Below are 55,465 nucleotides of genomic sequence, written 5' to 3' on the forward strand. Positions count from 1 at the left end.
GTCTTCTTATGCCGCCTTATTCGTCGTCGGCGAATTCGGAGAAGATGGCGCGGGTCAGGCGCCAGCCGCGGGGCTTGGCGCGCTTGGCCGGTTCGCCTCGCACATGCTTGACGAAGACCGGCTTGCTTTCCTTGCCGCGCTGGGGCGGCGGCCAATGCGCAAGGTGCGTGCCCGTTGTCTCGCTGGCGCGCAGATACATCGACGACAGACCCTTGCGGTCGGACGAGCCTTTCATGGGCTTGTTCTCCTGACTGGAATCGTTGGTCAAACATGTTGACAACGAGTTAACGCGCGCGGTTTAAGGCCTGCCAATTCGACGCAGGCGAAGTAGGGGGCGCGGGCCCCGTGCTGTCTCAATCAGCAATAATTATTGAGTTTCCGGTTCCTTGGGAACTTCGCTAAAAATCGAGCGCGTCGTTTAGGCGATTTTTCGACGGATTTGGGGGATAGTGATCCGCATGTGCGGAATTGTCGGCATTCTCGGTCGCGAAGCGGTTGCAGAGCAACTGGTGGATTCGCTCAAACGTCTCGAATATCGCGGTTACGATTCCGCGGGCGTTGCCACGCTCGAGGGCAAGCACCTGGAGCGTCGCCGCGCCGAGGGCAAGCTGAAGAATCTGGAGAAGCGGCTCGAGGCCGAGCCGCTCAAGGGCACCACCGGCATCGGGCATACCCGCTGGGCCACCCACGGCAAGCCGACCGTCAACAACGCCCATCCGCACGCGACCGAGCATGTCGCCGTGGTGCACAACGGCATCATCGAGAATTTTCGCGAGCTGCGCGAGGAGCTCGAGGCGAAGGGCACGGTGTTCCACACCGAGACCGACACCGAGATCGTGCTGCATCTCGTCGACGAACTGCTGGCGCGCGGCAACAAGCCGGTGGAAGCCGTCAAGCTGACGCTGGCGCGCCTGCGCGGCGCCTTCGCGCTCGGCTTCATCTTCGCCGGCGACAATGACCTCATGATCGGTGCCCGCAACGGACCGCCGCTGGCGATCGGTTACGGCGACGGCGAGATGTATCTCGGCTCCGATGCCATCGCGCTCGGGCCGTTCACCGATACGATCAGCTATCTCGAGGACGGCGACTGGGTTGTGCTGACCCGCAACAGCGCAACGATCTTCGACAAGGACGGCTACACCGTCCAGCGCGACAAGATCAGGCACGCCGCCTCGACTTCGCTGGTCGACAAGGCCAACTATCGCCACTTCATGGCGAAGGAGATCCACGAGCAGCCGGAAGTGGTTGGCCACACGCTGGCACGCTACGTCGATATGGCGACCGAGCGCGTCGCGCTGCCGGTCAAGCTCCCCTTCGACTTCAAGAACATCCAGCGCATCAACATCACGGCGTGCGGCACCGCGAGCTATGCCGGTTTCGTCGCAAAATACTGGTTCGAGCGCTTCGCGCGTGTGCCGGTCGAGGTCGACGTCGCCTCCGAATTCCGCTACCGCGAGACGCCCTTGCGCAAGGGCGACCTCGCCATCTTCATCTCGCAATCGGGCGAGACCGCCGACACCCTGGCCGCGCTGCGCTATGCCAAGGCCGAGGGCGTGCACACGATCGCCGTCGTCAACGTGCCGACCTCGACGATCGCGCGCGAGAGCGAAATCGTGCTGCCGACGCTGGCCGGTCCCGAGATCGGCGTTGCTTCAACCAAGGCCTTCACCTGTCAGCTCATGGTGCTGGCAAACCTTGCGATCGCGGCCGGCAAGGCCCGTGGCAAATTGTCCGAGGAGGACGAGACCGAGCTGGTCCATGGCCTCGTCGAGGTCCCGCGCCTGATGGCAGACGCGCTCACCACCGAGCTCCAGATCGAGAAGCTCGCCCACCGGATCGCCAAGTCGCGCGACGTGCTCTATCTCGGTCGCGGCACCAGCTTCCCGCTGGCGCTCGAAGGCGCGCTGAAGCTGAAGGAGATCTCCTACATTCATGCCGAAGGCTATGCCGCCGGGGAGCTCAAGCACGGGCCGATCGCGCTGATCGACGAGACCATGCCGGTCGTCGTCATCGCACCCCACGACCGCGTGTTCGAGAAGACCGTTTCCAACATGCAGGAAGTCGCCGCGCGCGGCGGCAACATCATCCTGATGACCGACGCCAAGGGCGCAGCGGAGGCGACCGTCGAGTCCCTCGTCACCATCGTCATGCCCGATATGGCAGCGGCCTTCACGCCGATGGTCTATGCCGTCCCCGTGCAGCTGCTCGCCTATCACACGGCTGTCGTGATGGGGACCGATGTCGACCAGCCGCGCAACCTCGCGAAATCAGTGACCGTGGAGTAGGCAGACGGGATATCGGTCAGTCGCAGTCTTCCAAAACCTGCTAGAAGACCCTAGCTTGTTTGAAGCGACCGACCTGGAACCCGAATGACCCCCCGCGACGACGCGCCTGCGCCTCTTGACCCCGTTCCGGAACCGCATACCGGCCTGATGGGCCGCTTCCGCAACTATTTTCTCACCGGCCTCGTGGTGACGGGACCGATCGCGATCACCCTCTATCTGGTCTGGTGGTTCGTCACCTGGGTCGATGGCGTGGTGCGGCCGTTCGTGCCGCTGGCCTATCGGCCGGAAACCTATCTGCCCTATGGCGTCCCCGGCTGGGGACTGATTGTCGCATTCTTCACGCTGACGCTGGTCGGCTTCCTCGCGGCCAATTTGATCGGCCGCACGCTGGTGGATGTCGGCGAGACCTTCCTGGGCCGGATCCCTGCGGTGCGTGCCATTTACCGCGGCCTGAAGCAGGTGTTCGAGACGCTGTTCTCGGGCAAAGGCTCGAGCTTCCGCAAAGTCGGCCTCGTCGAATTTCCCTCGCCGGGCATGTGGTCGATCGTGCTGATCTCGCAATCGCCGAACGAGGACATCGCACGCAACCTGCCGGGACAGGAGGAGCACGTCTCGGTGTTCCTGCCGTGCTCGCCAAACCCGACCACCGGTTTCTTCTTCTATGTTCCGAAGAGCAAGATCATCGAGGTCGACCTCAGCGCCGAGGATGCCGCGACGCTGATCATGTCGGCCGGCGTGGTGCAGCCGGGCTCGGCACCCGATCCGAAGAAGGCGGCGGCGCTTGCCGGCGTGGCGAACGCCGCGCGTATTGCCAATGCCTCCAAGCTCCAACCCGAGCCTGCGAAGGCGGAGTAGGGCTATTCCGTCGCGGGATGGCCACGACCACGCGGCCGCATTCGGCCTCTGCTATTCTCGGGTTGAACCGAGCGTGCCGCTCGGAAGTCGACCTGGAGTGCACGATGTCCAAAACCATTGCGATCCTCGCCCCCGGTGCCATGGGCAGTGCCGTGGCCCGCCGGCTCAGCGAAAACGGCGCACGCGTGCTGACGTCGCTGAAGGGCCGGAGCGAGGCGACGCTGAAACGGGCGGCAGACGCCGGCATGGTCGGCGCCGAGGACGATGAGATTGCGGACGCCGACATCATCCTCTCGATCGTGCCGCCGGGCGAAGCCGTCGCGCTGGCCGAACGCCTTGCCTCGCTGATCGTCAGGCGCGAGAAGAAGCCGGTCGTGGTCGACTGCAACGCCGTCAATGTCGATACGGTGCAAAGAATCGAGGAGATCATCGGCTCGGCGCAGGCGCCGTTCGTCGATGCCGGCATCATCGGATTTCCGCCGCAGCCCGGCGGCAAGGGCCCCGCCTTCTACATGTCGGGCGAGCATGCCAAGGACGTCGGCGTGCTGAAAGACCTCGGTCTCGACGTGCGGATCGTCGAAGGCCCGGTCGGCGCGGCCTCTGCGCTCAAGATGTCCTACGCCGGCATCGTCAAGGGCCTCGCCGGCATCGGCTCGGCCATGGTGATTGCGGCCACGAAGGCAGGCGCAGCCGATGCGCTCCGCGACGAGCTCGCGCTCAGCCAGCCTGCAATTCTGGCACGCCTCGAAGTGGCGTTGCCGGACATGATCCCGAAGGCGTATCGCTGGGTCGCCGAGATGCGGGAGATTTCGGGATTCTTGGGGCCGGATCATCCGGCCAGCCAGATCTATGAAGGCTTTGCGAAGTGGTTCGAGCATCTGGCGGAGGATGCGAACGGTGAGGCGGCGGACGCCGCGCTGATGAAGGCGTTCGCGGCGAATGTCCCGAAGAAGGACTAGAGCCTACCTGTATGCGCGATCTGTCGAATGTCTTGCGCCAAGACCTTGGGCTAGGACAGTGGTTGCGTCTCCGAGAACATATCGACGATCTTGTTGGTCATGCCGTCCACGATCAGCACCTGATCCTTCATCTTGACGTACATGTAATCGCGCAGCTCCGGCAATTGCGCGAGCACCTGCGCGGGCAGTCCTTGAGCCTTGACACCTTTTGGAAGCGTTGCGCCAACGGCAGGGGTAAAGTCCTTGGCTGGCTGGGTGGTCTTCAGCCGGAACTGGATATCGTTATGCTCGGTCAGCACGGTCTTGCGGATCTGCTCGCGCTGCGCGTTGGTGAGGCTGAGTTTCGGCAGGGATGGATGTTGCGATATCGTTGTGCCGTCGCTCAATTCAACTGCACCTTGCCCACCCGGTTGCGCGAGCGATACTGCGGGCGCGCCGAGTAAGATCGCGAGCGCGGCGATGGTGGTGGGAGCCCTCATGGTCTGCTCCTTCCTGTCTGCGCCGCCCTTGATTAATTAACAGGCCGATAGTGCGTCCGTTCCGCGGCCCCGGGATCGGGCTACGCCAAGAGTTCTGTGCGTGCACACAAAGCGGCAACGGCGGGTGTGTGCTGGACCGCCTTGACCGAGTATCGCTTCCCGTCGGCATTGCGCTGGCGACGGATCAGCCTGGATTGGCCCATATGCGCCAATGGGTCGGCTGAATGTCGGCGTGCGTTTTGCCCGTTCGATCGACCCAATTGGATCCGTCCTTGTGACAAGGAAAAGGAAGCGAGTGGACGATACCATCAAAGTCCAGCGCGCAGATTTCGAGATCTCCGTCTGAGGGAGCCGTCGAAGTGGACTGCCATTCGGTGGAGATGAACTGCATGATCTACCTCCAGCAGGGGATGTGGGGACAGTTCCAATATAATCTTTAGCACCAGTGATCGGTCCCTGAATGTGAGCCAGCTCGCAATGACCGTATCTTTCATTGGGGCAATTGCATTGTCCTTGCCTCGGGCGCATGGGAACGCTTCAGCCCGCACCGATCAACGGGATCGCCTCGTCGCGTTCATAAAGATACAGCAAGCACCGCAGCGCCTCGCCGCGCTCGCCTTTTAGCTTCGGATCATCCTTCAGGATGCGCAACGCCTCGTCGCGGGCCTGGGAGATGAGCTGGCCGTGCACCTCAGGGCGCGCGATGCGGTAGCCGGGCAGACCGCTCTGGCGCACGCCCAGCACATCGCCTTCGCCGCGCAGCTTCAGGTCCTCCTCGGCGATGCGGAAGCCGTCGGTGGTCTCGCGAATCACTTTCAGCCGCGCCTTCGACATCTCGCCGAGCGGCTCACCATAGAGCAGGATGCAGGTCGAGGCTTCCGAGCCGCGCCCGATGCGGCCGCGCAGCTGGTGCAGCTGGGCGAGGCCAAAGCGCTCGGCATTCTCGATCACCATGATGGTCGCGGCCGGGACGTCGACGCCGACCTCGACCACGGTGGTGGCGACCAGGAGCCCGATCTCATGCGCAGCGAACTGGCCCATCACACGGTCCTTTTCCGTGCCTTTCATCTGGCCGTGGACGAGCCCGACACGTTCGCCGAAGCGTTTTTGCAGGCTCTCGAACCGTTTGGTCGCATTGGTCAAGTGCTCGGTGCCTTCGGCCTCGGATTCGTCGACCAGCGGGCAGATCCAGTAGACCAGCTTGCCGGCTTCGAGCGCGCGGCCGACACCCTCCATGACCTCGCTGATGCGGCTCATCGGCACCGCGCGGGTGTCGATCGGCTGGCGCCCGGCGGGCTTTTCGCGCAACTCGGAGATGTCCATGTCGCCGAAATAGGTCAGCACCAGCGTGCGCGGGATCGGCGTCGCGCTCAACACCAGCACGTCGACGGCCTCGCCCTTGGACGTGAGCGCGAGGCGCTCGCGCACGCCAAAACGGTGCTGCTCGTCGACGATGGCAAGCGCGAGATCATGGAAGATCACGTCATCCTGGATCAGCGCGTGAGTGCCGACGAGAAGGTCGATTTCGCCTTCTGCGAGCTGGGCGATGATCTCGCGCCGCTCCTTGCCCTTCTCGCGGCCGGTGAGGATCGCAACCCGCATGCCGGCGCGCTCGGCGAGCGGAGCGATGGTCTTGATGTGCTGGCGCGCCAAAATTTCCGTCGGCGCCATCAGCGCGGCCTGCTTGCCGACTTCGGCGACCGCGGCGGCCGCGAGCAGCGCGACGACCGTTTTGCCCGAGCCGACGTCGCCCTGGAGCAGGCGCAGCATGCGCACCGGCTGCTTCAGATCCTCGGCGATAGCGGCCGCGGCGCCACGCTGGGAGGGCGTCAGTGCGTAGGGCAGGGCGTCGATGATCTTGTTGCGCAGGTGGCCGTCGCCGGCATTGCGGACGCCGGCCGGCCGACGCAGCTGTGCGCGGATCAGCGCGAGCGCGAGCTGCCCGGCCAGAAGCTCATCGAACGCGAGTCGTGACCAGAACGGATGATCGGGCAAAATGTCCGTGAGCTCGACCGGTTGGTGCACACGCGTCAGCGCTTCCGCGACGGGGGGAAAATTGCAACGGCGCAGCACCTCGGGACTGATCCATTCCGGCAGAGCGGGCAGCTTCTGCAGCGCCTGCGCGATCGCGCGGCGGAGCGAGCCGAGCGCGAGCCCTTCGGTTAGCGGATAGACCGGATCGATCCCGGAGAGCTTTGAGATCGCCTCCTCGTCGAGCACGCGATCAGGATGCACGATCTGCGGGATGCCGTCATACATCTGCAGCGTTCCGGAGACGTAGCGCTTCGCGCCCATCGGCAGCAGTTTTTCGACATAGCCCGGCTTGGCGCGGAAGAAGGTCAGAACGACATCGCCGGTGTCGTCGCTGGCGTACACCAGATAGGGGGCGCGCGCGTTGCGCGGCGGAGGCGGGCGGTGGCGATCGACGGTGACCTCCAGCGTCACCATGGTTCCAACGGCGGCGTCGCGGATTTTTGGCCGCGCCCGGCGGTCGATGACCTGGCTCGGCAGATGCAACAGCAGATCGACCAGCCGCGGCGTCTGGCTCCGGCCGAGCAGGTACTGCAGCAGCTTGTCCTGCTTGGGACCGACGCCGGGCAGGCTGGTCACGGGAGCAAACAGTGGATTGAGCAGGCTGGGGCGCATGAGACGAATCTAGGATCGTTTCGGCCCGTCATGCCCGGCTTTATGCCGGGCATCCACGTCTTTTTTCGTGCCCTGCGCCGGCACCGGCCCATGCCAAATCGAGGGCTGACATGGCCACCCCGAGTGGCTATATCACACCCGCCCGGCACGTCCGGGCTTTCTGCGTTTGACTGGATTTGAGACATGACGGGAACGACACGATCGAGCAGCGGCCTTGATGACCGCCGCAAGCGGCTTTTGTTCCGCTGCTGGCATCGCGGCACGCGCGAGATGGATCTGATCCTCGGCCGCTTCGCCGATGCCGAGATCGGCAATCTGTCCGACGCCGAGCTCGGTGAGCTCGAGCGCCTGCTCGAAGTCAACGATCCCGATCTCTATGCCGCCATCACCGGCGACAAGGTGCTGCCGGCCGACGTCACCGGCGCGCTGTTCGCCCGCATCAAGGCCTATCCGATCGCGGACGGCAACGCATGAAGCAGGGCATGAAATCTCCGGCTGAGCTGCTCGCGCCCGGCCGCGCGCTGACGCTCGCCAATGTCGCAGAAGGCGCGGAAGGCCTCGTCGTCTCCGATCTCGCCCGCGCCATTGCGGCGCGGCCGAAGAAGCCGGCGGTCAGCCTCGCGGTGGTCTGCCGCGACGGCGGGCGCATGCAGCAGCTCGAACGCGCACTGCAATTCTTTGCGCCCGATCTGCCGGTGCTGACCTTTCCGGCCTGGGATTGCCAGCCCTATGACCGCGTCTCGCCGCATGGTGGCATCCTCGCGCAGCGCCTGACCACGCTGGCGCGGCTGGCCTCGCTCAGCGGCAGCGACAAGCCACTGATCGTGCTGACCACGGTGAACGCCGTGGTGCAGCGCGTGCCCGCACGCGAGCTCGTCGCGGCGCAGGCGCTGTCGGTCGCACCGGGCAACGTCGTGCCGATGGACACCGTCGTCGCCTGGCTCGAGCACAACGGCTACAACCGTTCCTCGACCGTGCGCGAGCCCGGCGAATACGCCGTGCGCGGCGGCATCCTCGACCTGTTTCCGGCCGGGCTCGAGCAGCCGGTCCGCTTCGACTTCTTCGGCGACAGCCTGGAATCGATCCGCTCCTTCGATGCCGAGACCCAGCGCACGCTGCTCGACATGCGCTCGCTCGATCTCGTGCCGGTCTCCGAGTTCCAGCTCGTCACCGATACCATCCGCCGTTTCCGTATGGGCTATGTCGCCGAGTTCGGCGCGCCCGAGCGTGATGATGCGCTCTACGAGGCCGTCAGCGAAGGCCGCCGCCATCCCGGCATGGAGCACTGGCTGCCGCTGTTCCAGGACCGCATGGACACGCTGTTCGATTATCTGCAAGGCGCGACTGTTGCGATCGAGCCGCAGGCCGAGGACGCCGTCCGCGAGCGGTTCAAGCAGATCCTCGACTACTACCAGGCCCGCCGCGAGGCGATGGAGCATCCCGGCGGCGGCGCCATCTACAAGCCGCTGCCGCCCGACCGGCTCTATCTGACCGACGAGGAATGGACCAGGCGCCTCGGCGAGATCCCGTTGGCTCGTCTGACGCAATTCTCGGTGCCGACCGACGGCACCGGCGTCGTCGATGCCGGCGCGCGCAAGGGCCGCGATTTCGCGCCGGAGCGCAACGACACAAGCGTCAACGTGTTCGAGTCCGTGGTCAGCCACGTCATGGCACTGCAGGCGCAGCGCAAGAAGGTGGTGATTGCGCTGTGGACCGAAGGCTCGCGCGACCGCATGACCTCGATGCTGCGCGACCACAAGCTCGCCCATACCACCAGCGTCAACAGCTGGCGCACGGTGCAGGCGACGCCGCGCAACGAGACCATGCTGGCCGTGCTCGGCCTCGAAAGCGGTTTCGAGACCGACGAGATCGCTGTCATCAGCGAGCAGGACATCTTGGGCGACCGCCTGGTGCGGCCGCGCAAGGCGAGCCGCAAGCTCGACAATTTCATCTCGGAGGTGACGAGTCTGGCTGCCGGCGACATCGTCGTCCATGTCGAGCACGGCATCGGCCGCTTCATCGGCTTGCAGACGCTCGACGTTGCCGGCGCGCCGCATGACTGCCTCGAGCTGCATTATGCCGCCGAGACCAAGTTGTTCCTCCCGGTCGAGAACATCGAGCTCTTGTCGCGCTACGGCTCCGATCAGACCAGTGTCGAGCTCGATCGTCTCGGCGGTTCGGGCTGGCAGACCCGCAAGGCTAAACTCAAGAACCGCATCCGCGAGATCGCGGGCGAGCTGATCAAGATCGCGGCCGAGCGCATGCTGCACGAGGCGCCGAAATTGCCGGTGCAGCAGGGTCTCTATGACGAATTCTGCGCGCGCTTTCCCTATGACGAGACCGAGGACCAGCTCGGCGCCATCGAGTCCACGCTGAAGGATCTCGAAAAGGGCCGCCCCATGGACCGGCTGATCTGCGGCGACGTCGGCTTCGGCAAGACCGAGGTGGCGCTGCGCGCCGCCTTTGCGGTGGCGCTCGACGGCAAGCAAGTCGCGGTCGTGGTGCCGACCACGCTGCTGGCGCGCCAGCACTACAGGACCTTCGTCGAGCGGTTCAAAGGCTTCCCGGTCAACATCGCGCAGGCCTCACGGCTGATCCCCACCAAACAGCTCAACGAGGTGAAGAAGGGCATTGCCGACGGCTCCGTCGACATCGTCGTCGGCACGCACGCGCTGCTCGGCAAGACCATCAAATTCCGCGACCTTGGCCTGCTCATCGTCGACGAGGAGCAGCATTTCGGCGTCAGCCACAAGGAGCGGCTGAAGGCGCTGCGTGCCGAGGTCCACGTGCTGACGCTGTCGGCGACGCCGATCCCGCGGACGCTGCAGCTGGCGCTGACCGGCGTCCGCGAGCTCTCGATCATCGCCTCGCCCCCTGTCGACCGACTTGCGGTGCGCACCTTCGTCGCCCCGCACGATCCCTTGATGATCCGCGAGGCGCTCTTGCGCGAGCGCTATCGCGGCGGCCAGGCGTTCTACGTGGTGCCGCGCATCGACGACCTCGCCGAGGTCAAGGACTTCCTCGACAAGAACGTGCCGGAGATGAAGGTCGCGGTCGCGCACGGCCAGATGCCGCCCGCCGTGATCGAGGACATCATGACCGCATTCTACGACGGCAAGTTCGACATTCTGCTGTCCACGACGATTGTCGAGTCGGGCCTCGACATCCCCAACGCCAACACGTTGATCGTGCACCGCGCCGACATGTTTGGCCTCGCCCAGCTCTACCAGCTCCGCGGCCGCGTCGGCCGCTCCAAGCTGCGCGCCTATGCGCTGTTCACGCTGCCGGCGCAGCAGAAGATCACCGCGCAGGCCGAGCGCCGGCTCACCGTGCTGCAATCGCTGGAGACACTGGGCGCCGGCTTCCAGCTCGCCTCGCACGACCTCGACATCCGCGGCGCCGGCAATCTGCTCGGCGAGGAACAGTCCGGCCACATCAAGGAGGTCGGCTTCGAGCTCTACCAGTCGATGCTGGAGGAGGCGATCGTCAATCTCAAGGCCGGCGTCTCCGAGCCCGCCGCCGACCGCTGGTCGCCGCAGATCACCATCGGCATGCCCGTGCTCATCCCCGAGGATTACGTCAGCGACCTCTCGGTGCGGCTGTCGCTGTACCGGCGTCTTGCCGATCTCGACACCGAGGAGGAGATCGAGAACTTCGGCGCCGAGATGCGCGATCGCTTCGGCGTGCTGCCGGACGAGGTGCGCTACCTCTTCAAGGTCGCCGCGATCAAGGCGTTCTGCCGACGCGCCAATGTCGAGAAGATCGACGCCGGCCCGAAGGGCGCCGTCATCGTCTTCCGCGACAATTCCTTCGCCCATCCCGACCGCCTCGTGACCTTCATCCGCAGCCATGGCCAGGCCGCCAAGGTGCGGCCCGACATGAAGGTGGTGTTCCTGCAGGACTGGGAGACGCCGGAAGAGCGCCTCGCCGGCACGACCGAGATCATGCGGCAGCTGGCGCAGCTCGCCGAGAGCAAGAAGGCGGCGTAGGGCACCAGTCTCACCACGTCATTGCGTGGAGCCCTTGCGACGAAGCAATCCAGAATCTTCCCACAGAGACAGTCTGGATTTGCTTCGCTGCGCTCGCAATGACGGTGCTTGTTGCGATAGCGCGCGAGAAAACTACGAGGCCGCCCGCGACGCGTCCGCCGACAGCCGCGCCAGCAGTGACCTTGCCGTATCCGACGGCGATAGCGAGTCCACGCTGACGACGGGATCGCTGCGCATCTCGTGCTTGCCATTGGACGTGTGCCGCATCACCGCGGACAGGCGGCGGGCGATCATATGAGCGGTGCGGAAGTCGGTCTCCGCGAACACGACGATGACGGAGCCGTCCTTCTGTGCCGCGCCAAAATCCATCTGGCGCATCAGGCGGCTGAGGATACGTGCGGCATCGAGCTGGGCGCGGGAATTATTGGGATCGAAGGCGAAGCGGGCGACCGAGAGGCCGCCGCCGCGGGCGAGCGTCTGCTCCACTGCCTTGGCAAAATCCCGGGCAAAGGCTTCCGTCGTGAGCAGGCCGCTGCGTGGATCGAGCCAGCCGCCGGCATCGATTGAGCGCAGCGTGCGGCTCAGCTGCGCTTCCATCGCGTGCTGGCGGATCAAGGGCAGCGCGTTGGCGGCGACCTTGGCCGGCTCGCCCTGGATCAGCTCGAGATTGGGCAGGTCGTAAGTTTGCGCCAGCTGGTGCGCGGTGACGATCACGGGCAGGCTGCGGAAGCGGGTGTCCTCCGCGAGCACCGTGAGGAAGGCATCGGTCACGCGCGCGGTGAAACCTTCGGCGAGCACAACGCCGTCGAGGTCGCGGGTGTTGAGGTGTTTGGCGGCGGCCTCGATCGAGAGCGCGCCGACCACGCCGACGCGCTCACCCAGCGCGACGGAGAGCGCGGGATAGGCAGCGCCGCGACCGATCAGCAGCACGGTGGCGTCGCGTGCGGGATCGCCCGCCGGCAGCGTGACCTTCGCTTCCGGCAGCCGGCGCAGCACCGTTGCATGCAGTGTGCGCACGCGTAGCGCGGCACGGAGCCGCGCGATCAGGCGGTCGGGATTGCCGCCGCGCGAGGAGAAGGGCAGGGCGTTGTGCGGCAGCATGCCCGCCGCATTCAGGGCCACCAAGGGAACGTAAGGCGATTGATCGGCGATCTTCCTTGCGAGGAGCGTCACATGCGGCTCGTGTCCGGCATGCATCGCGGCGAGAACCGCGGCCGGCTGCACCGCTTCGACCGCGCGCGCCGCGCCGGCCCAATCGCTGTCGACCACGGGAAACAGCCGGGCCTCGTCCAGCGCCGCCACGAAGGCCGGGCGCTGGGCATCGGACACAAACAGGATCGGGCCCGCCTGGGACATCAATAGACTCGAGATCACGCAACAGATGCCGCGCAGTCTAGTCGGGTCGCCTTAATGCTGCGTCAATGTGACAGGCGAAACTGTGCTCAAGCAGGCCCGGAGCGGTCGCGAAAAGCCTCAACCATCAGGGGGTTAAGCCCGAGCTCGCTGAGCGCCTCGCGGGCGCGGGCATTGTCCTGGGCGCGCCCGGCAAGCCGGTGCCCGGAGAGGCGGTCGGGCAGCGCCGTGAGCAGGGCGCCCTGGCCGAGCCGGCGCGCCCATTCCTGGAGATCGTTGGAGAGGAAACGGTAGCCGCCGACCGCCATGATGCCGGAAGGCGGCGCGGTGATGCAGATTGCGCCGCTGGTACGGTCGAGCCGCGCCGCATAGCCGGTGTCGACATAATCGCGCGGCGGCTGCGCCGTCAGCGTCTCGCCGACCGGCTGCGGCGGGGCATAAGCTGCGATCGGTACCATCGGCCCGCGCAGGCCGAGCGTGCCCTTCGAGGTCAGCAGGATCTCGCCGGCGATGGAGGAGCCCGACTGCTCGCGCGGGGCGCCGTGCGGCCCGGGCATCACCGGCACCGGCATGCCGTCCTCGCCGCGGCGGGCGCCGAACAATCCGGCCTCGCCGAACAGATAGACGTCGGTCAGCGGTGCATGCGGCGCGATCCAGGCATCGCTCGCCGCGACCTGCTCGGGCGCGCGCCACAGGCCGATGACGTTGCGTAAGCTCGGCATCCGCGCCGCCAGGCCGGCATCGCCGAGGCGCAGCGCGAACTGTGCGGGCGCGATCAGCACCTCGCACTCGTGCTCGTTGATCTGCTGCTCCAGCACCTCGTTGTCGAAGGGATGATGCAGCGCCAGCGTTCCGCCCGAGAGCAGCCACACCGCGAGGGAGGAGGCGAGGCCTGCAAACGACATCGGCGTGAATGCCGCCATCACGGTTGCGCCTTGCTTGATGTCGGCTTCGAGCGACATCGCGAGGCCACCGGCAATCAGGCTGAAATGCGGCCGCGGCACGGGGCGAAAGCCCTCCGCGGTGACGTCGAAGGAGATCATCGCCGCCTTGCGGCCGTCCTGGATCACGGCGCGCGTGGTGCCGGGCGGGCGGGCCAGAACGTCGTCGAGCGAAGCCATGCCCTCGGGCAGATTGCCTCCGAAGCCGCAGACATGACGGATCGAGAACGCCTCGGCAGCGGCGTGCATCGCGAGGTCTGCATGGCCGATGCCGTCGACCGTGCTCATGGTGACGATGGCGCGCGCCGCGGTGCGGTTGAGCGCCGCGGTCAGTTCCGCATGGCGCCACAGCAGCGGCAGCACGGCGACGACGAGGCCGGCGCGATGGGCGGCGAGCACGGTGAGCACGAACTCGACCGTGTTCGGCAACTGGATCGCAACGATGGAATTGGCCGGCAGCCCCGATTCGACGAAATGCGCCGACAGTGCCTCGATGGCCGTGTCGGCCTCGGCGTAGCTCATCCGCCGCGGCTGATGCCCGGTGACGCGCGCCTTGTTGAGGGGATCGAGCAGAGCGGTTGCGTGCGGCTGCCGCGTCAGCGTGCGCTGAAACAGCGTGTCGAGCGTCGGCGATATTGCTGGCTGGTTCACGGCGTCACTTTGCTTGTTGAGCTTGCGGCGGCCCCTTCGACCACCAGGTCTCCGGCAAATAGCCCGAGAGCGAGGTGGCCTTGGGCCGTTCTATCCGATTCCAGCGCGCGATCCATTGCTCCGGTACGTTAAACAGCGGGATCGTATAGAAGCCCGCGATCAGGGCGCGGTCGAGCGCGCGCACCGCCGAGACGAAATCCGTACGTTCGTGGGCCTCGAGCAGGGCAGCGATCATGGCATCGACCGCGGGATCCCTGGCGCCCATGTAATTGCGAGTGCCGGGATTGTCGGCGGCGGCGCTGCCCCAATAGAAATACTGCTCGTTGCCGGGCGACAGCGACTGGTCCCAGCGGTTCTGGATCATGTCGAACTCGTAAGCGAGCCGGCGCTGGTCGAACTGCACGGGATCGACCGAGCGAACGCTCGGCTCGATGCCGGCACGCTTGAGGTCGCGCTGGAACGCGAGCGCGATGCGCTCCTGGTCGCGGGTCGTGACCATGATCTCGAAGGTGAAGGGCGCCTTGGTCGCGCGATTGCGCAGCACTGTTCCTTCGAGATCGTAGCCGGCCTCCGACAACAGCTTGAGCGCGGCGCGCAGGGTGGTGCGATCGCGCCCCGAGCCGTCGGTGACCGGCAGGCGGTAGCTGCCGTCCATGACGTCGCGCGGGATCTGCGCGGCGAAGGGCTTCAGCAGCTCACGCTCGCGCGCATCCGCAGGGCGGCCATAGGCCGACAGCTCCGATCCGGCGAAATAGCCGGCCACACGCGAATAGAGGCCGAAGAAATAGTTGCGATTGACCAGCTCGAAATCGAACAGCAGCGTCAAGGCCTGCCGCACGCGGACGTCGGCGAAGATCGGACGTCGCGCGTTGAACACCAGGAATTCGGAAGGCTGCGGCACGCCGGGCTTGATGGTGTCGCGGATCACCTCGCCGCTTCTGGCGGCCGGAAAATCGTAGCCGTCGTGCCAGCGCAAGGGCTCGTTCTCGACCCGGAAATCGTAGAGGCCGCGCTTGAAGGCCTCGAACTGGCCGTTGGCCTCGCGAAAATAATCGAGCCTGATCTCGTCGAAATTGTAGAGCCCGCGATTGATGGCGAGGTCGCGGCCCCAGTAATCGGGATTGCGGGTGAGCGTCACGCTGGCGCCCGGCTTCACCGCGGTCACGCGATAGGGACCGGAGCCGACCGGCGCCGCCAGCGTCGTCTCCTCGAAGGTCGCGACATCGACCGCGTGCTTCGGCAGGATCGGCATCAGGCCGAGGATCAGCGGCAGCTCTCGGTCGTTGGCGCCGGTGAGGTCGAAACGGACGGTGAGGGAATCCGGCGCCTCGGCCTTGGCGACTTTGGCGTAGTACTGCCGGTGATTGGGGCGGCCGTGGTCGCGCAGCAATTGCCAGGAGAACAGCACGTCCTCGGCCGCTACCTGCTTGCCGTCGGAGAAGCGGGCGCGGGGATCGAGGCGGAACGTGACGAAGCTTCGCTCGTCATTGGTTTCGACCGTCCTGGCGAGCAGGCCGTGCAGCGTGAACGGCTCATCCTGGCCGCGCGCCAGCAGGCTCTCGACGACGTAGCTGCGGACCGGCTGCACCGCCAATCCCTTCACGATGAAGGGATTGAGGCTGTCGAAGGTGCCGAGAATACCCCAGGTCAGGCGGCCGCCCTTGGGGGCATCGGGGTTGGCGTAGGGCATGTGGGTGAAATCGGCCGGCATCGCCGGCTTGCCGTGCATGGCGATGGCATGGGCCTCCTCGGCCCGGGCGCCTGCCGATAGTCCGGTGGCCAGAGCAAGGGCGAGGGCGCAGAGGCGGACGCCGGAGCCCTCGAGAAGGCGCAGGAACATGAACATCGGCACACGGTGATTCGGGGACCGGCGGGCTTGAATCCTATCACAGGGAATTTGATGGAGCGTTGGCACCAGCCCGGTCAAAGACGGTTGTCGGCATTGATCTTTTCGTCGGCCACGTTAAGAAGGCGGGCAATCGCGCAAGAGCGTCGAGCCCGTCACTTATCCGCCTCAATTGACGGGGAGAGAGCCGCGCCCAAGGCGGCCAGGTTCGGCGCTTCGGAGCGGTTCGGGCACTTCCCGTTCAGAAAGGGTTTTCCGCAATGAATTTTCGTTACTTGGCCGCGTCCGTCCGGCCGCGCGGGCGACTTCTCGCCCTGTTGACGGCGACGGCGTTGGCCGTTCCGTTTGCCGCCGAGGCCCAGACCCCTGCGCCGGCCCCGGGCGCGCCCGCCGCGCCGAAGGCCGCCCCGAAAGCGGCTCCCAAGGCTGCTCCCAAGGCTCCGGCGCCCGCGGCGTCTCCGCAGGCCCAGCAGGCTCCCGCCCAGAGCGCTCCGGCCCAGCAGGGCGCGGCGCAGCCCGCCGACCAGCAGATCCAGCTGATCTACGCCCCCTGGACCAAGTTCTGCCTCAAGGGCCAGGACGCCAACGCCAAGCAGGTCTGCTTCACCGGCAAAGACGGCCGCATCGAATCAGGCCAGCCGGTCATCGCGGCCGTCATCATCGAACCGGAAGGCGAGCCCAAGAAGATCCTGCGCGTGACGCTGCCGCTCGGCATGCAGCTGGTTCATGGCACCCGCATCATCGTGGACAACAATCCCCCGCTGCAGCAACCGTATGTGATCTGCTTCCAGAACGGCTGCATGTCCGACTACGAGGCCACGCCCGAACTCATCAACAACATGAAGAAGGGCCAGAATCTCGTTGTCCAGGCGATCAATGCCAACGGCGCGCCGCTGACCCTGCCGCTGCCGCTCGCCGGCGAATTCCAGAAGGCCTATGACGGTCCGCCGACCGATCCCAAGGTGTTCGAGGAAACCCAGAAGAAGCTCCAGGAAGAGCTTCAGAAGAAGGCCGAGGAGCAGCGCAAGAAGCTCGAGCAGCAGGGTGGCGCGCCGGGCGCATCTGCGGCTGGTCAGAAGTAATCGCATCCCAAACATGAAAAAGGCGCTCGGTTCGAGCGCCTTTTTTGTTGCCGCTTGCTGACGGCGAATTTCAGTTCAGCGAGGGATTGCGCGGGCGATAGCCGCCGGCCTTGTCCTTGATGAAGATCTCGGCGACCTGAGAATGCCGGACCGGCTCGCCGGAATCGTCCGGCAACAGGTTCTGCTCCGAGACATAGGCGACGTATTCCGACTCCGCGTTCTCCGCGAGCAGGTGATAGAACGGCTGGTCCTTGTGGGGCCGCACCTCCTCGGGAATCGACAGCCACCACTCCTCGGTGTTGTTGAATTCCGGATCGATGTCGAAGATCACCCCCCGGAACGAGAAGATCCGGTGGCGAACGACCTGTCCGATCTGGAATTTCGCGGTCCGCGCTTTAATCATCCCCCGTCGATAGACCAGGATTGTGGCCGATGCTAGTGCCCAGGTCTGGAATTAACCTTCGTTTCCGGGGCGGATAGCCCCCAAGACTTCAGAAAACACTTCATCAATGGTCGATATCCTCAATCTGGCGCTGCCTTATTTCGGCTTGATCTTCGTTGGTTTCGCGTGCGGCAAGGTCAAGTCCCTCCCGGAATCGGGCCTCGCCTGGATGAACTTCTTCCTCCTCTATGTGTCGCTGCCGGCGCTGCTGTTCGCGATCATGTCGAAGACGCCGTTTTCGGAATTGAATAACCCGCCGTTCCTGGTAGCGACCACGCTGTCGACGGTTGCAGCGTTCACGCTGGCGCTGATGGTCGGCAAGCTGCTCGGCGGGCTGACGCTGCGCGAAGCGACGCTCGCCGGCCTCTCCGGCGGCTACGGCAATATCGGCTATATGGGGCCGGGCTTGGCGCTCGCGGTGCTGGGGTCGAAGGCGGCGGCGCCGACGGCGCTGATCTTCTGCTGTGACAGCATCTTCCTGTTCACGATCGTGCCGCTCCTGATCGAGCTTTCCGACCGCGATCATCCCTCGCTCGTCCACGCCTTTGGCGTCGTGCTGAAGCAGATCGTGCTCAATCCGCTGATCATGTCGGCCTGCTTTGGCGCGGCCGTCGCAGCGCTTCATATCGAGCTGCCGGTCGCGCTCGATCGCACCATCACCTTCCTCCAGAACGCAGCCGCGCCGACCGCGCTGTTCGTGCTCGGCGTGACGGTGGCGCTCCGCCCGTTCGACCGGGTGCCGTGGGAGGTGCCAGGCGTGATCGCGGTCAAGCTCCTGATCCATCCGCTCACGGCGTTCGCTCTGATGCTGGCGTTCGGCCCGTTCGCGCAGCCCTGGGCCGCCACCGCCGTCCTGATGGCCTCGCTGCCGCCGGCGCTGAATGTGTTCGTGATCGCCCGACAGAACGACGCCTGGATCGAATCTGCCTCCGTGGCGGTGCTGCTGGGAACGTTCGCGTCCGTGGTCACGCTGACCAGCGTGATGTGGGCGATCCAGAGCGGGCGGCTGGCGTTTCCGTGAGGGGCCGGAATGTGCACCTCTCCGCAACGGGGAGAGGTGTTCGAGCACGCCCTTGGCGAGTCAGCCCGCGGGCTACCGCCGCCACGTCGGCGTCAGCCCTTCGCGCATCGCAAACCGCCGGAGCGGGCCGATGGCGCCGAGCAGGTGCATGCCGACGGCGCGGACCGGCTGGAGCGGCAGGAAGTCGTTGAGCAGTGAGCGGTTGGCGATGTCGATCGCAAAGGTGCGACTCAAAATGTCCGGCCGCCGCGCGCGCTCGTAACGCTTCAGGACCTCGTCGGCGCCGGGATCCTGCCGCGAGGCGATGGCTTCGCCCGCGAGCCGTGCCATGTCGGCGGCATCGCGCAGGCCGAGATTGAGGCCCTGGGCGCCGATCGGCGGAACGACATGGGCGGCTTCGCCGACCAGCGCGATGCGGTCGCGGCCGAAGGATTTTGGACGTTCGATCGCGAGCGGGAACAGGTTACGGCCGGGCTCGACCGACATGCGCCCCAGAATCGAATGCGACTGCTTCTCGATTGCGGCGGACAGCTCCTCATCGCTCAAGCCGCGAAGCCGTTCGGCCTCCGCAGGCGCCGAGACCCAGACGACGCTGGAGCGGTTGCCGGGCAGGGGCACGAACACGCAGGGACCGTGCGGCGTGTGGAACTCGGTCGAGACATTGCGATGCGGCCGGGCGTGGCCGACGTTGAAGGTCAGCGCGGTCTGGTTCAGCTCGCGCCGCGTCACGGCGATGCCGGCGGCCTCGCGGCACAGCGAGTGCCGGCCGTCGGCACCGACCACCAGGCGGGCCGAGAGAAACTGTCCGGAGGCCGTGCGCACCGCGACGTCATCGGCTTCGATGACGACGCTTTCGGCCTCGTCGTCGAAGCGGACGAGGTTGGCCAGCTCAGCCGCGCGCGCCTCCAGCGCCAGCATCAGCGAGCGGTTGTCGATGTTGTAGCCGAACGCATCGAGGCCGATTTCGTGACAGGAGAAGCGGACCTCGGGGCTGCGGAATAGCCGGCCGGTGTCGTCGACGAGACGCATGACCTCCAGCGCTGCCGCCTTGTCCTTGCAGCGCGACCAGACGTCGAGCATCTCCAGCAGGTCGATGGAGGCACCGAGCAGCGCGGTGGTGCGATTGTCGGCGTAGGGCACGCGCCGGGCCACCAGCGCGGTCCGTGCACCCGCTTGCGCCAGCGCGATGGCCGCCGCAAGTCCCGCCGGTCCGCCGCCGATCACGGCCGCGTCATGGAGTGTCGATGCATCTGTCATGGAACGACATTTGACACGCCCCGCGGCAAATTCAAGCCCGCTGATTTTGCCTGATTTTATGACGAATTGTGCGATCGTGCGCCGCAATGTCGGATGTGCAAACCGGTCGCATTCTGATAGCAGAAGCCATGGACACGCAGCAGGATTCCCTGAAGCCGAGACCGGCGATCCGCGCCGCAGCCTTCTCGGTGCACATTTTCACCGCGTTCGGTGCGGCGGTCGCGCTCTTGGCGATGCTGGAGGCCGTGCGCGAGCACTGGGCGGCGATGTTTCAATGGCTCGGCGTCGCGCTGATCATCGACGCGATCGACGGGCCGATCGCGCGCCGGCTCGACGTCAAGAACGTGCAGCCGAACTGGTCGGGCGACGTGCTCGATCTCGTGGTCGACTTCGTCACCTATGTGTTCGTGCCGGCCTATGCGATTGTGGCGAGCGGGCTGTTGCTGCCGGTCGCAGCTCCGTTGCTCGGCGTCGCCATCATCGTCACCAGCGCATTGTATTTCGCCGATCTGCGCATGAAGGCCGACGACAATCATTTCCGCGGCTTCCCGGCGCTGTGGAATGCGGCGGCCTTCTACCTGTTCCTGCTGCATTGGCCGCCGCTCTGGTCGACGCTGCTGGTGGCCGCGCTCGTCGTGCTGACCTTCGTGCCGTTCCATGTGCTGCATCCGGTCCGCGTCGTTCGGCTGCGCTGGCTGACGATGTCGCTGATCGCGATCTGGGCGGTGCTCGGCCTCTACACGCTGGAGATGGATTTTCGCGTCGGCACCGGCGTCACCGTCGCGCTCTGCGCCATCGCGCTCTGGATCACCTTTAGCGATGCCTTGATCCGCCTCGCGAGATCCTTCGCGTGATGCACCTGCTGACCAGCCCCGAAGCCTGGGCGGCGCTGCTGACGCTGACGTCGCTCGAGATCGTGCTCGGCATCGACAACGTCATCTTCCTGTCGGTGATCGTCTCGCGCATCCCCGAGCAGCAGGCGCACCGCGCCCGTCAGATCGGGCTCGCGCTGGCACTCGTGTTTCGCATCATCCTGCTCAGCGTCCTCGTCTGGCTGATCGGCCTGACCGTGCCGGTGTTCTCGTTTGCCGGCTACGACTTCTCCTGGCGCGATCTCATCCTGATCGGCGGCGGCCTGTTCCTGATCGCAAAGGCGACGCACGAGATTCACGGCGAGGTCGAAGCCGATGACGGCGAGGCCGACGAGGGGTCCGCGGGCAACGCGTTCTTCTGGGTGATCGTCCAGATCGTGATCATCGACATCGTGTTCTCGCTGGACTCGATCATCACCGCGATTGGCATGGCCCAGGACATCGAGATCATGATCGCGGCCGTCGTGATCGCCTGCCTGGTCATGTACATTTCGTCCGGGCCGGTGTCGCGATTCGTCGCGGAACATCCGACCACGAAGATGCTGGCGCTGGCCTTCCTGGTGCTGATCGGCGTCGCGCTGGTTGCGGACGGATTCAAATTCCACATTCCACGCGGCTACATCTATTTCGCAATTGCGTTCTCGGCGGCGGTCGAATTCTTCAACGTGCTGGCCAAGCGCAACCGCAAGAAAACCAGCAAGCAGTCGGTCTAGTCGTTCCCGTCGGCGTCGAGTTGACAAGGCGGGCGCGATGTCTTTCGCTCAGCCCTGGAGAAGAGGAGGTCAGGCGATGACCAAAGCCATCCGTGTGCACAAGGTCGGTGGCCCCGAAGCCCTGGTCTATGAGAGCGTCGACGTGCCGGCGCCTGGGCCGGGCGAGGTGCGCATCCGCCAGCATGCGGTGGGCCTCAACTTCATCGACGTCTACTACCGCACCGGCCTCTATAAGGCGCCGGAGCAGCCCTTCATCGCCGGCAATGAGGCTTCCGGCGAGGTTGTCGCGGTTGGAGCTGGCGTCACGCATTTCCATCCCGGCGACCGCGTCGCCTACTACCACAATCTCGGCGCCTATACCGGCGAGCGCAACATCCCCTGGGAGAAGCTGGTCAAGCTGCCCGACCACATCACCTACGAGCAGGGCGCCGTGCTGATGTTGAAGGGGCTCACCGTCTGGTATCTGCTGCACAAGACTTTCAAGGTCGAGCCGCACCATCGCGTGCTGATCCATGCTGCGGCGGGCGGCATCGGCTTGCTTGCCTGTCAATGGGCGCGGGCGCTCGGCGCCCATGTCATCGGCACCGTCGGCTCGCGCGAGAAGGCCGAGCTTGCTGAGGCCAACGGCTGCGACCACGTCATCCTCTACAACGAGGAGGATTTCGTTGCGCGCGTGAAGCAGATCAGCCGCAACGAGGGCTGCGACGTCGTCTATGACGGCGTCGGCAAGGCGACCTTCCCGGGTTCGCTGTCCTGCCTGAAGCCGCGCGGCATGTTCGTCTCGTTCGGCAATGCCTCCGGTCCCGTGCCGCCGTTCGCGATCGCCGAGCTCAACAATCACGGCTCGCTGTTTGCGACACGGCCCAAGCTCAACGACTATGTCGGTACGCGCAGGGAGCTGTTGGAAGGCGCCGACACGTTGTTCGCCGCCGTCATCAACGGCAAGCTGCACGTGCCGATCAACCACGCCTACGCGCTGAAGGACGCCGCCAAGGCCCATATCGATCTCGAAAGCCGCAAGACCACGGGGGCGTCGATCTTGAAGCCTTAGGTCTTCCGTCACCGTCCGCTCTCGTGTCCCGGACGAGCTGCAATGCGCGAGCATTGCAGCGCTGAGCCGGGACCCGTATGCAGCGCGCGATGCGGAGAGATGGGCCCCGGCTCTGCAGCGCACCGCCGACGGGGCGCTGCGTTGCGTCCGGGGCACGGGACGTATCTTACGCGACTCTCCGTGCCGCGCCGGCCTTGGTCAATATCCCGTCGAGGCAATCGATCATCTCGGCGATCTCTGCCTTCGTGACGTTCAGCGCGGGCATGAAGCGCAGCGTGTCAAGCTGCGGTGCGTTCAGCAGCACGCCGGCTTCGAACGCCTGCGCGACGATGCTTGGCGCGATCGGCAGCTTGAGGTCGAGCGCGAGCAGCAGCCCGCGTCCGCGCACGCCGCCCAGGCCATGCCGCGCGGAGACCTTCTGCAACTCGCTCTCGAGCAAGAGGCCGGTCTCGGTCACCGCCTTGAGGAAGTCGGGCTTCTTGATCTCCTCGAGCACCGCAAGACCCGCCGCGCACATGATCGGGTTGCCGTTGAATGTGCCGCCCTGGTCGCCGTGCTCGAAGCAGGAGGCGCGTTCGGTCGCGAGCAGGGCGGCGAGCGGCACGCCGCCGCCGATGCCCTTGCCCAGCGTCATGATGTCGGGTGCGATCCCGGTGTGCTCGTAGTGGAAGAGTTTTCCGGTCCGGCCCATGCCGGTCTGGATCTCGTCAAAGATGAGCAGCAGGCCGTGCGCCTCGGTCAGCGCGCGCAGCTGCTGCAAGAATTGATCAGTCGCGGGCCACACGCCGGATTCACCCTGGATCGGCTCGAGCATCACCGCGACGGTGTTGTCGTTGATCAGCTTCTCGACCGAGGCAATGTCGTTCAGCTTCGCCTTCTTGAAGCCGGCGACCTTCGGCTCGAACAGCGGCGCGAACGCCTTCTTGCCCGAGGCCGACATCGTCGCCAGCGTCCTGCCGTGGAAGCCGCCTTCGAAGCTGATGATCTCGAACGCGCCGCCCTTGTGCAGGCTGCCATATTTCCGCGCGAGCTTGATCGCGCCTTCATTGGCCTCCGCACCCGAGTTGGCAAAGAACACCTGATCGAACGCACTGTTCTCGACAAGCGCCTGCGCCAGCTTGAGGCTCGGCTCGTTGTAGAAGGCCGGGCTCGGCGTCAACAGCCGCTTGGCTTGCGCGCTAAGCGCGTCGGCGATCACGGGCGGCGAGTGGCCGAGGCAGTTCACAGCCCAGCCCTGCACGAAGTCGAGATAGCGCTTGCGGTTGTCGTCCCAGAGGTAGGAGCCGGCGCCGCGGACGAACACGGCCTTGGGCCGTGCGGTGATGTCCATCAGCGCGTCATACGGATGGGTGGCGGTGGTCATGTCGAACTCCTCTGGAGGCGGGTGGAAAGCGGGCGCAAAAGCAGAAAGGCCGCACCTTGCGGGTGCGGCCTTCTCGAAAACTGGCTGAATTCAGTGGTTCAGCGGCGTCGTCGGACATGGCGCACCCTCTCATCGTCGCGGAAGCGACGACGGAGCATTTCGGTGCGCAGGTTGGTCCGAGAGTTGATCATGGGGCGCGTCCCTACAGCCGAATAGCAGAACTTGTCAAGCAGGCATTTTGCATGATGCTCGCCGAGCGTGCATCGGTCAGGTCGAATGCGCGGCTTCCTCGTTGTCGCCTTTGCCCCAATCCGCATCCGCAATCGCCGTGTCGATCAGCTCGCCGCGCATCAGCTTCAGCGGTGAATTCCAATACAGCGCGATGTTGTGGAAGGGTCGGTCAGCAGCTTGAACACTCAGACGAGGCCGGTCGTGACGTCGCGCGTGACGAATAGCTGCAGCATGGCTCACGCAGCCTGCTCCCGATACCGGTTGTTTCACGCCGTTTCATCGCTCGTCGCGCAGCAACCATCGCATCGCTGGCGCGTTTGTGATCAAAGCACGCGATTTGGTTCGAACCGGTCGCGACTCGGCTCAGACCAAGAGTAGCGGGACCAACGAGACAGTTCAGCCTTGTCCAACACGCCTTACCCGATCGACCTCGACAGCATCCGCGGCGCATTTCCGCCGGGCATCGACGCGCCGCCGCTGCTGGTCGATTTTGCCGCCTGGCTCGAGGGGCGCCCCTGGGGCAGCGTCGGCCGCTTCTCCTTGCAAGGCCAGTTCTCCGATTCCGCGCCGATCGTCGACGGCAGTCCGTTGCGCGACAGGTTCTCGCTGTTCATGCGACTGCCGGATGGTTCGGCCGTCGGCGGCTGGTATGGCGCCGGTCTCGACCGCGACAATCCGCCGATCGTCGGGCTGGGATCGGAGGGCGATTACGAATTGCTGGCGCCGAGCCTCGACGGCTTGCTCGCAAAACTGACGTCGCAGCAGTTCGACAAGGCCTGGAGCGATCTCCTGCCGGATGAGGAGGTCGAGTGTCAGACCGTCGAGCTTGCGCAGTGGCTCGCACGGCGGCCGATTGGCGAGCCGGCGCCTTCCGAGAGCGACGCTTCGGATTTGCCCGACTTCCGGGGCTTCATGGAACAATGGGTGCGGGAGCGCGAGGAATATTGGGCCAATCACCGCCTGATGGCCGAGCTCGGCTGGCGACTCGCCGCGCATCTGCCCGATGGCAAGAAGCCATGGGACCAGACGCGCTTCGAGATCGCCATCGTCGGCGCACAATATCAGGCGCGCGTGCTGAGGCGCGGGCCGCAGCCTTTCGAGGAGGCCGCCTCGATCGAATCCCTGCTGCGCGATCTGCGCGAGGAGATGCGCCGCGCACAGCCCGAGCTCGGGCTGTGGTACGCGATGAATTTCGGCCTCCATGCCGATGGCCGCATCATGCCGAGCTTCGAATACGATTTGCACCCGACCATCGATGGCGAGCCGACGCTGCTGTCCGAAGCGAAGGCCGATCTCGCCCGCGCGCCAAGGCCGGAGCGCTGGGTGCCGAAGTGGCTGGCGTGACGGGGCTGTAGAAGGGCGACGTTAGCAGCTAGGACTCTCGTACCCACAGGAGTTGCCCGGGCTTGTCCCGGGCATCCACGTTCTTTGCGCGTGGGGAGGACGTGGATGGCCGGGTCAAGCCCCGGCCATGACGACGTGGAAGCGTCGGTGAGCCCAAAACGCCCCCTCAGAATCCCGCGACGCTGCCGTGTAGATCGTATTCGTCCGCGCGCTCGATCTTCGCGGTGACGATCTCGCCGACACGCAAGGGGCGGCGGCTGGAGAGATAGACCGCGCCGTCGATCTCTGGCGCATCGGCCTTGGAGCGGCCCTTTGCCACGGTCGGACCGACCTCGTCGATGATGATCTGCTGGCGCGTGCCGACCTTGCGCTTCAGCCTGCGCGCCGAGATCTTCTGCTGCCTGGCCATCAGCGCGTTGTAGCGCTCCTGCTTGACCTCTTCGGGCACGGGGTTCTCGATCGCATTCGAGGTGGCGCCCGCCACCGGCTCGTATTTGAAGCAGCCGACACGGTCGATCTCGGCTTCATCGAGCCAGTCGAGCAGATAGGCGAAATCGGAATCGGTCTCGCCGGGGAAGCCGACGATGAAGGTCGAGCGCAAAGCGAGATCGGGGCATTCCTCGCGCCAGCGCTTGATCCGCGCCAGTGTCTTGTCCTGCGCCGCCGGGCGCTTCATCGCCTTCAGCACCTCGGGGCTCGCATGCTGGAACGGGATGTCGAGATAGGGCAGCACCTTGCCCTCGTTCATCAGCGCGATGACCTCGTCGACATGCGGGTAGGGGTAGACATATTGCAGCCGGACCCAGGCCCCGAGCTCGCCGAGCTCGCGCGCGAGGTCGAGGAACTTGGCGCGGACCTGGCGGTCCTTCCACGGGCTCTCGGCGTATTTCAGGTCGACGCCATAGGCCGAGGTGTCCTGCGAGATCACCAGCAGCTCCTTGACGCCTGCGCCGACCAGACGTTCGGCCTCGCGCAGCACGTCATTGGCCGGGCGCGAGACGAGATCGCCGCGCAGCTTCGGGATGATGCAGAAGGTGCAGCGGTTGTTGCAGCCCTCGGAGATCTTCAAATACGCGTAGTGCCGCGGCGTCAGCTTGATGCCCTGCGGCGGCACCAGGTCGAGATGCGGATTGTGCGCCGGCGGCAGCGCGCGGTGCACAGCGTCGAGCACGCTCTCATATTGCTGCGGCCCGGTGATGGAGAGCACGCCGGGATAGGCCTGCTCGATCGCTTCCGGTTCAGCGCCCATGCAGCCGGTCACGATCACCTTGCCGTTCTCGGCCATGGCCTCGCCGATCGCCGAGAGCGATTCCTGCTTGGCGCTGTCGAGGAAACCGCAGGTGTTGACGATGACGATATCGGCCCCGTCATGCTTGCGGGCGAGCTCATAGCCCTCCGCGCGCAGGCGCGTGATGATGCGCTCGGAATCCACCAATGCCTTGGGACACCCGAGCGACACGAAGCTGACCTTGGGCGCAGCCGTCTGATCCATATCTGATCTGCCTGATTGACCGGCCTGAGCTAGTCCCAATTGCCCATAATTACAACCCTTTGCAGGGCGTTCGGGCGTGCTATGGATGAATCACCTGCCGTGAGTGAGCCATGAGCGCCGAACAGTCGCCCAAAATCGTGATCGTCGACGAAAGCCCGATCCGGGCCGCGATCCTGGAGGAGGGTTTGCGGGAGGCCGGATTCACCCAGGTCGTCCATATCCGCGAGATGCAGAGCCTGCTCGCCCGTATTTATGCGGTGGACCCCGACATCATTCTGATCGATCTGGAGAACCCCAGCCGCGACGTGCTGGAGGCGATGTTCCAGGTCAGCCGCGCCGTGAAGCGGCCGATCGCGATGTTCGTCGACCAGAGCGATTCAGCCTCGATCCAGGCCTCGGTCGAGGCGGGGGTGTCGGCCTACATCGTCGACGGGCTGAAGAAGGAGCGCATCAAGCCGATCCTCGACCTCTGCGTGTCCCGCTTCAACGCCTTCGCCAAACTCCAGGAGGAGCTGGAGCGCACCAAGTCGCAGCTCGAGGACCGCAAGATCATCGAACGCGCCAAGGGCATCCTGATGAAGGTGAAGGGCCTGACCGAGGACGAGGCCTATGTGCTGCTGCGCTCCACCGCGATGCGCGAGAAGAAGAAAATCGGCGAGATTGCGCAGTCGATCATCACCGCGTCGGAGATGCTGAAATGACCGCCACCCTCCGCATCGGGTTCATTCCGCTGGTCGATGCCGCCGCCCTGATCGTCGCGGTCGACAAGGGATTTGCCGCCACTGAGGGGCTCGAGGTCGAGCTGGTGCGCGAGGTCTCCTGGTCCAACGTCCGCGACAAGCTCAACATCGGCCTGTTCGACGCGGCGCATCTCTTGGCGCCTGTCGCGATCGCGTCCTCGCTGGGGCTCGGCCACGTCAAGGTGCCGATCGCAGCGCCTTTCAATCTCGGCATCAACGGCAACGCAATCACGGTGTCGCCGGCGCTCCATGCCGCGCTGATGGAGGAGATCGAGGGCGATCGTTTCGACCCGATGGCGACCGCGAAGGCGCTGGCGAAGGTCGTTGCCGTCAGGCGCAAGCTAGGCGCCGAGCCGCTGACCTTCGGAATGACCTTCCCGTTCTCGACGCACAATTATCAGCTGCGGTTCTGGATGGCCGCGGCGGGCGTTGATCCCGACGAGGACGTGCGCCTCGTGGTGCTGCCGCCGCCCTATATGGTCGACAGCCTCAAGAACGGCCATGTCGATGCGTTCTGCGTCGGCGCGCCCTGGAACTCGATCGCGGTCGACCTCGGCATCGGCCACATCCTGCATTTCGTCTCCGACATCCTGGTCCGAGCAGCGGAGAAGGTGCTGGCGGTCCGCCAGACCTGGGCCGACAAGAATCCGGATGTGGTCGCAGCCCTGGTGCGGGCCGCGGTGAAGGCGGCCGAGTTCATCGAGCATCCCGAGAACCGGGCCGAGGCGGCGGAAATCCTGGCGCAGCCGGAACGGATCGGCGTCGACGCAGAGGTCATCCAGCGCACCCTCACCGGGCGCCTGAAGATCTCGCCCGATGGCACTTTCCGCGAAAGCAGCCGCTACCTTTTGGTCGGACGCGAAGGGGCAGGGCGGCCCGATCCGGTCCAGGCCGCCTGGCTCTATGCGCAGATGGTGCGGTGGGGACAGACGGCGCTGACCCCTGACGGCGTCAAGACGGCGATGGCGGTGTTCAGGCCCGATCTCTACGACGCGGCGCTCGGCAACAGCACGCCGGCCGAAGCTCCCGCAGCGTTCGGCGCCTTTGCCGGCCCGGCGTTTGACCCGACCGATATCCGCGGACATCTCGAGGCCTTTGGGGTCGGGCGCTGGAAGGCCTGATTCGGAGTTGCGTCGTTTTTGAGCATACCGCCTGCCTGGCTAATGTTTGAGCGCGCTGCTCGAATTTCGGGAGAGTTCCCAGGCGTGGATCCACTCGGCCTCCTTTTAACTCTCTGAAATTTCAAGATTTTTGATTCCCGCCAAGCTGGCACGCAACTTGAATATTGCACTGCGGCCAGCTTGTCATAGGTGCCTGCTGAGCCAAGTCCCACAGCAACGAAGCTGATCGGACCGTCGGGTTGCGAAGCAGGCGTCAGAGCCAGCTGAGTTTCCCGCGGGTCGCGCAATTTTCCGTCGATGCCACCGAGGTGGCCGCAGGAGCTTCGTTACACACCATGAAAATCGATACGGTCTCAGTCGACTTTACCGACGAGCAGAAACGCTATCTCGAAGGCTTCACGACGGGCCTGCAGATCAGCCGGGTCGGCCGCGGCCTTGGCACGGGCACCGGCAAGACGAATGCCGAGCCGACCGGTCCCGATGCCGTTCACATCAAGGCGCAGGACAAGGTGATCGCGGCGGGCAAGAAGCTTGCCGACCAGGAGAAGTTCAAGCGCGAGGAGCATCCCTTCGACGCCTATCCCCGGCTGCGCCAGCAGGCGCGCGACAACACCCCGCCGAGCCCGGCGGACAATTTCCGCTGGCGCTATTACGGCATCTTCTATGTCGCGCCGACGCAGGACTCCTACATGTGCCGCCTGCGCATTCCGAACGGCATCATGAAGCACTGGCAGCTGTCGGGCCTTGCCGATCTCGCCGACGAGCTCTGCGGTCCCTACAGCCACGTCACGACGCGCGCCAATCTCCAGCTGCGCGAGATCCCGCCGAAGCACGCGATCAGGATGATCGAAGGCATCCAGGACCTCGGCCTGTGCTCACGCGGCTCCGGCGCCGACAACATCCGCAACGTGACGGGAACGCCGACGGCCGGCATCGATCCGCAGGAAATCATCGACACGCGGCCCTATGCGCGCGAGTGGCACTATCACATCCTCAACGACCGCTCGCTCTATGGCCTGCCGCGCAAGTTCAACGTCGCCTTCGACGGCGCCGGCAGGATCGCGGTGCTCGAGGAGACCAACGACATCGCCTTCACCGCGTACGAGGTGAAGGACGGTTTCGGCGTCGAGCCCAGCATCTGGTTCCGGCTCGGTCTCGGCGGCATCACCGGCCACAAGGATTTTGCAAAATATTCCGGCATCATCGTCAAGCCGGAGCAGGCGACTGCCGTCGCCGACGCCATCGTGCGCGTGTTCATCGATCATGGCGACCGCAACAATCGCAACAAGGCACGGCTGAAATACGTGCTCGACAGCGTGGGCCACGACGGCTTCCTCAAGCTGGTCGAAGAGCGGCTGAAGAAGCCGTTCACGCGTGTGCCGGAAGAGGCGTTTGCGCCGCGGCCTGCCGCCGACCGTCTGGCCCATATCGGCGTGCACAAGCAGAAGCAGGACGGGCTCAACTGGATCGGCGTGTCGCTGACGCTCGGCAAGCTCACCTCCGATCAGATGCGCGGCCTCGCCAAGGTTTCGCGCGATCTCGGCGACGGCGAGATCCGTCTCACGGTCTGGCAGAACCTCCTGCTTTCAGGCGTGCGCGACGAGAATGTCGAGCTTGCCGTCGCGGCCATCAAGCAGATCGGGCTCGCAGTCGAGGCCTCGCACATCCGCGCCGGCCTGATCGCCTGCACGGGCAATGCCGGTTGCCGCTTTGCCGCTGCCAATACCAAGCGCCACGCCGCCGAGATCGGCGACTGGTGCGAGCCGCGCGTCGCGATGGACAAGCCGGTGAACATCCATGTCACTGGCTGTCACCATTCCTGCGCGCAGCACTACATCAGCGATATCGGCCTGATTGGCGCGCGTGTGCCGGTCGGCGAGGAAGACACGGTCGAGGGCTATCACCTCTTCACCGGCGGCGGGTTCGGCCCCGATGCCGACGTCGGGCAGGAAGTCTATCACGACCTCAAGGCCGAGGACGCACCGAAGACGGTCGAAAAACTGCTCAAGGCCTATATCGCCCATCGCTCGTCTCCCGATGAAACCTTCCTGTCCTTTGCGCGCCGCCACGACGGCGAGACGCTGCGCAAGCTGGCCGATGCACAGGTGTCCGCATGAACCAGATCACCCCACCGCCGAAACTCGACCTCATTCCCGCGAGCGCGCCGTTCTCCGATGCGCAGCGTTCCTGGCTGAACGGCTTCTTCGCCGGGCTGCTGTCGCCGGACGTTGCCGCGCCGCTGTCGGCGGAGCAGGGCGCCGCCGTCATGCAGGGAGCGGCCGGCGACGGCGATGACGGCGAAGCGCCATGGCATGACCAGACCATGCCGATCGCCGAGCGGATGAAGCTCGCCGAGGGACGCCCCCTGCGGCGCAAGATGATGGCAGCGATGGCGCAGCAGGATTGCGGCCAGTGCGGCTACAATTGCCACGACTATTCGGAGGCGATCGCGAGCCGCAGCGAAGCGCGGCTCAATCTGTGCGTTCCCGGCGGCAAGGAAACCGCGCGGATGCTGAAGTCGCTGTACGAGGAGCTCGACAAGGCGCCCGTGGCGAAAGCTCCCGAGAAGACGGACGCGGTGGCCGCGCCGGCCGTGACCGTGACCATCGCAGAGCCCGGCCGCTCGCGCGACAATCCGATTCAAGCGACGTTCCTGTCGCGCCGTCTTCTCAACAAGGGCAAGTCGGAGAAGGAGACCTATCACATCGAGTTCGATCTCTCCGAGAGCAAGCTCGACTATGTCGTTGGTGATTCCTTCGGCGTCTTCCCGCGCAACGATATCGGCCTCGTCGACCAGGTCATCGCGCTGCTCGGCGCCTCCCACACCACCAAAGTGAACGGCAAGACGCTGCGCGAGGTGCTGATCGATGACGTCTCGCTGTCGCCGGCGCCCGACACGCTGTTCGAGCTGATCTCCTTCATCACCGGCGGCGCGCAGCGCGAGAAGGCGCGAGCGCTGGCGCAGGGCGAGGATCCCGATGGCGATGCCGCGACCCTCGACGTGATGGCGGCGCTGCAGAAGTTTTCCGGCACGCGGCCGCATCCGGAGGCGTTCGTCGAGGCGCTGGAGCCGCTGCAGCCGCGGCTTTACTCGATCTCGTCCTCGCACAACGCGACGCCGGGAAAACTGTCGCTGACAGTCGACTCGGTGCGCTACGTCATCGGCAAGCGCAAGCGCCTCGGCGTCGCCTCGACCTTCCTCGGCGAGCGCATCGCCGAGGGCGAGAAGCTCAAGGTCTATGTGCAGAAGGCGCACAATTTCGGCCTGCCGCAAGACCCGAAGACGCCGATCATCATGGTCGGACCCGGCACCGGCATCGCGCCATTCCGCGCCTTCCTGCTCGATCGCAAGGCGACCGGCGCGCCCGGCAAGAACTGGCTGTTCTTCGGTCATCAGCGCAGCGATTGCGATTTCTTCTACCAGGAGGAGCTCAACGCGATGAAGACCTCTGGGCTGCTCACGCGCCTGTCGCTGGCCTGGTCGCGCGACGGCGAGAAGAAGTTCTACGTGCAGGACCGCATGCGCGAGGTCGGCCGCGAGCTGTGGACCTGGCTCGCCGAAGGCGCGCATCTCTATATCTGCGGCGATGCCAAGCGCATGGCCAAGGATGTCGAGCGCGCGCTGGTCGATATCGTCGCCCAGTTCGGCGCGCGTTCGACGGATGAGGCCGTCAGTTTCGTTGCCGAGCTCAAGAAGACCGGCCGCTTCCAGGCGGACGTGTACTAACCACTGCCACTCCGCCGTCGTCCGAGCCGGTTCCAACTGGCTCGGATTTGAACGAATAAAATTCCCGGAACCTGCACTTCAAGAGAATTTACAGCTGCGATGCTGTCTCCTCGGAGAAGGCGCATCGCTATTTCCGCCACCGTCTTGCCTGCCCCCCGGCTTGATCCTTCATACTCCCGCAAATGGGGCGTTGGAGATCGACCATGCGCGCACTATCGGCTGAAGCCAGGCTGCACTTCTACGCGCGTTCGCTCTCGCGTCGGACCGGGGCGAGCATGCACCACGTTGCGATGTACAGCGCGTTTGCGGTGATCGCGGCGATCGTGTTCGGGACGCTGTCGGTGCACCCATTCTGATGCTCTCATCGGGTGGGCAAAGGCGCATAGCGCCGCGCCCACCCTGTACCCTTCTTACGTATCTCACGCGCGCTTGAACGGCGCGACCTCGATCCCGGCTTCCTTCAACGCCTGACGTACGCCACGCGCGATCTCGACCGCGCCCGGCGTGTCGCCGTGGATGCAGACCGTGTCCGTGCGCATCTTGATCACCTTGCCGGTCACCGAGACCACCGCGCCGTCCTGCACCATGCGCACCACGCGGTCGGCGATCGCCTTGGCATCGTGCAGCACCGCGCCCGGCTTCTTGCGCGAGACCAGATTGCCGTCGTCCTCGTAGGCGCGGTCGGCGAACACCTCGTGCACCATCGGCAGATTGGCCGCTTCGCCGGCCTTCACCAGTTTCGAATTGGCGAGCACGACGAAGATCAGGCTGGGATCGACCGCCTTGATGCCGGCGGCGATCGCCTTCGCGGTCATGTCGTCCTCGCAGGCGACATTGGAGAGCGCGCCGTGCGCCTTCACATGGGTGACCTTGTGGCCGGCCGCGGTCGCGATCGCCTGCAGCGCGCCGATCTGGTAGGCGACGAGGTTCTCGATCTCGGAGGCCTTGAGCCCTGCGATCGGGTGGCGGCCGAACCCGTGCAGGTCACGGTAGCCGGGATGCGCGCCGACCGAGACGCCGCGCGCCTTTGCCAGCTCCACCGTCCTGCGCATGATGTCGGGGTCCCCGGCGTGGAAGCCGCAGGCGACGTTGACCGAGCTCGCCAACTCGATCATGGCGGCATCGTTGCCCATCTCCCACGCGCCAAAACCTTCGCCGAGGTCGCAATTAAGATCGACTGTCTTCATGGGGTGCTCTCCGCCTCTGGTCTTGTTGCCGTTTACGGCTCCGCCGCGACTTGCCACGTCCCGGCATCGACCGCGCTGACCGCATAGCCCGCCACGTTAGCATCGCTGAGCGCCTCGATGTTGAGCGCGACGGTGTCGGAGGAGCGCAGGCGATCGGGTAGGCTGCGGATCAACTGCGCGAATTTTCGCGCCTCGTCCTGCGCTTCGGAAATGCTGACGGCCTTGAAGCGGAACGCGGTTCCTGCCGAGGTCTGCGCGAGGCGGCCGATATCGGCCGTAATCACCGTTGCGATCTTCGGATAGCCACCGGAGGTGCCGCGGTCCATCATCAGCGCGATCGGCGCGCCGTTGCCGGGCACCTGAATGCTGCCATTGACCGTGCCGTCGGAGACGATGTTGTGGCCGTGCAGATGCTTGATCGCGGGGCCTTCGAGCCGGTAGCCCATGCGGTCGGAGGTGGCCGAGATCTTCCACTCGCTGTTCAGGAACAGCGCCTTGTTGGCCTCGTCGAACTCGTCGTCCTGCGGCCCCAGCACCACGCGGATCGGGCCGCTCGCCGGCTTCGGCAGCTCGATGCGCAGCTCCGGTGCACCGCTCGCGGCATCGACCGTGAACTCGTCGCCGGCCTGGAGCGGGCGCGGGTAGGGGCTGCCGAGGCCGGCGCGCGCATTCACCGCGAGACTGCCGAACACCGGCTCGCCCTTGATGGCGCCTTCGATTGCCAGATACGTGAACGCGCCGCCGCGGGCAAAGCCGAGCGTCAGCGTCTCGCCATCCTTCAGCGTCACCGATGTGTCCATCGCGACCGGGTTTCCGGCGACGTCCGCATTGCGCGGTGCGCCTGATAGCGCCACGCGCACGGCGCCGTCGCGGGCTGTGAAGGAGGCGCCGAACGGGCCGATCTCGACGGCGGCCGCGAAAGGCTCGTTGCCGACGAGCGTGTTCGCCGCCGCAAGCGACAGCCGGTCCATCGCCCCGCTCACCGTCAAGCCATAGCGCTGCGCGCCGAAGCGCCCGCCATCCTGGACGGAGCTTGCAGGGCCGATGCTGGGGACGACGAGCCGGCTCATGCGACCACCTGCTCAGCGATGATCTCGCCGGCTTCCGCAGCGCGATCCATCTCCTCGAACGTCTTGTGGTCGATGGCGAAGAAAGTCACGCGATCACCGGGTTCGGTGAGGAAGGTCGGATTGCGATGGAGCTGATATGTTCTGACAGGCGTACGGCCCAGGAGGTGCCAGCCGCTCGGGGCGGCCAGGCATTGGATGCCGGCCTGGACGCCGCCGATCGAGATCGTCCCGGCGGGTGTCAGCAGCCGCGGGTTTTGCCGCCGCGACATGTGCAGGGACTTGTCGAGGCCACTGAGATAGGACCAACCCGGCGTGAACCCGATCATGGCGACCTTGTAGTCGCCGCCGACATGCCGGGCGACAATATCGTCGGGCGTGGTGCCCAGCGCCTTCGCGACATCCTCGAGATCGATGCCATGCTCGCCGCCATAGGCGACGGGAATGCGCCAGCGGCGCGCCTTGGTGACCGGCGGCAGCGGCTGGGTGGCGATCGCGAGGATCTTTTCGCCCAGCGCGTCGAAACCGATCTTGCCGGGATCGTAATGCACCAGCAGCGAGCGATAGGTCGGTACCGTCTCGGTGATGCCGTCGATTGGGCTCGCTGCGAGCGCCTTGTCCAGCGCCAGCACGCGCTGGTTGGCGTCCTCGTCGATGGTGCGGCTGAACTCGACCGTGACGGCGCTGTCGCCACTGGGCAAAAGGCGGGGCGGGGGAAGCGTCGCGGCCATGGAGCTGTCGAAATCGGGCTTCTGAAGAATGCGGCCCCCGACGTTCGAGTTCCGCTTTGCCCTGCTTCGCGTAAATGCGCCCGCAAGTCCAATAAATTAATGCAAGGGGAAGCGATAAAGCCTTGTTATCGCGTCGCATAATAGCCCAGCGGCCCTGCGTTATTGCCAGCCTCGAGGCCCTTGACGCAAGGCTTGCGGCTCGCAAGATGCGCGCGTTCTTTTCCCGCCTATCCGGAGCTCGTTCTCGTCCATGTCGCTGTCCCCCGAAGCCCGCAAGACCCTCGCCGGCATCACCACCGCCACCATCACCACGGTCCTGCTGAAGAAGGGGCTGCGCAATGTGTGGATGCGCGGCGCCCGTCCGCTGCGCCCGGGCTTGCCGCGGCTGGTCGGACCGGCTTTCACGCTGCGCTTCGTGCCGGCGCGCGAGGACCTGGCAACGCCGGAATCCTGGTCCTCGCCGATCTCGACCCGCACCGCGATCGAGGCGATGCCGGAGGGCTGCATCGCCGTGGTCGATGCCATGGGCATCACCGATGCCGGCATCTTCGGCGACATCCTCTGCGCGCGCATGGTCAAGCGCGGCGTCACCGCGCTCGTGACCGACGGCGTCGTGCGTGACGTCGAGGGCGTGCTCGGCACCAATCTTCCCGTGTGGTGCGACGGCTATGCCGCGCCCCCTTCCGTCGCGGGCCTGACCTTCGTCGGCTGGGGCGAGCCGATCGGTTGCGGCGGCGTTGCCGTGTTTCCGAACGACATCGTGGTCGCTGACCAGGACGGCTGCGTGCTGATCCCGCAAGCGATGCTCGACCACGTCCTCGCCGAGGGCGTCGAGCAGGAGCGCATGGAGGCCTGGATCGTCAACGAGGTGAACAACGGCGCCGTGCTGCCGGGCCTCTATCCCATGAATGCCGAGACCAAGGCGCGCTACGCCGCCAGCAAGAAGTAGTCGGGAAGCAGCGAGGTAATCCCAATGGAAATCACTGTTGCAGGCACGCGGCCGACCCGGCGCGCGCCCAAGGAAAACTTCACCGGCACCGTGTGGCAGGACCCCGTCATCATGGCGCCCGCACCGGCACGGCTGAACTGCTCGCGCGTCGCATTCGAGCCGGGCGCACGCACCAATTGGCATCACCATCCGCTCGGGCAGACGCTCTACGTCATCTCCGGCGTCGGCCGCGTCCAGTCCGAGGGCGGCCCGATCCGCGAGATCCGCCCCGGCGACACCATCTGGATTCCGCCGGGCGAAGTGCATTGGCACGGCGCATCACCGACCAACGGCATGTGCCACATCGCCATGCAGGAAGCGCTCGACGGCGTCTACTCGACCTGGCTGGAGCCGGTCACCGACGCGGAATACGGGGCCGCGTTGGGCTAAGGCTGCTGTGTCCCGGACAAGACGCATCGCCCCAACGCGATGCGTCGCCGAACGCGGAATTCTCGAGATGCCGGGTTCACGCTTCGCGTGCCCCGGAATCACCCGGTCCTGGAGAATTCGAGAGGCTCTAGTTCACCCGCGTCCACGTCTGGCCGCCGCAGAACATGCCGCCGAAGGCGCAGCCCTGCACGCGCAACTGGTCGGTGCCCTTCATGGCGATCGTCGAATCATAGGTCGAGCCCGAGTTCGGATCGAGGATGCGGCCGGACCATTTCTGGTCCTTGCCGGGTTTCATGTTGATCAGAACCTGCTCGCCGTTCTGGTTCGACTTGCTGTCGACCGAGTAGCCGCAGAGGTTGGTGCCGCATTGCTCGATGCGGACCTTGCCTTCCTTCTCCTCGGTGAGCCAGACGCCGACCGGTGAATTGAGATCGCGTGTGGGCGCGGTTGCCGGAGAGGGTGCCGCCGCGGCCGCCTGAACGGGGGCGGGGGCAGGCGCCGGAGCGGGCGGAGGCGGCGCGGCCGGCGCTGCCTGCTGCGTGGCAGGCGCAGGTGCCGGCGGCGGCACCAAGGGCGTATCGGCCGGCGTGCTAGTGGCCGTCGTGGTCGTCGGTGAAGCTGGTGGTGGCGGAGCGGGTGGCGGCGCTGCTGCGGCAGTGGGCGCTGGTGCGGGCGGCTGCGCGGCCACGGGCGGAGGGGTGACCGGGGCGGGAACCGGAGCTGGCGCCGCCGGCGTTTGCGGCTCGACCGTCGCTTGTTGCGGTTGCTGGTTCGGCGCCTGCTCGTTCTTCTTGGCCTTCTTGGCCTTGCCCTGGCCGGTGTTGTCAAACACGCCGGGGATCTGCACGGTGCCGCGGTCCGGATCGATGCGGATGGTGCGCCCGCCATATTCGAAGGTGTACTGCGCCTGCGCGGCGGTGCTCGCCAAAAGGAATGCGGCCGCGGCCAACAGCTTCCTCATTTCCGTCTCCTCAACAGATCGTCCCCGCACCGACGCTTACGCGCCGGCAACATCGCAAAAAGTGATCTAGATCACTGTCGTTGGTATGAGTCGTCTTCCGGCGGCTCCGGGTTCAATAGGCCTGGGGCCGGTCCAAAGTTTGGCGGGGCAAGCGACAGGAGGACGCGGCCTTAATCGAACCAGGCCGCGTAGATCTTCTTGTAGCTGCCATCTTCCATGGAAATGTGCAGCCATTGGTCGATGAAGGCTTTCAGCGCCATGTCGCGCTGCAGCCAATAGGCCTTCTCGGAGAAGTCGAACGGCTTTTCGGGATGCACCGCGCACAGCACGCCGGCGTGCTGCTTCTGCTGGTAGCGTGTCTCGGAGGCGTCCGTCATCATCAGATCGGCGTTGCCCTTGGCGATCTCGTCGAAGATCGCTGTGTTGTCGGGGAAGACGGTGATCTCGGCATCCTTGATGTTGGCACGCGCAAAGCGCTCGTTGGTGCCGCCGGGATTGACGATGATGCGGGTGCCCTTCTTGTCGATGTCGGCGAGGCTCTGGTACTTGCCGACGTCGGCGCAGCGCGTGATCGGCGTCTTGCCCTCGCGCATGATCGGCGTCGAGAAGAAGCCCTTCTTCTGCCGGTCGAGCGTGACCGACACGCCGCCCATGGCGATGTCGAACTGGTCGGCCTCGAAATCCTTCATCAGCTTCGGCCAAGCCGTCGGCACGAACTCGACCTTGACCCCGAGGGCTTTGCCGAGCGCCTGCGCCATGTCGACGTCGAAGCCGCTGAACTGCTGCGTCGTCTTGTCCAGGTAGGTGAATGGCTTGTAGTCGCCGGTCATGCCGACGCGCAGCGTGCCGCGCTGGACGATCTCGTCGAGACGCGAGGGCGCCTGCTGCGCTTGCGCCGAAAGGTTTGCCAGCAACACCACGGCCAAGGCCGCCACGATTCGAACGATCATCTCTTTTCTACCCCTGCGCGAGCTGTCATTGTGCAGCCGTTCGGACGTGGATTTAGACCAGATGCCCGTCGCGGGCGAGGCAGAATTGAAGGGAATCCTTGAGGTGACGATATCGATGTACGAGGCCTCGGTCGGCCTGTTCGTGCCCTATTTGCGCAACCTGTCCGCGCTGCTCGACAAGGGCGTCGCTTATGCAGAGGCCCGCAAGTTCAACCCGACGGTTCTGCTCGGCATGCGCCTTGCGCCGAACATGTACGACCTGGCGCAGCAGGTCGGTGAGGCCTGCCGCCACGCTACCGTTGCGCCGGCCCTGCTGGCGCAGCGCGAGCCGGTGGCGCTGCCGGCGCTGGAGCACGATATGGCCGGGCTTCAAGCGCGTATCGCAACGTCGATCGAGTTCATCGAAAGCTTGCCGCGTGCGGAGATCGATGCCGCGGCGGAGCAGAACGTCTTCTTCAGGCTGAAGAACGGCACCGAGCTGCCCTTCACAGGGCGGACGCTGCTGCTGACGTTCAGCGTGCCGCAGTTCTTCTTTCACGTCACCACGGCCTACGACCTGCTACGGCACGCCGGCGTCGAGCTCGTGAAGAAGGATTATCTCGGGCGGAAGTAGGGCTCCGTGTTTGCCTCTCCCTGCGGGAGAGGTGTAGCGAGACCTGGTCTGCTAGCTGCCTTACGCTTCGCCCTTGCGCTCGTAATCGGCGAGCGAGCTGCGGCCGGCGATCTCGCTGCGGAGCAGCTCGAAGCGTTTATTGGCCTCTTCCTCCTGCGCATCGACGAAACGCACAGCGGCCTCGCTCGTCATCGGGCCGCTGACCACGGGGGCGGACTGCTCGCCGATGGTCTCGTGGACGTAATACTGGCCGTCATCGCCGCGATGGACCGTCCATTTGAGACGGATCGCCACCATGGGGCCGGGACCGACCTTGCTGTAGCCATCGGCATCGGTGTGCTCCGGCACCAGCGGCTGCTCCTCGACGACAGGATGCTCGTCGGTAACGACCTGCTCCTGGGCCACCGCCTGCTCATCGGCAACCGCCGTCTCGGTCGCGCTATCGCGGACGACGAGGACGGGCTCGGGGTGCTCCAAAATGCTGGCGATGGTCGCCAGCGCGTGGTCGGTCGGGTCGATCTCTGCCAAGGGTCATCCTCCAGCTCGACGCGGCCGGCCAGTCTGTCCCGCGCCGCCGCGGCCGGTCCTATTACGCGCGTTCGATTGAGGCTGAGTTGGGGCTCGATCTGCACCAAAATGGGACACTTTCTGGGACGCGGACTCATGCTTTCCAGGACGCGAACTCATTAAGGCGCAGCCATAGCCTGATTGACGCCAGTTGAACGAAAGCAGGGTAGTTGGCGGCAAGCCTGTCGTAGCGTGTCACCATGCGACGACACCAGCCCGCCGCCAGCGGATGAAGCGGTTGTAGCACGTGGCGGACCAAATGCCTCGGGCAGATCACGCCAGGTGCCCCGGATCGCAAGACCCAGAAAATGCCATTAAGGACACGACGTCGTTTACGCGTCGTTTACTCGAGGAACGGCTCGCGCGCGCGACCAAGACTGTTCAGTCTTCCGAGCGCAAACCCGCCTCAATGCGTTGGATCAGCCGCTCCCGCAAGGACGGCACCACGTTGCCGAGGACGACGAAGGTGCGGACGATGGGCAAATACGGCTCCATTGCCGCCGTCAGCTCCGCGAGAGACGTGCCGGCCAGCCGCGCATATTCGGATTGCGCCGCCGCATTGGTCGCGCGCGGCCGCTCGGGATTGTCAGCGATTTCCGGGGCGAGCTCGGACAGGATGACATGCAAGAACCCGAGGTCGACGGCGGCGGGCGCGCGCATCACGAAAGTCCAGTCGACGAGCTTTGGGCCTTCCGCCGTCATGATCACGTTGCCGGGGCTCAGGTCGCAATGGCAGAGCCTGTCGTCGGACGACAAGCGCTCGATCAGCGCGAGGACATCGGTGGCGACGTGCTTCGGAAGCTTGCCGTCGTCGTGCCGCAACTCCGCCTCCATATACTCGCGCAGGGAGAGGACCTCCGGCGGCGGGGGCGTCTTGTGAACGGACATGGCAAGCGCGGCGACAATCGCTCCCGCCCGTTCGAACGTCACCGCGCCGGTCCGCGAGAGCTGCCACAGGGTCGGTCCGTCGAGCCGCTGCAGCACGATGCCGAAGCGCCCGTCCAAGATCACCTCGCCGAACACCGCCGGCACCGGGAGGCCGGCGGCATGGACAGCGCGGATCATTCGGGCTTCATGCCGACCGAGCTGATGAGAGACGCCGGCCTTGAACAGCTTCACCACCTGACCGGGCGCCCAGGCGTAAGCTTCGGAGAAGGCGCCTTCACCGATCTTTTTCCCTAGTGATCCCTGCATGCCCGTTCTCCACCGTACAGAGGAAACACCGGCGAGCAAAAAGGAATCCTCCCGTCGGGGGCCGCCGGACATTATCGCCTTTCAACCTGCAGAGACCGTCGGCCACTCCGCTAAATGGTCCCAAGCCCGGTTGTGACCCGGAGCGGGCATCAGGATGGGCCGATGGTCCTCCAGGAAAATCGGAGTTTGTCATGCAGGTGCGGCGGTGCGCACAACAGTGTCCGCTTCACTCACCGACCTTCCTGATTTGATGAGGCTGAACGAGCCGATATCAGTCGTCCCTGCGAAAGAGAAGCCGGCCAAGACGGCCAGTCTGCGATACTCGGCTTCCGTGCGCTCGCAGCCGCCGGGTCCGCGCAACATGTTAAGGTCACTCATGACGCGATGCGACCGCCCGCGCCATGCGTCCGCCTGTCGCTCAGCCCAGCACGTCCTGATTGATCACGTTCTGCCGGATGGGATCGCCGTCCAGCACGCTCAGGATGTTGCGCGCGGTCTGCTCGCTCATGCGCTGGACAGCCTCGACCGTGACGCCGGCCACATGCGGTGCCATGATGACGTTGGACAGCGCGAACAGCGCGTTGCTGACCGGCGGCGGCTCCACCTCGAACACGTCGATACCGGCGCCGGCGAGCTTTCCCGACACCAGGGCGTCGTAGAGCGCCGCTTCCTTCACGATGCCGCCGCGCGCGGTATTGATGAGGTAGGATTTCGGCTTCATCCGGCCGATCCGCGCCGCATCGAACAGGCCGACGGTCTCCGGCGTCTTCGGGCAGTGGATGGTGACGAAATCGGCGTGAGCTAGCGCGGCGTCGAGGTCAGTGATGGGCTCGCAGCCGGCGGCCTTGATTTCGGCGGCGGGCTTATAGGGATCGTAGACCTGCACCTTCATCTCGAACGCCAGGCAGCGCCTGGCGGTACGACTGCCGATGCGGCCGAACCCGATGACCAGCACGGTCTTGCCGTAGAGGTCGAACGGCAGCATGCCGAGCCGGTCGGCCCATGTGCCATCCTTGACGCAGGCATGCAGCTCCTGCGCGCGCTTGGCCAGCGTCAGCATCATGAACAGCGCCGCTTCCGCGACCGAGGGCGAGTTGGCGCTGCCGGCGACCATCAGCGGCACCTTGCGGCGGGAGAGCGCGGGCACGTCGACGGCGTCGTAGCCGACGCCGATGCGGGTCACCACCTTCATGTCGCGGGCCGCCTCGAGCTCGGTCTCGCCGAAGGCGGTGGCACCTAACGCCACCCCATGGACCGGCGCATGGCTCTTCAGCAGCGCCTCAAAGTCCTTCGCGGAGATCAGGTTGGAAAACTCGACGAGCTCGATATCGTCCCGCTGGGTGAGGAGGGCGCGCGCCCCTTGCGACAAAGTTTGAGTAACGAAAATCTTCTTCTTGTTGGTCGCCATCGCTCCCTGCCTGCTAGCGTTTCTTCACGGCGTCACAACACGACGCCGGTTTCCTCATTTAGCAGGTGCATGTTGTTGAGGTCCATCGCCAGGCGCATGGGTGCCCCGTCCTTGGCGCCGGCATTGGGATTGACGCGGCCGCACACCGGCGTGCCGTCGAGCCCGAAATAGACCAGCGTCTCCATTCCCATCGGCTCGGTCACGTCGAGCACGGTCTCGAAGGTCTCGACCCCGGGCTCGAGATGCGCGTGCGACTCCGTCAGATGCTCGGGCCGGAGGCCGAGCAGCAGCTTGTCGGTGCGCGGCAACGCGTTGTATCGCGCGGCACGGGCCGGCGGCAGCGGGAAAGCGATACGGTCGGTGAGGCGGATCTGGAGCGTGCCGCCGACATCCTCGAGGCGGCACGGGATGAAATTCATCGCCGGCGAGCCGATGAAGCCTGCGACGAAGCGCGTCGCCGGCTTGTGGTAGAGCTCGTTCGGCGTGCCGATCTGCTCGATGCGCCCCTTGTTCATCACCACCACGCGGTCGGCCAGCGTCATCGCCTCGACCTGGTCGTGGGTGACGTAGACGGTGGTGGTGCGCACCTTCTGGTGCACCTTCTTGATCTCGATCCGCATCTGCACGCGCAGCTTGGCGTCGAGATTGGAGAGCGGCTCGTCGAAGAGAAAGACTTTGGGATTGCGCACGATGGCGCGGCCCATGGCGACGCGCTGGCGCTGGCCGCCGGAGAGCTGCTTCGGCTTGCGGTCGATCAGGTCGGTGATGTCGAGGAGCCGGGCTGCCTCCGTCACGCGGGCCTTGATCTCGGCCTTGGGGTAGTGCTTCAGGCGCAGACCGAACGACATATTCTCCGCGACCGTCATGTGCGGGTAGAGCGCGTAATTCTGGAACACCATGGCGATGTCGCGGTCCTTCGGCGGCACGTCGTTGACCACGTCGCCGCCGATCATGATGTCGCCGTCGCTGATGTCCTCGAGCCCTGCGATCATCCGCAGCGTCGTCGACTTGCCGCAGCCGGAGGGGCCGACCAGCACGATGAACTCATGGTCGGCGATGTCGAGGTCGATGCCTCGCACGGCTTCGACATCGTCGTAACGCTTAACTACTTTCCGCAGAGCAACGTCAGCCATGAGTCATCAGCCCTTTGTCGCGCCGGCGGTCAAGCCGGCAATGTAGTAGTCCATCAGGAACGCGTAGATGATCAGCGGCGGCGCGGCGCCGAGCAGCGCGCCGGTCATGATCTGACCCCAGTTGAACACATCGCCCTTGATCAGCGTGGTGGTGATACCGACCGGCAGCACCAGCTGGTCGACCGATGTCGTGAACACCAGGGGATAGAGGAATTGGGCCCAGGACACCGTGAAGGCGAAGATGGTCGCTGCGATCAGCCCGGGCAGCGCGACCGGGATGAAGATGCGTGTCAGCGTCTGCAGCCAGGAGGCGCCGTCGATGAGCGCGGCCTCGTCGAGCTCCTTCGGGACCGAGGCGAAATAGCCGATCATGATCCAGGTGCAGAACGGCACCGTCAGCGTCGGATAGATGAACAGCAGCACATACCATCGGTTCAACAGCGTGATGCCGGTATAATCCTGGACCACGCCGAGCATCTTGAACAGCGGGATGAACAGGAGACTGTCCGGGATCAGGTAGGTCAGGAAGACGCCGGTGGCCAGCGTCGCCGAGCCCCAGAATTTCATCCGGGCCAGGGCAAAGGCCGCGGGAATGCTGATCACCATCGTGATGATGACGACCACGATCGACACGATCGACGAATTCCAGAAGAAGCGCAGAAACTGGTTCGAGCTCAACAGCTCGACATAGTTCGACAGCGTCGGGTGGAATACCCACCAGGGGTTGGTCGCCGCCGAGATCTCCGCGCTGCTCTTGAGCGAGGTGATCAGCATGTAGACCGGTGGTGTCAGGAAGAAGATCGCAAACAGCACCAGGAAGAAATAGGACCAGCGCAGCGCCCAGGCACGGTCGCGGCTCATGCTGCCATACTTGACCTTGCGGGAGGGGCCGGCCTTGTCGATTGCAACCGTGCTCATCAGGCTTCGTTTCCGCGTTTGGTGACATCGCGCAGGATGAAGATCGCTGCGACGGCGAGGATCGGCACCATGAACAGCGAGACGCAGGCGCCGAGCGGAATGTCGCTGCTCTGGATGCCGACCTGGAACGCCCAGGTGGCGAACAGGTGGGTCGTATCCAGCGGGCCGCCTGAGGTCAGGATGCGCACGATGTCGAAATTGGCAAAGGTGACGATCAGCGAGAACAGCGTCGTGATGGCGATGATGTTGCGCATCATCGGCAGCGTGACGTACCAGATCCGCTGCCACCAATTGGCGCCGTCGATGGCCGCGGCCTCGTAGAGCTGATCGGGCACGGATTTGAGTGCGGCCAGATACATGATCATGAAGAACGGCGCTCCGTACCAGACGTTGACGAGGATGACGGAGAAGCGCGCCCAGAAGGTTTCGCCGAGCCAGGGAATCGGACCGACGCCGAAGAAGGACAAGGTGTAGTTGAAGGCGCTGTAGGAGGGGTCGAATAGCCACAGCCAGGCCAGCGTGCTCATCGCCGGCGGGATCACCCAGGGCACGAGCAGCATGCCGCGCCATTTGCGCTGGCCCTTGGCCGGGATGTTATGGACGAAATGCGCGACGACGAAGCCGATCATCGCCTTGAAAATGACAGCGGTGATCGCGAAGATGCAGGACTGCTGCACCACCATCCAGAACGTCTCGCGCTTGAACAGGAAGGTGAAGTTGCCGAGGCCGACGAACTTCGTCATCGCCTTGTTCAGCGTCGCGAGGTGAACCGAGTAGAAGGCGGGGTAGAGCACCAGCAGCGCGATCAGGAGGATCAGCGGCAGCGTCAGGAAGAACGCAACCGTCGATTTTCGCCCGAGCGCATTGCGCAGGCTCTTTCCCTTGCGCGCGCCCGTGGCACGTGCGACGCGACCTCGCTCAACGACGACATCGGCCATGTCAGAATCCTTAAGGTCAGTCTTCTTGCAAGCAGTCCAAGCTTGGAGCCGGCCATAACGGTCGGCTTCAAGGTCTTGCGGATCCGATGACGGAGCCCTGGCGGCTCACGCGCGTGGCGCGAGCCGCCCTGGCACACGCCCGGCTTAGCTCCGCATGAAGCCTTCGCACTCGCCCTCGGCCCAGGCGAGCGCCTGATCCAACCTCTCGCCGCGCGCATAGCGCAGCGCCATCTTCGTCAGCGTCGCCTGGAAGTAGATCTGTTGCGCGATCTTGGGCGGCGCGGGCGACGCTGCGATCGACAGCGTCTGATGCTTGTAGGGATCCGGATAGTGGAAGAGCGTTCCCTTCGGCGGGCCTTCCTCCGCCCAGGTCTTGAACTTGGTCATGTTCGCGTAGGCCGGCAGGTCGTAGCCGCCGCTCACCGCAACGAACTTCTCGATCGACGATGGCGCGGACAGGTGAACGAGCAGGCTCTTGGCCGCCTCCTTGTTCTTGCCGAAGCTCCAGACGCCCCAGAAGTAGGGCAGGTACGGTGCGAACCGGCCCTTGGGACCGGACGGGAAGCCGTGCGTCCAGCACTGCTCGGCGACCTGCGGCGCATCGCGCTTGGCGACGGCCCAGGCGCTCGGCGGGTTGAGGATCATCGCGCCGCGGCCGGAGATCAGCCATTTGTTGTTCGAAGCGTCGTCCCATGACGGCGCATCCGGCGGCAGGAACGCGATCAGCTTCTTGTAGAATTCCATGGCCTGGCGGACCTGATCGGTCTTCACCGTGATATCGCCCTTGGCATTGACGAGCTCGGCGCCGAACGACTGGAAGATCGCGCCGGCGGTATCCACGCTGTCGGTGGTCTCGCCGAGACCGATGCCGAAGGCAAAGCCGGCCTTCTGGCAAGCCTCGGCCGCCTTCAGGAAGGTCTCCATGGTCCAGTTCTCCGCCTTGGGCGGAGCGCCGACCGGATACATCTCCTGCACGTCGATGCCGGCGTGCTTCTTCATCAGATCGATGCGGGAGCAGGGGCCTTTGATCTGGCTGCCGGGTGTCGCGGGCACCGCGAGCCATTTGCCGCCGGATTGTCCGAGATATTTGACGGTGCCGTTCACCTCGCCATTCTGCTTGAGGAGCGGCTCCATGACGTCGTTGAGCGGCTCGAGATTCTCGGCGTAGGCCTGCGGCCACCAGCTCGGCATCTGGAGAATGTCATGGCCAGATTTCGCCTGGGCTTCGGCGGCGGCGGTCAGCTCGATCTTTTTGTTGTTGCTGGTGATGTAGTCGATGGAGACTTCGACCTTCTCCTTCGCCGCCCATTCATTGACGAGATCGGTCGAGGCCTGGTTGGCGCCCGGCACCCAATGGTCCCAGAAGCCGATCGAGAGTTTGCCGGCAGCGTAGGCGCCCCGGACATAGGGCGCCGTGATCAGCGCCGCGGAGGACATTGCTGTGGCAGCCACAAATTGACGTCGCGTCAGTGTCTTTCGTGACATCTCGTTTCCTCGCTTGGGTGTTGTTGTTGGAGCTTCCTCTGAGAGACTTCTTTATTGAGTTCTTGTTGCTCGATTTTCTTATTTGCGCCGTCGGCCCGCGTGGTCAATTCACGGATGCCGCGGCAAATTGGTAGCGCGATCAGATCATGATTGATCGCGTCTGTCGAGAAAGCCGAATGGCTCCGCGTCTAGAACTAACGTTGTGTCCGGAAAACGTCGGACGCGTGTCGAGGCGACGGATCGCAGGGGCAGGGCGCTCGTTGTTTTTGCGACGCACACTTCGCGTCGATCCGTCTGGAAGGATCGGTGCGCATTTACGCCGCAGTTTCGAATAAGCCTGCATAACCGCTTCGCGCCAAAGACTTTTCGGGCGTGGACAGCGGATCGGATGCGTCTGGACCTCGAACCGGCGGAAACGATAGAGTTGCAGCTGGCCCGTGACTCCCCCCGATAGGCCAGTCAGAAAAGACTCAGAACAGAGATGGAGACGAGAATGACCGACACGGCGCCGTCAGCGCGGCTTTACCTGCGGCGATGCCTCGCGCTGGGCGCCGTGCTTACGCTGTTGCTCGGTGCCGCCGCGGTGGCGAATGCTCAAGGTTTGGTCAAAGGCGTTCAGGAAGGCGCCGCGGCCGGGAACAAGGCGGCAGGTCCGGTCGGTGGCGTGCTCGGCGGCGCGATCGGCGGCGTGGTTGGCGTCTTCACCGGCGTGCTCGGCGTCGGCAACAGCAACGGCAACAATCAGCCGCCGCCCGCCAAGGAGTCCAGCAAGGACGCCAAGCAGCAGGGGGCGGCCAAGGACAAGGATGCCAAGAGCGCCAAGGCGGGCAAGGGTGCCAAGGCGAGCAAGGAGGCGAAGAACGCGCCGCAGGACAACAAGGGCAATAAAGACAACAAGGATGTCACGGTCCTCACCCAGACCGGCGCGCCGCAGCTGACGGCCGAGCAGATTGTCGCCAACAGCGATTCCTATATCGAGCGGATCAAGACCGAGCTGAATCTGACGGCGGATCAGGAGAAGCACTGGTATGGCTTCGCGAGCGCGATGCACTACCTCGGGCATAATGGTGCAGAGCGGCTCAACCTGCGGGTTGCGCGCGCCAAGCGGGATCCACCCGACGACATCATCGAGCAGATGCGCAACGAAGCCCAGTTCCTGATTGATCGGGCTGCCGACCAACGCAACGTCGCCGACGCCGCCGAGCCGCTTTATTCGAGCCTCGACGACAAGCAGAAGCAGGTCTTCATTCAGGAGATGGTGCGCCTCAGCCACGAGCGCGGATTGGATTGATCAAGTTGAATCGGCTCGGACGCATCTGAATTGACGCGCCCGCCACGAATTCGTGAATCCTCTCCGCAATTCGGTTATGGTTAGCTTCGCAAGGCTGACTGCGGGGTTGATATGGCGGACGGACTCTCCGTTTTCCTGGTCGAAGACGAGGCGTTGATCCGGATGATGATCGCCGACATGGTGGAGGAACTCGGCCACCACGTCGTCGCGGAAGCAGACAATGTGCGCGACGCCAGCGCCTTTGCCATGACCGCGCAATACGATCTGGCCATCCTCGACATCAATTTGATGGGCGTCTACGTCGATCCGGTCGCCGACTTGATCGAGCGTCGCGGAAAACCGTTTCTGTTCGCCACAGGCTACGGCCCGGAACTGCTGCCGTCCTTGCTCCGGCGCAGGCCGATCCTGCGCAAGCCGATCGCGATCGATCAGCTCAAGGCGATGATCGATTCGATGTTTCCGGGAGCCCCGGACAAAGCTCAACACTGAGCACCAACGAAAATGGCCGCCCCTCTGGGCGGCCATTTGACGACGGAATTCGTCGCGCTCTCACATCAGGCCGGCGCCGAGGTCGATGCCGCGCGCCATCAGACCGAACGAGGCGACCACGCCCGTGCAGCAGAACAGCAAGATGGTCTTGAAGGACGAATCGGCGAAACGCGTCTCGACGGCGGCCGGCATCGCGATAAGTGAAATCATGCTCATGTTCATTCCCCCCTTGTTGATCCTGAATTGCATCAGGTGAGGGAACCTTTAGAGCAAAAAGTTTGACATGAGATTGCGAGGCGTCGTTAACGGAATCGGAAACGAATCCCGCGTTCTCAGCGGGCGCGACCGGATTGCAAGCCTCAGTTGCGACCGTTCCTCAGCACCATGGCGATGGTGTGAGCCGTCATGGCCGCGCGATCCGAAGCGCGCTGCGCAGCCAGCCGGTCACGGGCCTTTTCCTCGATCAGGAGTTCGATCAGGGCCAACCGCTTGTCTTCGCTGTCGGCTTCGCGCAACAGGCGGTGATAGCGGTGATAGTCGAAACCGAAATCCTGTTTACGCATGTCACGCCCCCGCAACTACGCCACACACGATGAGATTGTTTCTCATCTGAGATGTGTACGCAAGCGCGTTCCTGCCTGGAACCGGGCGCCCGCAGAAATCTGCTGTGAATTACCGTCGCCCGTGAGCGGCAAAGAGCGAACGGCCCGTCAATCCGAAGTGTGGTCGGCAAACATCTTCAGGCCGACGAAGCTCGCATCAGGCTTGATCACGAGCCTGGTCGGGATGTTGCGCAGATAATCCTGGAAGCGTCCCTTCGCTTCAAAGCGCGCCCGGAACGCGGAGGCCGCAAGGAATTCGTGAAAGCGCGGCACGATTCCGCCGGCGATATAGACGCCACCGCGGGCTCCGAAGGTCACCGCGAGATTGCCGGCGACCGAGCCAAGGATGGCGCAAAACATCTCCAGCGTCGCGCGGCTGACGGGACAACTGCCCTCCAGCGCGGATTTGGTGATGGCCGCGGCATCGCGATGCGGCACCTGGACGCCATCGATCTCAGCCAACGCTTCGTAGAGATTCTGCAGCCCGGAACCCGAGAGTGCGCCACGCTCGATGGAGACATGGCCGAGGCGTCGGCGCAAGCACGCAATCACACGTTCCTCGCGCTCGTTCTCAGCCGGCAGGGTCGCGTGCCCGGCCTCAGTGACGACGGCCAGTCGCGCGCCATGGCGTTCAATCAGACAGGAGACACCAAAACCGGTTCCTGGCCCGACCACCAGCAACGGCTCTCCGGGCAAGCCATCGCCTCCGCCCAGCGGGAGGAGGTCGGCAGGTTGCAAGGCGGGCAGGGACCAAGCCACCACCTCGAAGTCGTTCAGCACATGGACGCTGTCGAAGCCGAGCGCGGGCTGCAGCTCGTTGCCGTCGATGACCCAGGGGCTGTTGGTCATGACGCAGCGGTTGTTGGTGACGGGACCCGCCACCGCCAGCACTGCTCTTTTGGGCTGATCGCCGCCCGACCGGCGCGCCAGGACGTCCGCGATGGCTTCGCGGACGGTCGGAAAGTCGGCGACCTTCACATAATCGATATCGATCGGTCCGGTCTGATCGCTCAGGCTCAGTGCGAAGCGCGCATTGGTGCCGCCGATATCGGCGAGAAGAATCTTTCCTGTCCTGCCGATGCCCATGGCCCTGCGGCTTCCGCGGCCCTGGCGGCCCTCGGGAACCTTCGCCTCCGTTCCTGATCCGATCCGCAAACGCGGACGGTCTGAGGATCCTCGCTTGGTTGTTCCTAGTCAACACGGATAAGGTCAAACCGTTGCATCCTGGACGACCTTGTCCATCAGCGTCCATCAGCGCGGTATCGCCGCACGCGGTCTGTGGTTGCGAAGCTGCGCCGGAAGATCGACATTGGGAGGGGGCGTCCGGTGCTCGACACCGGGCGGCTCGAACGGGACCTTGCGATGAAGATTTCCGACCGCGACGTGCTGCTGGTGATCGACGTACAGAACGATTTCTGTACCGGTGGAGCGCTTGCCGTTCCCAGCGGCGAAAAGGTCGTCCCCGCCATCAATCGGATCGCCCAAAAATTCACCAATGTAGTACTGACCCAGGACTGGCATCCGCGCGACCACGTCTCGTTCGCGTCGAACCATGTTGGCAAGCAGCCGTTCCAGGCGATCGAGCTCGACTACGGCCGGCAGGTGTTATGGCCAGCGCATTGCGTGCAAGGCACGGCGGGGGCTGAATTTCATCGCGATCTCGACGTGACCCGGGCGAGCCTCGTGGTGCGCAAGGGCTTTCGCCGTGGCATCGATTCCTATTCGGCGCTGTTCGAGAACGACCATCGGACGCCGACCGGACTGCTCGGTTATTTGCGCGAACGCGAGCTGAAGACCGTCTTCGTCGCCGGTCTGGCGCTGGACTTCTGCGTCCGCTTCTCGGCGGAGGATGCGCGCAAGGCGGGGTTGGAGGTGGCCGTCATCGAGGATGCCTGCCGAGGCATCGATCTCGACGGCTCGGTGGCCGCGACCCATCAAAGCTTTCGGGATCTCGGGATCGCCGTCGTCAGCCTCGAGGCTTTCCTGTGAGGACATCGAGGTAGCCATGGTGGAAAAGACCGCCAAACAGACACGCGGATCAGGGCATGCTGCTGATGATCCGCGGCTGTGGCCGTTTGCGGCAGCGCAGCTTGCCATGGACGCCTGCTTCTGGTGGCTGGATCGTGGACCCGCGGAGCCGCGTGACAGCAGCCTGGCATGGACGACACCCAACAGCGTTGCATTGGAGCTCGCAACAATGCAGCTGCGCGATTGCTCGCAGATTCGGTCCGGCCAGCCGGCGCTGGTCTGCGCGCCCTATGCGCTGCATCGGGCCCTGATCGCCGATTTCGCCCCGGGCCACAGCGTGGTGCAGTCATTGCAGAATGGCGGTATCGACCGGGTCTATCTCACCGACTGGCGGTCGGCGACATCAGACATGCGCTATCTCTCGATCGACAGCTATCTCGGCGATCTCAACGTCGCCGTCGACGAGATCGGCGCGCCGGTCGATCTCGTCGGGCTCTGCCAAGGCGGATGGCTGTCGCTGCTCTACGCGGCGCGCTTTCCGGCCAAGGTGCGGCGGCTGGTCCTGGTCGGCGCTCCCGTGGACCTGTCGATCGATTCCTCGCTCTCCCGGCTCGCCCGCAACGCGCCCGGGATGGTCTACGACCAGCTCGTCGCGCGCGGCGGCGGCAATGTCAGCGGCGAGGAGATGCTGCGCTTCTGGTCCAAAGCGCCTGATGACGACGACATCGTAGCGGCCTTGCAGCGGGATCTCTCGGATGAGCAGGGAACGGCGCTGCTCGCGCGCTTCGACCGCTGGAATGCCGAGACGCTCAATCTGCCGGGCACCTACTATCTCGAGATCGTCAATGGGATTTTCCGGGAGAACATGATTGCCCGCGACGATTTCGTCGCACTCGGCCGCCCGGTTCGTCTGAAGGACGTCAAGTCGCCGATCTTCCTGCTCGCCGGGCTCGACGACGAAGTGGTGCCGGCGACGCAAGCGCTTGCCACCGCCCGGCTTGTCGGCACGCCGCCGGCCTTCATTGCGGCGGCTTCCGAGCCGAGCAACCATCTCGGCCTGTTCATGGGCGCGCGCACCCACGCGCATGCCTGGCCCCGGATCGCCGAATGGCTGCGCGAGGATCTGTCCGGTGTGCTGGCCCGCAGCGCCTGAGCTCGCCAGCGCTGGACAGGCCGTCTTGCAAATCCGGTATGCATGACGGCGGATGGCTCGCACGGGACCCTGTCGATGGGCTACATATGGTCCGGAGCTGACGGCTTCGGCAGCGAAGAGATTCAAGGGTACTGCGCTCGATGACTTTCCATTCGATCTACGCTCACGGATTTGCGCGCGTGGCGGCCTGTGTCACCACGTCCCATGTCGCCGATCCCACGGCCAACGCCAAGGCTGTCCTGGCCGCCGCCGATGCCTGCCACGAGCAGTCGGTGGCAGTTGCCGTTTTTCCTGAGCTCTGCCTGTCCGGCTATGCGATCGAAGATCTTGTGAAGCAGGATTCGCTGCTCGATGCGGTCGAGCGCGGGCTCGCCGCGATTGTTGAGGCCTCCGCCGGGCTGATGACGGTGCTGATCGTCGGGGCGCCGCTACGCTTTGGTCATCGCATCTACAATTGCGCCGTCGTTATTCACCGCGGCAACATCCTCGGTGTGGTGCCCAAGAGCTACCTGCCGACCTATCGCGAGTTCTACGAGGGACGGCATTTCGCCTCCGGCGCCGGCATCGCCGGAGAGACGATCGCCTTCGCCGGCCTGCACGCGCCGTTCGGCGTGGATCTCCTGTTCGCCGCTGAGGACGTTCCGGGCCTCACCATCGGCGTCGAGATCTGCGAGGACATGTGGATCCCGGTGACGCCGGCCTCCGAGCTCGCACTCGCGGGCGCAAGCGTGCTGATCAATCTTTCGGGCAGTCCGATCACGATCGGCCGGGCCCGCTCGCGCGCGCTGCTGTGCCAATCGACGTCGGCGCGCTGCCTCGCGGCCTACGTCTATTCCGCCGCCGGGGCAGGGGAATCCACCACCGATCTCGCCTGGGACGGCCAGACCTCGATCTACGAGAATGGCGTGCTGCTGGCCGAGGGCGAGCGATTCCGGCAGGGCGGCCAGATCACATATGCCGATGTCGATCTCGACCTGCTCAGGCAGGAACGCGCGCTGATGGGAACGTTCGACGACAACCGTCGGCAGCGCGAGGCGTTTTTCCGCAAGGTGACATTTGCCCTGAATCCGCCGGCGGCCGATATCGGCTTCCTGCGCAAGGTCGAGCGATTCCCTTTCGTGCCGAGCGACGAGAGCCTGCTCGAGCAGGATTGCTACGAGGCCTACAACATCCAGGTCGCCGGACTCGTGCAGCGCATGCGCGCGACCGGTACCAAGCGCGTCGTGATCGGCGTATCCGGTGGCCTCGATTCCACCCACGCGTTGATCGTCGCCGCCAAGGCGATCGACCTGCTCGGCCTGCCGCGTGAGAACATCCTTGCCTACACCATGCCCGGCTTTGCCACCGGCAGCGAGAGCAAGACCAACGCTCTGGCGCTGATGCAGGCGCTGCACACGAGCTGGCAGGAGCTCGACATCCGGACCACCGCGACCCAGATGCTGAAGGACATCGGCCACCCCTTCGGCAAGGGCGAGAAGGTCTATGATGTCACGTTCGAGAACGTGCAGGCGGGCCTTCGCACGGACTATTTGTTCCGGCTTGCCAACCATCACGGCGGCATCGTCATCGGAACCGGCGATCTCTCCGAGCTCGCGCTCGGCTGGTGCACCTATGGCGTCGGCGACCAGATGGCGCACTACAACGTCAATGCCGGCGTGCCGAAGACGCTGATCCAGCATCTGATCCGTTGGGTGATCTCCTCGAAGCAGTTCAGTGACGACGTCAACCGGACGCTTGGCTCGATCCTGGCCGCTGAAATCTCGCCCGAGCTCGTGCCGGTGCAGCCCGGCGAGAAACCGCAGAGCACGGAAGCGTCCGTTGGGCCTTACGAGCTGCAGGATTTCAACCTGTTCTATACGCTGCGCTTCGGCATGCGGCCGTCCAAGATCGCCTTCATGGCGCTACAGGCGTGGAAGGACGCCGAGAAGGGCGAATGGCCGCCGGCTTTTCCGAGCGACCGGCGCAGGGCCTATGATCTGCCGGAGATCCGCCGCTGGCTGGAAGTGTTCCTGCGCCGCTTCTTCGCCTTCAGCCAGTTCAAGCGCTCGGCCATGCCGAACGGGCCGAAGGTCTCGGCCGGCGGCTCACTGTCGCCGCGCGGCGACTGGCGCGCGCCGTCGGATTCGAGTGCGGCCGCTTGGCTCGAGGATCTGGAGCGGAACGTTCCGAACTGATCGGGCGGCGTTGGAGGAGGGACGATCTGACATCCGCCGGGGAAAAGATCAGCGTGACGTTCATGGCGCGGCTGACGCTGAAGGATGCGATGTGAGCTGACGCTCATCTCGAGCTGCTTCATGGCAGGCATGTGGGCTGAGGCATATGCTGGGACGCCCCGTGCTGATGGAAAGCGCGAGGTCCGGAGTGCCTAGGAGTCCGGACCTCGTCACCTTGCCCCAGCCTTCAATCCCCGCCCCATGTGGTCCCCCAACCCCATGTTGCGCGATCGGAGGTGATGCCCGTGGAGTGGCCGCCGATCGATGTCGCGCGATGTACGCGAAGGCCGGTTAGGATTCCATCCCGGATCACTACGGACATGAATACCGCTTGCCATCTGTTCATTCTGCGTCGGTCGCCATCGCAGATCTGCAGCGCGCGACCGACGGGATGTCCACATCCCATCGGGACCTCGCAACCTGCATTTCACGGGCCTGTCATTGAAGTGGTCTAGCGCTGCTGCCGTCATCACGGCCAGGGAGCATGCCATGTCGAAGCCGGTGTTGGGCGCCGCATTATCCATCAAATCGATCCCCGCGCATCGCGATTGGCTTCTCGAACGGCAGCGCGATCTGGAAATCCAGGACTTCTTCCGTGCCGATCTGCTCGAGAGCGACTGGCGCGCGACCGCCGGCGAGATCAAGCAGATGCTCGCCGGTTACACCGGCCGGCTCGGCATCCATGGCCCGTTCTGGGGCTTCAAGATCGACAGCCATGATCCCATGATCCGTCAGGCGGTGACCAAGCGCCTGCTCCAG

52 protein-coding genes and 1 pseudogene (1 of these 53 running past the window's edge) are annotated in these 55,465 nt (G+C 64.9%); 25 read left to right on the forward strand and 28 right to left on the reverse strand.

Annotation, left to right across the window (positions count from 1 at the left end; all coding sequences use genetic code 11):
* Positions 1-16: 16 nt before the first annotated feature.
* Positions 17-235, reverse strand: coding sequence for a hypothetical protein (locus tag EAV90_RS12095; RefSeq protein ID WP_122406665.1), 219 nt, complete (start codon positions 233-235; stop codon positions 17-19).
* Between the two features lie 223 nt (positions 236-458).
* Between EAV90_RS12095 and glmS the strand changes: the two genes are divergently transcribed.
* From glmS to EAV90_RS12110, 3 genes are all read left to right on the forward strand, one after another.
* A complete protein-coding gene (gene glmS, locus EAV90_RS12100) occupies positions 459-2,285 on the forward strand; it encodes a glutamine--fructose-6-phosphate transaminase (isomerizing) (RefSeq protein ID WP_122403203.1) in 1,827 nt (608 codons plus the stop codon).
* A gap of 84 nt (positions 2,286-2,369) precedes the next feature.
* Positions 2,370-3,140, forward strand: coding sequence for a DUF502 domain-containing protein (locus EAV90_RS12105; RefSeq protein ID WP_122403204.1), 771 nt, complete (start codon positions 2,370-2,372; stop codon positions 3,138-3,140).
* 104 nt (positions 3,141-3,244) lie between these two features.
* A complete protein-coding gene (locus EAV90_RS12110) occupies positions 3,245-4,099 on the forward strand; it encodes an NAD(P)-dependent oxidoreductase (RefSeq protein ID WP_122403205.1) in 855 nt (284 codons plus the stop codon).
* Positions 4,100-4,149: 50 nt separating this feature from the next.
* On the opposite strand, the gene EAV90_RS12115 is transcribed toward EAV90_RS12110, so the two are convergent.
* From EAV90_RS12115 to recG, 3 genes are all read right to left on the reverse strand, one after another.
* Positions 4,150-4,578 (reverse strand): DUF1236 domain-containing protein, encoded by a 429-nt coding sequence (locus tag EAV90_RS12115; RefSeq protein ID WP_122403206.1) that lies wholly within the window; start codon positions 4,576-4,578, stop codon positions 4,150-4,152.
* A 184-nt stretch (positions 4,579-4,762) separates the two neighbouring features.
* On the reverse strand, positions 4,763-4,969 hold the full coding sequence (locus EAV90_RS12120) for a hypothetical protein (protein WP_122403207.1): 207 nt from the start codon (positions 4,967-4,969) through the stop codon (positions 4,763-4,765).
* A gap of 146 nt (positions 4,970-5,115) precedes the next feature.
* A complete protein-coding gene (recG, locus tag EAV90_RS12125; protein ID WP_122403208.1) occupies positions 5,116-7,224 on the reverse strand; it encodes an ATP-dependent DNA helicase RecG in 2,109 nt (702 codons plus the stop codon).
* A gap of 183 nt (positions 7,225-7,407) precedes the next feature.
* Between recG and EAV90_RS12130 the strand changes: the two genes are divergently transcribed.
* Both EAV90_RS12130 and mfd read left to right on the forward strand, forming a co-directional pair.
* A complete protein-coding gene (locus tag EAV90_RS12130) occupies positions 7,408-7,698 on the forward strand; it encodes an FAD assembly factor SdhE (protein ID WP_122403209.1) in 291 nt (96 codons plus the stop codon).
* Entirely contained in the window at positions 7,695-11,213 is a 3,519-nt protein-coding gene (mfd, locus tag EAV90_RS12135) for a transcription-repair coupling factor (RefSeq protein ID WP_122403210.1), read from the forward strand. The genes EAV90_RS12130 and mfd overlap by 4 nt, the downstream gene beginning before the upstream one ends.
* 132 nt (positions 11,214-11,345) lie before the next feature.
* Here the strand turns inward: mfd and EAV90_RS12140 are convergent, their stop codons facing one another.
* From EAV90_RS12140 to EAV90_RS12150, 3 genes are all read right to left on the reverse strand, one after another.
* A complete protein-coding gene (locus EAV90_RS12140; RefSeq protein ID WP_129143473.1) occupies positions 11,346-12,569 on the reverse strand; it encodes a GGDEF domain-containing protein in 1,224 nt (407 codons plus the stop codon).
* An 86-nt stretch (positions 12,570-12,655) separates the two neighbouring features.
* Positions 12,656-14,158 carry a class I adenylate-forming enzyme family protein gene (locus tag EAV90_RS12145; RefSeq protein ID WP_122403212.1) on the reverse strand — a complete coding sequence of 501 codons (1,503 nt, stop codon included), beginning with the start codon at positions 14,156-14,158 and terminating at the stop codon, positions 12,656-12,658.
* A gap of 4 nt (positions 14,159-14,162) precedes the next feature.
* Positions 14,163-16,004 carry an extracellular solute-binding protein gene (locus EAV90_RS12150; RefSeq protein WP_162500598.1) on the reverse strand — a complete coding sequence of 614 codons (1,842 nt, stop codon included), beginning with the start codon at positions 16,002-16,004 and terminating at the stop codon, positions 14,163-14,165.
* A 260-nt stretch (positions 16,005-16,264) separates the two neighbouring features.
* On the opposite strand from EAV90_RS12150, the gene EAV90_RS12155 reads away from it, so the two are divergent.
* A complete protein-coding gene (locus EAV90_RS12155; RefSeq protein ID WP_122403214.1) occupies positions 16,265-17,086 on the forward strand; it encodes an invasion associated locus B family protein in 822 nt (273 codons plus the stop codon).
* Between the two features lie 70 nt (positions 17,087-17,156).
* On the opposite strand, the gene hspQ is transcribed toward EAV90_RS12155, so the two are convergent.
* On the reverse strand, positions 17,157-17,489 hold the full coding sequence (gene hspQ, locus EAV90_RS12160) for a heat shock protein HspQ (RefSeq protein ID WP_008564941.1): 333 nt from the start codon (positions 17,487-17,489) through the stop codon (positions 17,157-17,159).
* A gap of 106 nt (positions 17,490-17,595) precedes the next feature.
* Here hspQ and EAV90_RS12165 point away from each other — a divergent pair, with 106 nt between their 5' ends.
* Positions 17,596-18,549: an AEC family transporter gene (locus EAV90_RS12165; RefSeq protein WP_122403215.1), complete on the forward strand. Its 954-nt coding sequence runs from the start codon at positions 17,596-17,598 to the stop codon at positions 18,547-18,549.
* A gap of 72 nt (positions 18,550-18,621) precedes the next feature.
* Here EAV90_RS12165 and EAV90_RS12170 read toward each other — a convergent pair whose 3' ends face one another.
* Positions 18,622-19,806 carry a UbiH/UbiF family hydroxylase gene (locus tag EAV90_RS12170; RefSeq protein WP_122403216.1) on the reverse strand — a complete coding sequence of 395 codons (1,185 nt, stop codon included), beginning with the start codon at positions 19,804-19,806 and terminating at the stop codon, positions 18,622-18,624.
* A gap of 86 nt (positions 19,807-19,892) precedes the next feature.
* Between EAV90_RS12170 and pcsA the strand changes: the two genes are divergently transcribed.
* The 3 genes from pcsA (at position 19,893) to EAV90_RS12185 (ending at position 22,442) form a co-directional block, all read left to right on the forward strand.
* Complete coding sequence (pcsA, locus tag EAV90_RS12175) at positions 19,893-20,660, forward strand: phosphatidylcholine synthase (RefSeq protein ID WP_122403217.1); 768 nt, start codon at positions 19,893-19,895, stop codon at positions 20,658-20,660.
* Positions 20,657-21,391 (forward strand): TerC family protein, encoded by a 735-nt coding sequence (locus EAV90_RS12180; protein ID WP_122403218.1) that lies wholly within the window; start codon positions 20,657-20,659, stop codon positions 21,389-21,391. Before pcsA ends, EAV90_RS12180 begins: the two co-directional genes overlap by 4 nt.
* Positions 21,392-21,467: 76 nt before the next feature.
* Positions 21,468-22,442 (forward strand): quinone oxidoreductase family protein, encoded by a 975-nt coding sequence (locus tag EAV90_RS12185; RefSeq protein WP_122403219.1) that lies wholly within the window; start codon positions 21,468-21,470, stop codon positions 22,440-22,442.
* Positions 22,443-22,608: 166 nt separating this feature from the next.
* Here the strand turns inward: EAV90_RS12185 and EAV90_RS12190 are convergent, their stop codons facing one another.
* Together EAV90_RS12190 and EAV90_RS12195 are read right to left on the reverse strand one after the other, a co-directional pair.
* Positions 22,609-23,805, reverse strand: coding sequence for an acetylornithine transaminase (locus EAV90_RS12190; RefSeq protein ID WP_122403220.1), 1,197 nt, complete (start codon positions 23,803-23,805; stop codon positions 22,609-22,611).
* Between the two features lie 267 nt (positions 23,806-24,072).
* Positions 24,073-24,276 carry a hypothetical protein gene (locus EAV90_RS12195; protein ID WP_376707312.1) on the reverse strand — a complete coding sequence of 68 codons (204 nt, stop codon included), beginning with the start codon at positions 24,274-24,276 and terminating at the stop codon, positions 24,073-24,075.
* Between the two features lie 162 nt (positions 24,277-24,438).
* On the opposite strand from EAV90_RS12195, the gene EAV90_RS12200 reads away from it, so the two are divergent.
* Complete coding sequence (locus EAV90_RS12200) at positions 24,439-25,380, forward strand: hypothetical protein (protein ID WP_129143474.1); 942 nt, start codon at positions 24,439-24,441, stop codon at positions 25,378-25,380.
* Between the two features lie 166 nt (positions 25,381-25,546).
* On the opposite strand, the gene rimO is transcribed toward EAV90_RS12200, so the two are convergent.
* On the reverse strand, positions 25,547-26,872 hold the full coding sequence (gene rimO / locus EAV90_RS12205) for a 30S ribosomal protein S12 methylthiotransferase RimO (protein ID WP_122403222.1): 1,326 nt from the start codon (positions 26,870-26,872) through the stop codon (positions 25,547-25,549).
* A gap of 110 nt (positions 26,873-26,982) precedes the next feature.
* On the opposite strand from rimO, the gene EAV90_RS12210 reads away from it, so the two are divergent.
* The 5 genes from EAV90_RS12210 to EAV90_RS12230 all read left to right on the forward strand — a co-directional run bounded on the left by EAV90_RS12210 (position 26,983) and on the right by EAV90_RS12230 (position 32,816).
* Positions 26,983-27,573: an ANTAR domain-containing response regulator gene (locus EAV90_RS12210; RefSeq protein ID WP_008564898.1), complete on the forward strand. Its 591-nt coding sequence runs from the start codon at positions 26,983-26,985 to the stop codon at positions 27,571-27,573.
* Positions 27,570-28,733: a CmpA/NrtA family ABC transporter substrate-binding protein gene (locus tag EAV90_RS12215; protein ID WP_122403223.1), complete on the forward strand. Its 1,164-nt coding sequence runs from the start codon at positions 27,570-27,572 to the stop codon at positions 28,731-28,733. Before EAV90_RS12210 ends, EAV90_RS12215 begins: the two co-directional genes overlap by 4 nt.
* 335 nt (positions 28,734-29,068) lie before the next feature.
* On the forward strand, positions 29,069-30,850 hold the full coding sequence (locus tag EAV90_RS12220; protein WP_164936883.1) for a NirA family protein: 1,782 nt from the start codon (positions 29,069-29,071) through the stop codon (positions 30,848-30,850).
* The gene (locus EAV90_RS12225; RefSeq protein WP_122403225.1) at positions 30,847-32,460 is read left to right on the forward strand and encodes a sulfite reductase subunit alpha; all 1,614 of its coding nucleotides are present in this window, start codon (positions 30,847-30,849) and stop codon (positions 32,458-32,460) included. The genes EAV90_RS12220 and EAV90_RS12225 overlap by 4 nt, the downstream gene beginning before the upstream one ends.
* 203 nt (positions 32,461-32,663) lie before the next feature.
* Positions 32,664-32,816: a hypothetical protein gene (locus EAV90_RS12230; RefSeq protein WP_164936884.1), complete on the forward strand. Its 153-nt coding sequence runs from the start codon at positions 32,664-32,666 to the stop codon at positions 32,814-32,816.
* 63 nt (positions 32,817-32,879) lie between these two features.
* Here EAV90_RS12230 and EAV90_RS12235 read toward each other — a convergent pair whose 3' ends face one another.
* The 3 genes from EAV90_RS12235 to pxpB are packed head-to-tail and all read right to left on the reverse strand — an operon-like array spanning position 32,880 to position 35,445.
* Positions 32,880-33,647, reverse strand: a complete 768-nt coding sequence (locus EAV90_RS12235; RefSeq protein WP_122403227.1) for a LamB/YcsF family protein — start codon at positions 33,645-33,647, stop codon at positions 32,880-32,882.
* Positions 33,648-33,679: 32 nt separating this feature from the next.
* Entirely contained in the window at positions 33,680-34,717 is a 1,038-nt protein-coding gene (locus EAV90_RS12240) for a 5-oxoprolinase subunit C family protein (protein WP_122403228.1), read from the reverse strand.
* Positions 34,714-35,445, reverse strand: coding sequence for a 5-oxoprolinase subunit PxpB (gene pxpB / locus EAV90_RS12245; RefSeq protein ID WP_122403229.1), 732 nt, complete (start codon positions 35,443-35,445; stop codon positions 34,714-34,716). Before pxpB ends, EAV90_RS12240 begins: the two co-directional genes overlap by 4 nt.
* Positions 35,446-35,695: 250 nt before the next feature.
* Here pxpB and EAV90_RS12250 point away from each other — a divergent pair, with 250 nt between their 5' ends.
* Positions 35,696-36,394: a ribonuclease activity regulator RraA gene (locus EAV90_RS12250; protein WP_027550912.1), complete on the forward strand. Its 699-nt coding sequence runs from the start codon at positions 35,696-35,698 to the stop codon at positions 36,392-36,394.
* Positions 36,395-36,418: 24 nt separating this feature from the next.
* Positions 36,419-36,823, forward strand: coding sequence for a (R)-mandelonitrile lyase (locus EAV90_RS12255; protein WP_129143476.1), 405 nt, complete (start codon positions 36,419-36,421; stop codon positions 36,821-36,823).
* Between the two features lie 127 nt (positions 36,824-36,950).
* On the opposite strand, the gene EAV90_RS12260 is transcribed toward EAV90_RS12255, so the two are convergent.
* Both EAV90_RS12260 and EAV90_RS12265 read right to left on the reverse strand, forming a co-directional pair.
* The gene (locus tag EAV90_RS12260) at positions 36,951-37,784 is read right to left on the reverse strand and encodes a DUF2147 domain-containing protein (protein WP_122403231.1); all 834 of its coding nucleotides are present in this window, start codon (positions 37,782-37,784) and stop codon (positions 36,951-36,953) included.
* Between the two features lie 170 nt (positions 37,785-37,954).
* On the reverse strand, positions 37,955-38,734 hold the full coding sequence (locus tag EAV90_RS12265; protein WP_122403232.1) for a transporter substrate-binding domain-containing protein: 780 nt from the start codon (positions 38,732-38,734) through the stop codon (positions 37,955-37,957).
* A 115-nt stretch (positions 38,735-38,849) separates the two neighbouring features.
* On the opposite strand from EAV90_RS12265, the gene EAV90_RS12270 reads away from it, so the two are divergent.
* Positions 38,850-39,347, forward strand: a complete 498-nt coding sequence (locus tag EAV90_RS12270) for a DUF1993 domain-containing protein (RefSeq protein WP_122406666.1) — start codon at positions 38,850-38,852, stop codon at positions 39,345-39,347.
* A gap of 60 nt (positions 39,348-39,407) precedes the next feature.
* Here EAV90_RS12270 and EAV90_RS39415 read toward each other — a convergent pair whose 3' ends face one another.
* The 8 genes and pseudogenes from EAV90_RS39415 to EAV90_RS12315 all read right to left on the reverse strand — a co-directional run bounded on the left by EAV90_RS39415 (position 39,408) and on the right by EAV90_RS12315 (position 46,990).
* A complete protein-coding gene (locus EAV90_RS39415) occupies positions 39,408-39,875 on the reverse strand; it encodes a hypothetical protein (RefSeq protein WP_162500273.1) in 468 nt (155 codons plus the stop codon).
* Between the two features lie 246 nt (positions 39,876-40,121).
* Positions 40,122-40,324: pseudogene (locus EAV90_RS12280) on the reverse strand (transposase); the annotation flags it as partial.
* Positions 40,296-41,147, reverse strand: coding sequence for an aminoglycoside phosphotransferase family protein (locus tag EAV90_RS12285; protein ID WP_245163237.1), 852 nt, complete (start codon positions 41,145-41,147; stop codon positions 40,296-40,298). The pseudogene EAV90_RS12280 and the gene EAV90_RS12285, both read right to left, overlap by 29 nt.
* A 379-nt stretch (positions 41,148-41,526) precedes the next feature.
* On the reverse strand, positions 41,527-42,516 hold the full coding sequence (locus tag EAV90_RS12295) for a hydroxyacid dehydrogenase (protein WP_122403234.1): 990 nt from the start codon (positions 42,514-42,516) through the stop codon (positions 41,527-41,529).
* A 32-nt stretch (positions 42,517-42,548) separates the two neighbouring features.
* The gene (locus tag EAV90_RS12300; protein WP_122403235.1) at positions 42,549-43,649 is read right to left on the reverse strand and encodes an ABC transporter ATP-binding protein; all 1,101 of its coding nucleotides are present in this window, start codon (positions 43,647-43,649) and stop codon (positions 42,549-42,551) included.
* Positions 43,650-43,655: 6 nt separating this feature from the next.
* On the reverse strand, positions 43,656-44,567 hold the full coding sequence (locus EAV90_RS12305) for a carbohydrate ABC transporter permease (protein WP_122403236.1): 912 nt from the start codon (positions 44,565-44,567) through the stop codon (positions 43,656-43,658).
* Positions 44,567-45,505, reverse strand: a complete 939-nt coding sequence (locus EAV90_RS12310; RefSeq protein WP_122403237.1) for a carbohydrate ABC transporter permease — start codon at positions 45,503-45,505, stop codon at positions 44,567-44,569. Before EAV90_RS12310 ends, EAV90_RS12305 begins: the two co-directional genes overlap by 1 nt.
* A 144-nt stretch (positions 45,506-45,649) precedes the next feature.
* A complete protein-coding gene (locus EAV90_RS12315) occupies positions 45,650-46,990 on the reverse strand; it encodes an ABC transporter substrate-binding protein (protein WP_122403238.1) in 1,341 nt (446 codons plus the stop codon).
* Between the two features lie 493 nt (positions 46,991-47,483).
* On the opposite strand from EAV90_RS12315, the gene EAV90_RS12320 reads away from it, so the two are divergent.
* Together EAV90_RS12320 and EAV90_RS12325 are read left to right on the forward strand one after the other, a co-directional pair.
* Entirely contained in the window at positions 47,484-48,281 is a 798-nt protein-coding gene (locus EAV90_RS12320; RefSeq protein ID WP_122403239.1) for a Spy/CpxP family protein refolding chaperone, read from the forward strand.
* A 111-nt stretch (positions 48,282-48,392) separates the two neighbouring features.
* Positions 48,393-48,770: a response regulator gene (locus tag EAV90_RS12325; protein ID WP_122403240.1), complete on the forward strand. Its 378-nt coding sequence runs from the start codon at positions 48,393-48,395 to the stop codon at positions 48,768-48,770.
* 60 nt (positions 48,771-48,830) lie between these two features.
* On the opposite strand, the gene EAV90_RS39420 is transcribed toward EAV90_RS12325, so the two are convergent.
* From EAV90_RS39420 to glk, 3 genes are all read right to left on the reverse strand, one after another.
* Positions 48,831-48,986 carry a hypothetical protein gene (locus EAV90_RS39420; RefSeq protein WP_164936885.1) on the reverse strand — a complete coding sequence of 52 codons (156 nt, stop codon included), beginning with the start codon at positions 48,984-48,986 and terminating at the stop codon, positions 48,831-48,833.
* 143 nt (positions 48,987-49,129) lie between these two features.
* Positions 49,130-49,333: a hypothetical protein gene (locus EAV90_RS12330; protein ID WP_122403241.1), complete on the reverse strand. Its 204-nt coding sequence runs from the start codon at positions 49,331-49,333 to the stop codon at positions 49,130-49,132.
* A gap of 147 nt (positions 49,334-49,480) precedes the next feature.
* Entirely contained in the window at positions 49,481-50,458 is a 978-nt protein-coding gene (gene glk, locus EAV90_RS12335) for a glucokinase (protein ID WP_129143477.1), read from the reverse strand.
* A gap of 276 nt (positions 50,459-50,734) precedes the next feature.
* Between glk and pncA the strand changes: the two genes are divergently transcribed.
* The 4 genes from pncA to EAV90_RS12355 form a co-directional block, all read left to right on the forward strand.
* Positions 50,735-51,361 carry a bifunctional nicotinamidase/pyrazinamidase gene (gene pncA, locus EAV90_RS12340; protein WP_122406669.1) on the forward strand — a complete coding sequence of 209 codons (627 nt, stop codon included), beginning with the start codon at positions 50,735-50,737 and terminating at the stop codon, positions 51,359-51,361.
* A gap of 16 nt (positions 51,362-51,377) precedes the next feature.
* On the forward strand, positions 51,378-52,493 hold the full coding sequence (locus EAV90_RS12345; RefSeq protein ID WP_122403242.1) for an alpha/beta fold hydrolase: 1,116 nt from the start codon (positions 51,378-51,380) through the stop codon (positions 52,491-52,493).
* A gap of 140 nt (positions 52,494-52,633) precedes the next feature.
* A complete protein-coding gene (locus tag EAV90_RS12350) occupies positions 52,634-54,667 on the forward strand; it encodes an NAD(+) synthase (protein ID WP_122403243.1) in 2,034 nt (677 codons plus the stop codon).
* A gap of 528 nt (positions 54,668-55,195) precedes the next feature.
* Positions 55,196-55,465, forward strand: the start of a protein-coding gene (locus EAV90_RS12355) for a sugar phosphate isomerase/epimerase family protein (RefSeq protein ID WP_122403244.1). It continues 546 nt past the right edge of the window; only the first 270 of its 816 coding nucleotides appear in the window; it begins with the start codon at positions 55,196-55,198; its stop codon lies off the right edge, out of view.

The organism is Bradyrhizobium vignae (genome assembly GCF_004114425.1).
GTDB classification, from domain to species: Bacteria; Pseudomonadota; Alphaproteobacteria; order Rhizobiales; family Xanthobacteraceae; genus Bradyrhizobium; species Bradyrhizobium vignae.

Excerpts from the sequence above, each read along its gene's own strand:
- EAV90_RS12170 (WP_122403216.1), bottom strand. The coding sequence starts at position 19,806 with ATGACAGATGCATCGACACTCCATGACGCGGCCGTGATCGGCGGCGGA.
- EAV90_RS12260 (WP_122403231.1), bottom strand. The coding sequence starts at position 37,784 with ATGAGGAAGCTGTTGGCCGCGGCCGCATTCCTTTTGGCGAGCACCGCC.
- EAV90_RS12120 (WP_122403207.1), bottom strand. The coding sequence starts at position 4,969 with ATGCAGTTCATCTCCACCGAATGGCAGTCCACTTCGACGGCTCCCTCA.
- EAV90_RS12325 (WP_122403240.1), top strand. The coding sequence starts at position 48,393 with ATGGCGGACGGACTCTCCGTTTTCCTGGTCGAAGACGAGGCGTTGATC.
- pcsA (WP_122403217.1), top strand. The coding sequence starts at position 19,893 with ATGTCGGATGTGCAAACCGGTCGCATTCTGATAGCAGAAGCCATGGAC.
- EAV90_RS12265 (WP_122403232.1), bottom strand. The coding sequence starts at position 38,734 with ATGATCGTTCGAATCGTGGCGGCCTTGGCCGTGGTGTTGCTGGCAAAC.
- rimO (WP_122403222.1), bottom strand. The coding sequence starts at position 26,872 with ATGGATCAGACGGCTGCGCCCAAGGTCAGCTTCGTGTCGCTCGGGTGT.
- EAV90_RS39420 (WP_164936885.1), bottom strand. The coding sequence starts at position 48,986 with ATGAGCATGATTTCACTTATCGCGATGCCGGCCGCCGTCGAGACGCGT.
- EAV90_RS12320 (WP_122403239.1), top strand. The coding sequence starts at position 47,484 with ATGACCGACACGGCGCCGTCAGCGCGGCTTTACCTGCGGCGATGCCTC.
- EAV90_RS12225 (WP_122403225.1), top strand. The coding sequence starts at position 30,847 with ATGAACCAGATCACCCCACCGCCGAAACTCGACCTCATTCCCGCGAGC.
- EAV90_RS12255 (WP_129143476.1), top strand. The coding sequence starts at position 36,419 with ATGGAAATCACTGTTGCAGGCACGCGGCCGACCCGGCGCGCGCCCAAG.
- EAV90_RS12240 (WP_122403228.1), bottom strand. The coding sequence starts at position 34,717 with ATGAGCCGGCTCGTCGTCCCCAGCATCGGCCCTGCAAGCTCCGTCCAG.
- EAV90_RS12310 (WP_122403237.1), bottom strand. The coding sequence starts at position 45,505 with ATGGCCGATGTCGTCGTTGAGCGAGGTCGCGTCGCACGTGCCACGGGC.
- EAV90_RS12230 (WP_164936884.1), top strand. The coding sequence starts at position 32,664 with ATGCGCGCACTATCGGCTGAAGCCAGGCTGCACTTCTACGCGCGTTCG.
- recG (WP_122403208.1), bottom strand. The coding sequence starts at position 7,224 with ATGCGCCCCAGCCTGCTCAATCCACTGTTTGCTCCCGTGACCAGCCTG.
- EAV90_RS12185 (WP_122403219.1), top strand. The coding sequence starts at position 21,468 with ATGACCAAAGCCATCCGTGTGCACAAGGTCGGTGGCCCCGAAGCCCTG.
- EAV90_RS12345 (WP_122403242.1), top strand. The coding sequence starts at position 51,378 with ATGGTGGAAAAGACCGCCAAACAGACACGCGGATCAGGGCATGCTGCT.
- EAV90_RS12250 (WP_027550912.1), top strand. The coding sequence starts at position 35,696 with ATGTCGCTGTCCCCCGAAGCCCGCAAGACCCTCGCCGGCATCACCACC.
- EAV90_RS12305 (WP_122403236.1), bottom strand. The coding sequence starts at position 44,567 with ATGAGCACGGTTGCAATCGACAAGGCCGGCCCCTCCCGCAAGGTCAAG.
- pncA (WP_122406669.1), top strand. The coding sequence starts at position 50,735 with ATGAAGATTTCCGACCGCGACGTGCTGCTGGTGATCGACGTACAGAAC.
- EAV90_RS12155 (WP_122403214.1), top strand. The coding sequence starts at position 16,265 with ATGAATTTTCGTTACTTGGCCGCGTCCGTCCGGCCGCGCGGGCGACTT.
- EAV90_RS12105 (WP_122403204.1), top strand. The coding sequence starts at position 2,370 with ATGACCCCCCGCGACGACGCGCCTGCGCCTCTTGACCCCGTTCCGGAA.
- EAV90_RS12270 (WP_122406666.1), top strand. The coding sequence starts at position 38,850 with ATGTACGAGGCCTCGGTCGGCCTGTTCGTGCCCTATTTGCGCAACCTG.
- EAV90_RS12115 (WP_122403206.1), bottom strand. The coding sequence starts at position 4,578 with ATGAGGGCTCCCACCACCATCGCCGCGCTCGCGATCTTACTCGGCGCG.
- EAV90_RS12235 (WP_122403227.1), bottom strand. The coding sequence starts at position 33,647 with ATGAAGACAGTCGATCTTAATTGCGACCTCGGCGAAGGTTTTGGCGCG.
- EAV90_RS12295 (WP_122403234.1), bottom strand. The coding sequence starts at position 42,516 with ATGGCGACCAACAAGAAGAAGATTTTCGTTACTCAAACTTTGTCGCAA.
- mfd (WP_122403210.1), top strand. The coding sequence starts at position 7,695 with ATGAAGCAGGGCATGAAATCTCCGGCTGAGCTGCTCGCGCCCGGCCGC.
- EAV90_RS12315 (WP_122403238.1), bottom strand. The coding sequence starts at position 46,990 with ATGTCACGAAAGACACTGACGCGACGTCAATTTGTGGCTGCCACAGCA.
- EAV90_RS12150 (WP_162500598.1), bottom strand. The coding sequence starts at position 16,004 with ATGTTCATGTTCCTGCGCCTTCTCGAGGGCTCCGGCGTCCGCCTCTGC.
- EAV90_RS12350 (WP_122403243.1), top strand. The coding sequence starts at position 52,634 with ATGACTTTCCATTCGATCTACGCTCACGGATTTGCGCGCGTGGCGGCC.
- EAV90_RS12300 (WP_122403235.1), bottom strand. The coding sequence starts at position 43,649 with ATGGCTGACGTTGCTCTGCGGAAAGTAGTTAAGCGTTACGACGATGTC.
- EAV90_RS12130 (WP_122403209.1), top strand. The coding sequence starts at position 7,408 with ATGACGGGAACGACACGATCGAGCAGCGGCCTTGATGACCGCCGCAAG.
- EAV90_RS12210 (WP_008564898.1), top strand. The coding sequence starts at position 26,983 with ATGAGCGCCGAACAGTCGCCCAAAATCGTGATCGTCGACGAAAGCCCG.
- EAV90_RS12165 (WP_122403215.1), top strand. The coding sequence starts at position 17,596 with ATGGTCGATATCCTCAATCTGGCGCTGCCTTATTTCGGCTTGATCTTC.
- EAV90_RS12190 (WP_122403220.1), bottom strand. The coding sequence starts at position 23,805 with ATGACCACCGCCACCCATCCGTATGACGCGCTGATGGACATCACCGCA.
- glk (WP_129143477.1), bottom strand. The coding sequence starts at position 50,458 with ATGGGCATCGGCAGGACAGGAAAGATTCTTCTCGCCGATATCGGCGGC.
- EAV90_RS12110 (WP_122403205.1), top strand. The coding sequence starts at position 3,245 with ATGTCCAAAACCATTGCGATCCTCGCCCCCGGTGCCATGGGCAGTGCC.
- glmS (WP_122403203.1), top strand. The coding sequence starts at position 459 with ATGTGCGGAATTGTCGGCATTCTCGGTCGCGAAGCGGTTGCAGAGCAA.
- EAV90_RS12215 (WP_122403223.1), top strand. The coding sequence starts at position 27,570 with ATGACCGCCACCCTCCGCATCGGGTTCATTCCGCTGGTCGATGCCGCC.
- pxpB (WP_122403229.1), bottom strand. The coding sequence starts at position 35,445 with ATGGCCGCGACGCTTCCCCCGCCCCGCCTTTTGCCCAGTGGCGACAGC.
- EAV90_RS12220 (WP_164936883.1), top strand. The coding sequence starts at position 29,069 with ATGAAAATCGATACGGTCTCAGTCGACTTTACCGACGAGCAGAAACGC.
- EAV90_RS12330 (WP_122403241.1), bottom strand. The coding sequence starts at position 49,333 with ATGCGTAAACAGGATTTCGGTTTCGACTATCACCGCTATCACCGCCTG.
- EAV90_RS12140 (WP_129143473.1), bottom strand. The coding sequence starts at position 12,569 with ATGTCCCAGGCGGGCCCGATCCTGTTTGTGTCCGATGCCCAGCGCCCG.
- EAV90_RS12095 (WP_122406665.1), bottom strand. The coding sequence starts at position 235 with ATGAAAGGCTCGTCCGACCGCAAGGGTCTGTCGTCGATGTATCTGCGC.
- hspQ (WP_008564941.1), bottom strand. The coding sequence starts at position 17,489 with ATGATTAAAGCGCGGACCGCGAAATTCCAGATCGGACAGGTCGTTCGC.